Raw genomic sequence first — 57,671 nt, 5'->3', positions numbered from 1 at the left:
CCTACTCCGCTGCGGAAGTCCCGGCCGGTCCGCCGGCCGTGCCTGCCGCGCCCACCGCGGCCCAGGCAGGGTCCGTGGGGGCGCAGAGCCAGCTGAAGGTGGCGTGGGCGGCGCCGAACAACAACGGTGACGCCGTCTCCAGCTACACCCTTACTACTTTCCGCGGCGGCGCCGCCGTGTCCAGCCAGAAGGTCACCGGCACCACGCAGAACGTCACGGTGGACAACTCGGAAAGCAACTACACCTTCACGGTCACGGCCACCAACAAGGCCGGTACCAGCGATCCCAGTGCACAGTCCGCGGCCATCCGGGCGGCAGGAAAACCGGGCCAGGTCAGCAGTGGATCGGTTAAGGAAACCGGCACCAGCGGGCAGCTCCAGGTGACTTTCGAACCGCTTACGCAAGCACAGCGCAACGGCTCCACCGACGGTGAGATCAGTTACAGCTACAACGCCGACGGCCGGAGCGGTCCCATCCCGGCCGGCGGCACCACCATCACTGGCATGACCGACGGCCGGGACATCACCGTCACCATCATCGCCACGTCCACCAAAAACAACATTTCCGGGGACGCCAAGCCGGTGGGCGCCGCCAACCCCTATGGCCCGCCCAACGCCCCCAACGTCAACGGCGGCACGTCCGCCAAGGGCGACGGCGACGTGCACTGGACCTGGAACAACCCGGCCACCAACGGACGCGCGCTCAGCCACTACGAGGTCAATTACGAAGGCGGCGGTTGGACCAACGTGGGCAAAACCAACAAGTTTGACCGCTCCGCCGGCGGTTGGAACCAGAGCCGCACCCTCCAGGTCCGGGCCGTCACCGTGGTGCCCGGGGCGCCGGGACAGGCAAACGCCAAGTCCGGAGACAATCCCACCCCGCCACCGCCAACGTCCTGGAGCATCACCGCCACCCCGACCCGCAGCTGCACCGAACCGAGGAAGGGGACCGACAGCTTCGTGGCCGGCAACCCGTCCCAGTGCAACGGGGCAGGCAAATGGCTGGACGCAGGCGCGTCAGCGGATACGGACAGGTACCAGGTCTGGTACAAGACCTCCAACAACCCGTCCGGCATCTGGTACCACCTCACCAGCGGCATGGCCGCCGGGAACTGGATCCGCTGCGACACCTCCAGCCGCGGCTGCAACCCGCCCAATGGCATGCCGAACGGCTAGCCAGCACCACCGCCCTGCACCCAGGGACCGGCACACCGGTCCCCACCTACGAACCCAGACAAAAAGGAACCCATCATGACCATGACCACCGAACAGGCCGAATGGTTTGCCGACACTTTTGAAAAGCTCGTTACCAACGTTGGCCAAGCTGTCCTGGGCAAGGAACACGTCATCCGGCTCACCTTCACCGCCATGCTGGCTGAAGGCCACGTCCTGTTCGAGGACGCCCCCGGGACCGGCAAGACCTCCCTGGCCCGGGCCCTGGCCGCCACGGTCCAGGGTTCCAACAACCGGATCCAGTTCACGCCAGACTTGCTGCCCTCCGACGTCACCGGCGTGACCATCTACGACCAGAAGACGCAGAAGTTCGAGTTCCACAAGGGCCCGATCTTCAACAACATCGTCCTGGCCGACGAAATCAACCGTGCATCCCCGAAAACCCAGTCGGCGTTGCTCGAGGTAATGGAAGAGTCCCGGGTCACCGTGGACGGCATCACCCACTCCGCAGGCCGGCCGTTCATGGTTATGGCCACCCAGAACCCGATCGAGCAGGCAGGCACCTACCGGCTGCCCGAGGCCCAGCTGGACCGGTTCCTGATCAAAACCTCCATCGGCTACCCGGACCACGCCTCCACCGTCCGGCTGCTGGGCGGGGCCAACCTCAAGGACCGCTCGCAGGACCTGTCCGCCGTGATCACCACCTCCGCCGTGGCCGACATGGCGGACCTCGCCGCCACGGTCCACGTGGACACCGCAGTACTGGAGTACATCTCCCGGCTCTGCGAGGAAACCCGCTCCGCGCCCGAAACCCGGCTGGGCGTCTCCGTCCGCGGTGCCCTGGCCATGGTCCGCGCCGCGAAGGTCTGGGCCGCCGCGCAGGGCCGGAACTTTGTGCTGCCTGACGACATCAAGGAACTGGCCGCCGTTGTGTGGACCCACCGGTTTGTGATGGACGCCGAAGCCGAGTTCTCCGGCGCCACTCCGGAAGCCGTACTGACGCGCATCCTGGCCGACGTCGCCGCCCCGCAGCAGCGCACCCACGCCTGACCCGCCGTCGTACCCCCGGCACCATTTTCAACCAGCGCACCAAACGAAGGCACACATATGTCCAGCGGTACCCCGGTGACCAGGCTCGCGGAGCGCCTGAAGCGGCCCTTCCTGCGGAACGGCCGCCCCACCGCCCTGCATCCTTCCGCCGTCTGGGCGGAAGCCACCAACACCGCAGGGCTGGTCCTTGCCCCGGCCTGGCGCACCGTCCGGCAACTGTGGCTGAAGTACCCCTGGCCGGTGCTGTCCGTGGTGAGCGTTCTGGGGTGGTCCGTGCTGGCCGCCGCGGTGCTCCTTTGGTGGACCGGGCAGGCGTTCGGCTGGCAGGAAGCCAAAGCAGCAGCCATCGCCGCGTTTGTCCTCTTTGTGGTGGCAGTGGCCTTCATCCTGGGCCGCTCCTCCTATGGTGTTGTGCTGGACCTGGCCCGCACCCGGGTAGCCGTGGGCGACAGCGCCGTGGGCAGCATCGCCGTGTCCAACACGTCCACCCGCCCGCTCCTGCCGGCGGCACTGGAACTGCCCGTCGGCAGCGCGACGGCCGTGTTCCATCTGCCCCGCATGAAGCCGCAGCAGGTCCACGAGGACCTCTTCACCATTCCCACCGCCAGACGCGCCGTGATTGTGGTGGGCCCGGTCCGGTCCGTCCGGGCCGATCCGCTGCACCTGCTGCGCCGCCAGGTCCTGTGGACCGCGCCGGAGGACCTCTTTGTCCATCCGCGGACCGTGGCCCTGGCAGGCTCCGCCGCAGGGTTCATCCGCGACCTGGAGGGCATGCCCACCACCGACCTTTCCAGCGCAGACGTTTCCTTCCACGCCCTGCGGGACTACGTGCCGGGGGATGACCGCCGGCACATCCACTGGAAGACCACGGCCCGGACCAACAAGCTGATGGTCCGCCAGTTCGAGGAGACTCGCCGGGCGCACCTGGCCATCTCGCTCTCCATCAACACCGACGAATACGCCGGCGAGGCCGAATTCGAGATGGCCATCTCGGCGGCTGCATCCATTGGCCGGCAGGCCATCCGGGAACAGCGCGAGCTCGATGTCCTGACGCAGAAGGGGCCGCTGCGCTGCGAAACCGGCCGCAACATGCTCGATGACATGACCCGGATCGTCGGGACACCGATGCGGCGCACCGCCGTCGACCTGGCCAGGACCCTGGCGGACACCGTACCCAACGCCTCCGTGGTGTTTTTTGTGGTGGGCAGCAACGTCACCGCCGGCCAGCTCCGGCAAGCGGCCGCCTCCGTGCCGCCCGGCGTCCGGAGCCTGGCCGTCAGGATCGAAGCCGGCGCCGCACCCACCCGCGCCAATATCGCCGAACTGACGGTCCTGACCCTGGGCGACCTGTCCGACCTGGCCATCGTGTTGAGAAAGGCGGCAGCATGAGCACCGCACCGGGCCAACGCCCCCCCACCAACAGGAAAGCCGCCCGCACCATCCCGCAGGAGCGCGCCCGGAGCCGCAGGGCAACCAACGGGCCGGAATCCGGTTTCGCCACCGGCCAGCCGGCCTGGCATTTCCTGCTCGACGCCGGCGCTTTGGCCGTCCTGCTGGGACTGGGCCTGCTGGGCTTCGGCCTGAGCTTCGGCGGCGACGCCTACTACCTGGTCTCCGGTTTCGGCGGCATTGTCCTGGGCCTGGCCATCGCGGCCCTGAACGCGCACCTGCGGCTGGGGCTGCTGATCACCACGGCCCTCGCCCTGGGCGCCTATCTGGTGTTTGGTACCCTTTTCGCCGTCCCGGACTCCGCGATCGCCGGTTTTGTCCCCACCCTGGACTCGCTCCGGATCCTGCTGCCCGGAGTTGTGTTTGCCTGGAAAGACATGCTTACGGTGGGCGTGCCGGTGGGCACCGGCGGCGGCGTGCTGATCGTCCCGTTCCTCAGCTCCCTCATCACCGCGCTGGTGGCGGGCATCCTGACCTGGCGGACCCGCAGCCCGTACTTCCCGCTGCTGCCTGTCCTGGTGCTGTTTGTCACCGGGATCGCGTTCAGCACCAACGCCGCCTTCCTCACATTGGAGCGCGGCATCGGCCTCACGGTCCTGGGCATCGCCTGGGCCACGTTCCGCCGCGACGCGCTCCGGCGGAACAGCACCCGCAAGGTGGCAGTGAACAACCCGCAGACCGACGCCGGGACCGCCCGCCGTGCGCAGCTCCGCCGGCTGGGGATGGCCGCCGGCGTCATCGCCGTCAGCGTGGGCGTCACCACCCTTGCCGCGCCGCTGGTCACCGCCAACGACGAGCGCCGGGTCCTCCGGAACGTCGTAGTCCCGCCGTTTGACCCCAAGGACTACATCACGCCCCTGGCCAGCTTCCGCACCTATGTGAAGGACAAGAAGGACGACACCCTGTTTGTGGTCAAGGGCCTGCCCCGCGACGGCCGCGTCCGGTTGGGTGCCCTGGACTCCTTCAACGGCACCAACTACACCATGGACCCCAACGGGTCCGGCAACTTCAGCAAGGTGGGGGATACCGAGTCCATCAATACCCTCGCCGATTCCGGCGGCGTGGTGCCCACCAACGACTACGCCATCAACATCAGCGTCGAGGACTACCAGGGCTTTTTTGTCCCCGGCGGCCGGAAAACCACCGGCCTGAGTTTTGACCAGAATGCCTCCGCCGCGGCCTCCGGGCTCTATTTCAACGCCGGCACCGATACCGCCGTGACCACCAACCAACTCTCCCGCGGCGATTCCTACCGGGTGCAGGTCTCGGAACCCGTGAAGCTGGAGCACGGCCAGTTGACCCAGTACGACTTTGCCCGGCTTTCGCTTCCCGACGTCCTGGAGGTCCCGCCCGTGGTGGGCTCGCAGGCCAACGACCTGTCCGCCGATGCACCCACCGCGATCGACCGGGTCCGCCAGATCGAGGCGCACTTCCAGAAGACGGGTGCGTTCAGCAACGGGCTGGTCAGCGAGGGCCAGCTGCCCAGCGTTTCGGGGCACGGCGCCGCGAGGATCCGGACCCTGCTGACCGCCAAGCAGATGCTGGGCGACGACGAGCAGTACGCAGTGGCCATGTCCCTGATGCTGCGGCACCTGGGGATCCCGTCCCGGGTGGTGATGGGCTTCTACCCGGATCCCACCAGCCCGGAAAACGGTGCCGGCGAAGTGAAGATCACCGGCAAAAACGCGCACGCCTGGGTTGAAGTGGCGTTTGAACGCGTGGGCTGGGTCAGCTTCGACCCCACCCCGCCCAAGGACAACGTCCCCATCCCGCCGGACCCGGAGAACAAGTCCAAGCCCAAGCCGCAGGTGCTGCAGCCACCGCCCCCGCCGCAGGAGCCCGCGGACCTGCCCCCGGATTCCTCCCCGGACGCGCTCGACGCGGACGAGAAAAAGGACAACCCGTGGCTGTTCTGGGGTGCGCTGCTCGGTGCGCTGGGCATCGCCGCCATCCCGATTGCCGTCCTGGCACTCCCGCTGCTGCTGATCGCCCTGTTGAAATCACGACGCCGGAAGTCGCGTTTCAGGGCCGGTCACCCCGCGCAGCGGGTGGGCGGCGGATGGAGTGAGGTGATGAGCCTGGCCACCGACATGGGTGCCGCCGTCGACACCAAGTCCACGCGGCGGGAAAGCGCCGCCGTCCTGGCGGACGCGTTCCCCGCCAGCGGCAGCACCACCACCATGCTGGCCCGGCGCGCCGATGCGTCCATCTTCGGTGCGGGCGAACCCAGCGAGGAGGACGTCCGGGAGTACTGGAGCATTGTGGACGGATCGTTGAAGGAGATCACCTCAACAGTGGGTTTCTGGCGCCGGCAGCAGGCCAGGTTCTCGCCGCGCTCCCTCCTGGCCGACGCGCGGACTGCACTGGGCGGCCGGGGCCGGAAACAGCCGGCACCGGCCGGCGGGACGCCTTCAGGCGGCAAACCCGCAGGCGGCGAACCTGCAGCCCGAAACCAGCCGCCGTCACCGGACGCCCAACAGCCCGGAGCCGGCATCGAACCCCAGCCACAGGGACCGGTGGCGCAGTGACGGCTGAAGCCGTGCGGTGCCCCCGCTGCCAGCAGCTGCAGCGCACCGGCGCTGCGTTCTGCACGGCCTGCGGGGCGCCGCTGCCCAACCGGGCAGCACGCAGCACCCGTAACCAGGAGTACGGCCAGGCCGCCGGTGCTGATGTCCCGCAGGGTCCGTCCGCGGCGCATGGGCCAGGGATTCCCGGTACTATCCCGGTAGTGGAAAGGCTCCCGGCCCACGCCGGCGGCATGGCACGTCCCGGCCCCGGGCAACCGGGCAGAAACCTGCCCGGCGCCACAACCAGCAACGTTCCAGGGGGAGGAACCCGGATGGCAGTAAACCTTCAGCTTGTACCGGCCACGGCGGGCAAGCGGCTCGGTGCTGCCGTGACGGACTGGCTCTTCCCCCTCGTTGTGCCGGCCGTGCTGTTCAGCATCGGCTTCGCCGGCGTGACCCGGACCCGCAGCGGCGGGTTCATCACCTACGACACCGGATCGGTGGTGCTGTTCGGCGGCATCGGAACCGGGCTGGCGCTGGTGTACCTTTTTGTCCTCCTGGGCCTGGAAGCCCGCACCGGAAAAACGCCGGGCAATCTGTTGCTGGGAATCCGCAGCGCCGACAATGACGGGTATGCGCCAGGCGCCGGCCCGGTGTTCCTGCGAAGCATCATCACCGGGGCAGGAGCCGTGCTGGTCCTGATCGCCGCCGTCCTGGTGGTGGTCTTCAAATGGTTTGATGCTGCGCTGCTGATCCTTGGGCCGCTGCAGCTGCTGGCCGCCGTGTGGGCCGTCCTGGTGGTTATCTCCAACAGGTGGGACAAAAACGGCGGGGTGCGTGGCTGGCATGACGCGGCTGCCAAGACCCTGGTGTTCGACGTCAAGGCGGGCCGGAACCCCATTACCAGCGGCGGGATCCAGGGCCCGTACAGCTTCGCTCCTCTTGACCTGCCGCCCGTCCAGCAGGTCCAGTCACCCGTAGCCGGTGTCCGGCCTGCCAGCGGAGCCGTTGTCCAGGCGCCGGCCGCACCCACGGCCCAGCCGCAGCCTCCGCTGGCCCAGCCGGCAGCCAGCCGGCCTGCGCAGCCCGCAGCCAGCCAGCCTGCTGCGCCTATCCAGCCCGCAGCCAGCCAGCCTGCTGCGCCCGTCCAGCCGGCACCCTTCGCGCCGGCCGGCCCCCACGCCGCCGCAGCCCCGGCGGGCAGCCACGGCCCAGCCGGGAGCGGCTTCCAGGGCCACCCGGACGACGACGTCGAACGCACCCAAATCCGGCACGGCGCCGCGGCCGCCGGTACCGCAGCCCCCGCACCCGCGGCGGTCCTGCGGGTCCGGCTCGACGACGGCCGGGACTTCCAGCTGGACCGGAACGTCCTTGTGGGACGCAACCCGGTAGGTTCGGCCGGCGAACAGCATGCACAGCTGCTGGCCGTGGACGATCCCGGCCGCTCCATTTCCAAAACCCACCTGCACCTCCTGACCGACGGTGCAGGTGTCTGGGTGACGGACCGGAACTCCACCAACGGCAGCGCCGTGACCGCACCGGACGGCCGGCGCACACCCTTGGCGCCCGGCGTTCCCACGTTCGTTACACCCGGATCCGGCATCCACTTCGGTGACCGGACCTTTTACCTAGGACAAGCATGAACGAACAGCCCGCCAGCGTTTCCTCCCTCCGGCCGGGCCTCAGCCTGGACTGTGGCCATGGCACGGACCGGGGGCTCCGCAGGGAGCTGAACGAGGACTCCTACATCGCCTCGGACCCCGTCTTTGCCGTAGCGGACGGAATGGGTGGCCATGAGGCCGGCGAGATTGCCAGCGGCATGTGCGTCCGGGCCCTCGCCGCCATCCCGCAGCTTGCCACCGGCGAACGCACCGTCACCGCAGCGGTCCTGCAGCAGTACCTGGTCCGTGCGGACACTTCCATCCGCGAAGCCACCGGCGCCCGCGCCGGGACCACCCTCACCGGGGCGGTGGTGGTGGAACAGATGGGCATGCCGTATTGGCTGGTCATGAATATCGGGGATTCCCGCACCTACCGGCTCAGCCAGGGACAGTTCGAGCAGATCAGCGTGGACCACTCCGAAGTCCAGGAACTGGTGGACGCCGGCCAGATCACCGCGCAACAGGCCACCGTCCATCCGCGCCGGCACGTGGTGACCCGTGCCCTGGGCACCGGCGACGAAACCGAAGCTGACTTCTGGCTGCTCCCCGTGGAGGAGGGCGACCGTGTCCTTGTCTGCTCCGACGGGCTTAACGCCGAACTGACGGACCCGCAGATCCTGCGCGTCCTCAGCTCCGGGGGGACTCCGCAGGACACCGCGGATGCCCTCATCCAGGCGGCACTGCGCGGCGGCGGCCGCGACAACATCACGGTTATCGTGGTGGACGCCCGCAACGTCCTGAACGACGCCGGCGCCGCTACCACCGCACCCCGCCACAACCCCGACACTGAGGAGCAGGATACGCTGCCGCGCTCGCAGGCCACCCGGCAGGCAACCACGCAGCCCATCCCGCAGCAGGCTCCTGACGGGGCCGCTGGCAACGGAGAGGGCCACGATGACCGCCGCTAGTTACCGGCCCGGCACCTGGGTGGCTGTTGTCCGCTCGCGTACCGCCGTCCTGCTGGGCCCGGACTCGCCGCCGGCACTGGCCGGCACCCTGTGGAACCTCCTGTCAGGCCAGCCGCAGGTCCATGAGGTGCTGCACGCTGTCACCAGCAGCTCCGGCGGTTCACTGGCGCAGATCCCCGCCTTCGGCATCCTGGATTTCACCGGCCCGCTGCGCGTGTTCCTCCGCGGCGGCCTGGACCTCACTGTGGAGCTGCCCGCCGGGACGGTCGAGGTGGACGGCCTGGACGTGACCACCTGGAATGAACGACGGTTCGACGCCGCCGTCAAGTGCCGGCTTGCCATCCCTGACGGGGCCGGCCCGGAGCTGCCCGACCTGCCCCTGCACGAAGGCGTGGTCCTGCTGCAGTCGCTTGCATTGACCCTCGACGCCGGGACCCCCGCCATTGCGGCGGGCCAGGCTGTCGGTGCCGCGATCGGGGGTGTTGCGATCGCCGTTGAACGCGCCGCACGACCGGATCCGGAAACAGGTGCAGCGGACCGCGACGCCCGTGACGCCAAAGACGCAGCGGAGCAGGCGCCGGCTGCGGGCCGGGCCGATGCCCTTGAACCGGGCGCGGAGAGCCGCCAAACAGAAATCCCCGAAACGGAAACCCCTGTCGGAGCCAATCGTCAGGCAGGGGAGCCCGGAACAGCTGAATCTGAAGCGGTCGAGCCACGAACGGCTGAGCCTGGAACCGCTGCTCCTGAACTGGCTGACCCCGAAACGGCTGCTCCTGACCTGGCCGACCTCGAAACGGCAAAGTCCGAAACAGCAGAGTCCGAAGCAGCCGAGCTTGAAGCCTCGGCGCTGACCATCCTGCCGGAGCATGGTGCCTCCGGTGAGACGGTCTACGGCATCCCTGACGATGACCTTCCGGACGATGCCGCCGGCGACGAAGCCCCCGGCGGGCATGTCTTAGGCGACGCCCCCGGCGAGCCTGCTTCCGGCCATGATGCCCCCGGCGACGCCTCCAGCGGCGCAACGCCACCTGCCGCTCCTACTGCCGTGGCCGTGGAAAGCGAACCCACCGGCTCCTACGACCACCTGTGGGAGCGGACCGTCATGCGGAGCATCGAGGACGCCGCGGTCCGGGAGGACCCGGACGCCGAAGAGAACCAGGCAGAGCCCGTTGTGCCGCCGGCGGCCGAAGCGGAAGAGAAGGACCCGCTGCCTGTGCCCGTCGCGGCGCCCGCTGCGGCTCCCGTTCCTGCTGCCAAGCCGGCCAGTCTGCTGATCGACTCGGTGCCGTGGCGCACCGCGGGAACCGGCTCTGCCCCTGCCCCGGACCAGGTCCCGGCGCACCAGCCCGCCCCTGCCGCCATTCAACCTGCGGCGGAACAGCCCGCTACCCCGGACCAGGCCGGCACCTTCAACCAGCCCGGCACCTTCAACCAGCCCGGCGCCGCTGACCCCATCAGCGGCGATCCTGACGGCGACCACGACGGCCAGACGGTGATGAAAAGCAGCGTGCAGGGCCGGTCCGCGCCGGCTCCGGCGCCGGGTGCCGGGACGGATCCGGCGGCAGGCCCTGTGGTCCTGGCCCGGGTCTGCGCCCAAAGCCACGCCAATCCGCCCACCAGCGCCCAGTGCTCGGAGTGCGGCGCCGCGCTGCTGCCGGACGCCGTCCAGGTGGCCCGCCCCCGGCTGGGCCGGATGCGCGTGTCCACCGGCGAACTGGTGGACCTTGACCAGTCCCTGGTGATCGGCCGGCAGCCTTCCGTGTCCCGGATACAGGGCGGCGTGATGCCCCGGCTGGTGCAGGTGGCCAGTCCGGGTGGCGACATTTCCCGGTCCCATGTGGAGGTCCGGCTGGAGGGCTGGCACGTGATGCTCTGTGACCTGAAAGCCACCAACGGCACCGTCCTGGTCCGGGAAGGCCAGCCGCCCCGCCGCCTCGCCCAGAACGAGATGGCCATCCTCCTTGACGGTGACATCGCCGAACTGGGCGATAACATCTCGCTGCGTTTTGAGGAGATTCCTTGAGTTCCAAACGGCCTGTGGCGCCGCCGCCCCTCATCCCGGGCTTCACCTACGTCAGCCTGCTGGGCTCCGGCGGGTTCTCCGACGTTTACCTGTACGAACAGGACCGGCCCCGCCGCAAGGTGGCCGTCAAGGTGCTGCTCTCCGACCTGAAGACCGAAGGCGCCCGCCGGCGGTTCGAGTCCGAGGCCAACCTGATGGCCCAGCTGTCCTCGCACCCCTACATCGTCACCATCTACGAGGCCGAGGTCACCGAGGCCGGCCACTCCTACCTGGCCATGGAGTACTGCTCCCGGCCCAGCCTCGACGTGCGGTACCGGCGGCAGCGCTTCAGCGTGGACGAGGTCCTGGCCGTTGGCATCCAGGTGGCGTCCGCCGTCGAAACGGCCCACCGGGCCGGCATCGCCCACCGCGACATCAAACCCGCCAACATCCTGGTGACTGACTACAACCGGCCTGCCCTGACGGACTTCGGCATCTCCGGCACCCTCGCGGACGATTCGGATGACGACGCCGGCATGTCCATTCCGTGGTCGCCGCCCGAGCAGTTCGCGGATGGCGGCGTGGACGGCGTTATGGTGGACGTGTGGGCCCTGGGCGCCACGCTGTATACGCTGCTGGCCGGCCGGTCGCCCTTTGTGATGCCCGGCGCGGACAACTCCCAGCGGGAACTGATCAGCCGGATCTCCAGCATGGCGCTGCCACGCCTGGGCCGGGCCGACGTGCCGGAATCCCTGGAACTGGCCCTTGCCACCGCCATGGCGAAACTTCCCCAGTCGCGCTACTCCTCGGCGCACGCCTTCGCCCTGGCCCTGCAGCGCATCCAAGCCGAACTCAACCTCTCCGTCACCCCCTTCGAGGTCCTGGAAGAAGCACACCAGGACGAGGACCACCCGGACGACGGCGTGGAGGAAACCCGGGTCCGGAGCATCGCCAGCATCGACCCCGAACGCACCGGAAGTGCCCCCACCTTCCCTGCCCGCACCCGGCCCACCACCGCCAACCCGGCCGCCTTCACCGGTCCTGCCGCCCCTGCCCCCGCCGCGCCGCCGTCGGGCATTACGCCGGGACCCGCCGCGCCCTGGCACCCCGCCGCCGCGGCAACAGCGGCAGCCAACCAGGCGCCGCAGGTTCCTGCGCACCTCTTCCGTGCGGACCCCGCAGGAACCGCTGCGGCCGGCGCAGCCGACGACAACGAATCCACGGTGCTGCGGCCCGCAGCGCCTGCTGCCGGTACCGGTCCGGAACCTGAAGACGCCACCGTCCAGCGGCCTGCGGCCACCGCGCCGCAGGAGCCCGCGCCGGCCCCGGAACGCGGCAAACGCAACGTCTGGCTGGCTGTCGCAGGCGGAACGCTGCTGGCCGCCGCCGTCGTGGTGGGCGTGGTCATGGCCAACGCCGCCGCCGAGACGCCCAAAACCGTGGCCAGCCAGGAACCCAATAAGCCACCCGCCGATGCCCTGGACAACGGCACCGTTCCCGACGTCGAAAAGCTCGCCGGAACACTGGCCGGCGGCCAGGCCAGCTTCACGTGGGAGAACCCGCAACCCAAACCGGGGGACACCTACAAGTGGAAGGTGTACACCATCGGTGGCGGGGGCGGGGAGTTCCAGTCCATCAAGGCGCCCCCCGTCAAGGTCACGCCAAACCCCTCCGGACAGACCTGCGTCCAGGTCATGATCGTCCGCACCGACGGGGCGTTTTCACCGATGGAGGCACCCTCCATCGCCTGCACGGGGCCCTGACGCACAGTCCATGACACGGCACCGGCAACACCACGAAGTTTGGCCCTGAAGGAGGCACAGGACATGGGGGATCTGGCAATAGATTTCTGCGGGGAATGGTACGAACCATCAGACGAGGACGTCTTTAACATCGGCCGTGAAGGCGACCTGGAAGTGGACGACAATCCGTACCTGCACCGGCAGTTCCTGCAAGTGGCCCGGTACGACGGCATCTGGTGGCTCAGCAACGTGGGCAGCATGCTTTCCGCCACCGTGGCCGACGGCTCCGGCGGCATGCAGGCCTGGCTGGCGCCGGGCGCCCGGATCCCGCTGGTGTTCAGCCACACCAACATCATTTTCACTGCCGGACCCACCACCTACGAGTTTGCTGTGCACCTGAAAACCCCTTCCTTCCGGCAGGAAGCCCGGGAAGACGACAGCAACGGCGACACCACGATCGGCCCGGTGGTCTTCACGGATTCGCAGAAAGCCCTGATCGTGGCCCTGGCCGAGCCCATGCTCCGCCGCGAAGGGACCGGCTTCAGCGCCATCCCGTCCTCGGCGGCGGCAGCGAAAACCCTGGGCTGGGCCCTGACCCGGTTCAACCGCAAACTCGACAACGTCTGCGACAAGCTGGACCGCGTGGGTGTGGTGGGCCTGCGCGGCGGCGGCGGGAAACTGGCCACCAACCGGCGCGCCCGCCTCGTGGAACACGCCGTGACCTCGCACCTGGTCACCGCCGATGACCTGCACCTGCTCGAAAAGATGAGGGGAGTGGACGAAGGATGAGGATCCGGCTGACACTGCGCCGCGACCCCGCGGAAACAAAGGACCTGGCCGTCACCGTGGACGGCCTGGCCACGGTGGCTGACATCGCCGCTGTGCTCTGGGCGGCCGACCCCGACAGGAAGGGAACCCCTGCGCCGGAGAACCTTTCCCTGCGGATCGACGAGGCGTTTGTGGGCGCCGGCATGACCGGGAATGTCCTGACCCGCAGCGACAACCTGCTCGAATCAGGCCTGCGGCCGGGTTCGGTGGTGTCCCTGGCGCAGGTCAGCACCCAGTTCCAGGTCCCCGGCGCGGGCCGCGGACCCGCCGCCGCCACGCTCCGTGTCCTTTCCGGGCCCGACGTCGGCCGCGAATTTTCGCTGCCCACCGGCACCAGCTACGTGGGCCGGGACCGGGACGTGGACGTCCGCCTCACCGACCCCATGACCTCCAAACGCCACGCCCGCATCACCGTGGGGGAAAGCGTGGAGATTGTGGACACCAACTCCGCCAACGGCCTGCTCATGGACGGCCTGGCCGTCACCCGCGCCACCCTGAACTCCTCGGACACCGTCACCCTGGGGGATACCACCCTTACGGTGGTGCCGCTGGGGCGCATCCAGGCGGCAGTACCGACGTCGCCCCTGGTGGACTTCAACCGGTCCCCGCGCGTGGTGCCGCGGTTCGAGGAACCCAAACGCGTCCTGCCCGCCGGGCCCAAACGGCCTGAGGACAACCCGTTCCCGTACATCATGCTGATCGCGCCGCTGATGATGGGCGCGGTGATCTTCGCTGTCACCCGGAACCCGCTGTCGGTGCTGTTTATGCTGATGATGCCCTTGTTCATCGTGGGCCACTACGTGGACCAGAAGATGCGCGGCCGGAAGCAGCAGAAGGAAGGGCTCAAGCATTTCCGGGAAGCCATGGCCGCGTTCCGGGAAGACGTCACCGAACTCCAGAAGGTGGAACGGGCCGTCCGGCTGCAGGAAGCCCCCTCGGTCAGCGACACCGTGGACGCCATCTACAAACTCGGTCCGCTGCTGTGGACCCACCGGCCGGAGCACGCCTGGTTCCTGGGCCTGAGGTTCGGGCTGGGCAGCGCACCGTCGCGCCTGGTGCTGGAAGAACCCAACAACAACGACACCGAAGCGCAGTACGCCCGCGAAATCCAGGACAGCCTCCGGCAGTTCCGGGTGATCGAAGGCGTGCCGGTGGTGTCCCAGTTCCGCACGTCCGGCGCCCTGGGCGTCGCCGGTCCGCGCGGGCTGGTAGACGACGTTGCCCGCGGCATGGTCCTCCAGCTGGTGGGCCTGCACTCACCGGCCGAAGTGGTCCTCACCGCCATCACCTCTGCGCAGTCCCGGGAACGCTGGAACTGGCTGCAGTGGCTTCCCCACGTGGGCTCAGGCCACAGCCCCCTCGCCGGGGACCACCTGGCCGCGGGCTCAGCCGGCGGCGCCTCCCTCCTGGCGCGGCTCGAGGACCTCGTCGAAGCCCGGGAAGCCGCCGCCAAGCGCAGCGGACCGGAGCTGCGCCCCGAGGTGGACCCGGCCAAGCTGGAAGTCCCCGCGCCGGTACTGCCTGCCGTGCTGGTGATTGTTGAGGACGACGCGCCCGTGGACCGCGGCCGCCTGACCCGGCTGGCCGAACGCGGACCGGACGCCGGCGTCCACGTGATGTGGGTTGCCACGGACATCCAGGCCCTGCCTGCTGCCTGCCGCGACTTTATGGTGGTGGACGGCGACCACGGCACCACCACCGGCCAGGTCCGGCTGGGCCGGCACACCTACCCCGTGAGCTGCGAGAGCGTGGACGCGGAGCTGGCCGGCCAGCTGGCCCGTATGCTCTCGCCCGTCGTGGACGTGGGAAAGCCCGTCACCGACGACTCCGACCTGCCCCGCGCCGTTTCCTACGCCACCCTGATCGGCAAGGACTTCCTGGACAGCCCGCAGGCCGTGGCAGACCGGTGGACCGAAAACAACTCGGTGCACGCCAGCGCCGTAGCCAACCGCAAGGACAACGGCACCCTCCGGGCCCTGGTGGGCTCCAAGGGTGTTGAACCCCTCTACCTGGACCTGAAGAACGAGGGCCCGCACGCCCTGGTGGGCGGCACCACCGGCGCCGGCAAGTCCGAGTTCCTGCAGTCCTGGGTGATGGGCATGGCCGCCGCCTACAGCCCCGACCGGGTCAGTTTCCTGTTTGTTGACTACAAGGGCGGCGCCGCATTTGCCGACTGCATCAACCTTCCGCACACGGTGGGGCTGGTCACCGACCTGTCCCCGCACCTGGTCCGCCGGGCCCTGACCTCGCTGCGGGCCGAGCTCCACCACCGCGAGCAGCTGTTCAACCGGAAAAAGGCAAAGGACCTGCTGGCCATGCAGCGGGAGGCCGATCCGGAGGCCCCGCCCTATCTGGTCATCATCGTGGACGAATTCGCGGCGCTCGCCAGCGAGGTGCCGGAGTTTGTGGACGGGGTGGTGGACGTGGCCGCCCGTGGCCGGTCCCTGGGCCTGCACCTCATCCTGGCCACCCAGCGCCCCGCCGGTGTGATCAAGGACAGCCTGCGGGCCAACACCAACCTCCGTGTGGCCCTGCGCATGGCGGATGAGGACGACGCCGCCGACATCCTGGGTGTCCCCGACGCGGCCTACTTCGACCCCGCCATCCCGGGCCGCGGCGCCGCAAAGACCGGTCCCGGGCGGATCCAGGGTTTCCAGACCGGCTACGCCGGCGGCTGGACCACCGGGAAGCCGCAGCGGCCGCAGATCGACATTGTGGAAATGGCCTTCGGGTCGGGGACCAGCTGGGAAGCGCCGGCGCCGGAGAAACCCGAACGGCAGGAACCGGCCGGGCCCAACGACATCTCCAGGATGACTGCCAACATAGTCCGGGCCGCCGATTCGCTGGCCATCGCCCCGCCCCGGAAGCCATGGCTGGACGAACTGGCCCAGACTTACGACTTCTCCCTCCTGCCCAACCCCCGGACGGATGAGCAGTTGCTCCTCGGCGTGGCCGACCACCCGTCCCGCCAGGATCAGCCCACGGTGTTCTACGAACCGGACCGGGACGGCAACATGGCCATCTACGGCACCGGTGGGTCCGGTAAATCGGCGGCACTGCGCGGCATCGCCATCGCCGCAGCCGTCACCCCCCGCGGCGGTCCGGTCCACGTCTACGGCATCGACTGCGGCTCCTCTGGGCTGCGGATGCTCGAGGAGCTGCCCCACGTTGGCGAAATCCTCAACGGGGACGATGTGGAGCGTGTGGGCAGGCTGCTGCGGATGCTCCGCGACGTCGCGGACCAGCGCTCCGCCCGCTTCGCCGAGGTCCGCGCGTCCACCATCGTGGAGTACCGGAAACTCGCGAACCGGCCGGACGAGAAGCGGATCTTTGTTCTGGTGGACGGCATGTCGGCGTTCCGTGAATCCTACGAACACAGCCGCCTCTCGTCGCTGTGGGACATTTTCCTGCAGCTCGCAACCGACGGGCGCACCCTGGGCATCCACCTGGTGGTCTCCGGCGACCGGCCCAGCGCCGTCCCGCCGTCGCTGCTGGCCTCCATCCAGCGCCGGCTGGTGCTGCGCCTGTCCTCAGAGGACGACTACCTGTCCATGGACGTGCCGCGGGATGTCCTCAGCGCCGCGTCCCCGCCCGGGCGCGGACTCCTGGACGGGCTGGAAGTCCAGCTGGCCGTGCTGGGCGGAAACTCCAACCTGGCGGTCCAGGCACGCGAAGTGCACAAGCTCAGCGCCGCCATGCTCCGCCAGGGCCTGGCCGCGGCACCCGGCATCGAACAGCTGCCCGAGCAGGTGGACCTTGACGTGCTGCCCGCCGGCGACGCGGAGGTCCCCGTGATCGGCGTGGACGACGAAACCCTGCAGCCTGCCGGGATCACGGCCAAGGGGTCGCTGCTGGTGGCAGGGCCGCCGGGCTCGGGCCGCACCGTTGCGCTGGTGACCCTTGCCTACGCCCTCCGCCGAGCCAACCCGGAGATCGAAATTCTCTACCTGGGCTCCCGGCGCTCCGCCGTGGCGGCGCTGCCCGTCTGGAACCGCTCAGTGGTGGGCCCGGACGACGTGGCCGACATGGTGGAGGACCTGACGGAACACTCCAGCGCGAACCCGGGCAAGCTGGCCATCTTCATCGAGGGCCTCACCGAATTCACGGACAGCATCGCCGAGTCCGGCGTTGCGCAGCTGGTGACGGCCGCCATCAAGGCCGACCAGTGGGTGGTAGGCGAGTCCGAATCGTCCACCTGGTCCGCGGCCTGGCAGCTCGCCCAGCCGTTCAAGTCGGGCCGGCGCGGCCTGCTCCTGAACCCGGGCGACATCGAGGGTGACAGCCTCCTGAACACCTCCCTGGGCCGGGTGGGTGACGGGTTCATCCCCGGCCGCGGGTTTGTGGTGGGCCGCGGCAAGGCCCGCAAGATCCAGGTGGCGCTGCCGCCGGAAAACCGCGACTGAGCCCGGCCGGCAGGCAACGAGGGGGAAGGGCCGCAGCCGCTGCGGATTTGCGGCCCTTCCCCGCGGTGTAGCAGACTACCCCTCGACTCCAGAACGCCGTGGCCGGGGGACCGCGCGCATCGAAAGGCAGCAATGACCTTCTCTTCCCCGGCACCCCGCACCCTTGTGGCGGCCGCCGTACTGGCCGTGTCCGCCGGTTTCCTGGCCGGCGGCACGGCGCTGGCCGACTCGCCCACACCCACGGCGCCGGCCACCACGGCCGTTGCAACGCCCTCCGTGCCCGCCGCGCCGGCGCCCGTCAAGACGGACAAGCCGCGGGGGCCCTCCTTCGAGCCCGCGCCGACGGCACCCCCGGCGGCACCGTCCACCGCGCCGGCAGCTCCGGCCGTTCCCGCGGCGCCGATTGAGCAGCCCACCACTGACGTTCCGGTGCCCGCCGTCGAGGCCACCGCCGAAGCAGCCGTGGAGACGGCGGCTGAGGCACCCACGGCCAGCCCGACGTCGGCCGCTCCTTCAGTGGAGTCCAACTGGAACAAGCCCATCACCAGGTCCGCGACGCCAACGCGCGTCGCATCCGTCACCTCCCTGGACGGAGCCGGTGGCGCGGGCCCCAACCTGCCGCTCGTGGCCGGGCTGCTCCTGCTGGGACTCGCCGGCGCCGCCTTTGCCTGGTGGGGCCGGGGCCGGCTCCGGGCCCACTGACCCGGCCGGGCCACGGTCCCGGCGCGGCCCGGGCAGTGTCGGCCGCATAGGGCAAGATAGTTCTGTGAGCACAGTTCCAGGCCCCGCAGAAGACGCCGCCACCCGGACCGGCACCCCCGACGAGCCCGCCGAGGTTCCCGCAGGAACCATCAGGGACGAATACGAGAAGCTGGCGGACCTGGTCCGGAAATACCGGTTCTCCTATTACCAGGAGGACGAACCCCTGGTCTCCGACGCGGAATTTGATACGCTCTTCCGCCGGCTGGAGGAAATCGAGGCCCTGCATCCCGAGCTCGTGGCCAACGATTCGCCCACCCAGGAAGTGGGCGGCGAAGTCTCGGCCGCCTTCGCCGCCGTGGAGCACCTGCAGCGCATGTACAGCCTGGAGGACGTCTTTTCCCTCGAGGAACTCGAGGCCTGGCTGGCCAAGGCCGTGGCCGGCGTCGGCAAGCTCGGCGACTCGGCACCACCGGTTGCGTGGCTCACCGAACTCAAGATCGACGGCCTGGCCGTCAACCTGCTCTACCGGGACGGCAAGCTGGTGCGCGCCGCCACCCGCGGCGACGGGTTCACGGGGGAGGACATCACCCACAACGTCCTGACCATCAAGGAAATCCCGCGGGAACTTTCCGGCACCGGGTTCCCTGGTGAAGTGGAGATCCGGGGCGAGGTCTTTATCCCCTCCAAGGCCTTTGCCGACTTCAACGAAGCCCTGATCGAGGCAGGCAAGGCCCCGCTGGCCAACCCGCGCAACGCCGCCGCCGGGTCGCTGCGCCAAAAGGATCCCGCGGAAACCGCCAAGCGGCCCCTGAAGATGTTTGTGCACGGCATCGGCGCCCGTGAAGGGCTCCAGTCCACCACCCAGTCCGAAACCTACAAGCTCCTCGAGGGCTGGGGGTTGCCGGTCAGCCCGTACTTCGAGGTCCTGGGCAGCGTCAAGGACGTCCTGGCCTTCATCAAGGGTTACGGCGAAAAGCGGCACAAACTGCTGCACGAGATCGATGGGATCGTCATCAAGGTGGACGACTTCGGCACCCAGCGTGCCCTGGGCTACACGTCCCGCGTGCCCCGCTGGGCGGTGGCGTACAAATACCCGCCGGAGGAAGTGCACACCAAGCTGCTGGACATTGCCGTCAACGTGGGACGAACCGGCCGGGTGACCCCGTTCGGCCTGATGGAACCGGTCAAGGTGGCCGGTTCCACGGTGGAGATGGCCACCCTGCACAACCAGGACGTCGTCAAAGCCAAGGGCGTCAAGATCGGCGACATCGTGGTGCTCCGCAAAGCCGGGGACGTTATCCCCGAAATTGTGGGCCCGGTCCTGGCGCTCCGGGACCAGCAGGACCCGCCGGTCCGCGACTTTGTGATGCCCACCGAATGCCCCTCCTGCGGGACGCCGCTGGCACCCGCCAAGGAAGCCGACGTGGACATCCGCTGCCCCAACGCGAAGTCCTGCCCGTCCCAGCTCCGGGAACGGGTCTTCCACTTGGCCGGCCGCGGCGGGTTCGACATCGAGGCGCTGGGCTGGGAAGCGGCGATCGCCCTCACCCAGCCCACCGAACCGGACGTCCCGCCGCTGACCTCGGAGGCCGGGTTGTTCGACCTCACGCCCGAGGTGCTCGCCGGGGTCCGGATCCGGCGCGAAAAACGTGCCAAGGGCGTTCCTACGGGTGAATTCGAACTGGTGCCGTACTTCTTCACCAAGGGCACCGCGAAAGTGCCCTCCAAACCCACGGCCACCACCACCAAACTGTTCGCCGAACTGGAAAAAGCCAAGGCGCAGCCGCTGTGGCGGGTCCTGGTGGCGCTGTCCATCCGGCACGTGGGTCCGCGGGCTTCCCGCGCCCTGGCCACCTGGTTCGGCACCATGGACGCCATCCGTGCCGCCTCGGAAGAGGAACTGGCCGGCGTTGATGGCGTGGGCCCCACCATCGCCGCCGCGCTGAAGGAATGGTTTGCCGAGGACTGGCACCGCGAGATCGTGGACCGCTGGGCCGCCTCCGGAGTGCGGATGGCTGACGAACGCGACGAATCAACCCCCCGCACCCTGGAGGGCCTGACAGTGGTGGTCACCGGCTCGCTGCCAAACTTCAGCCGCGACGAAGCCAAAGAGGCAATCCTCATCCGCGGCGGCAAGGCCGCAGGGTCCGTCTCCAAAAACACCAGCTACCTGGTGGCCGGCGAAAGTGCCGGTACCAAGCTGGACAAGGCCGAGCAGCTGGGCATCCCCGTCCTGGACGAGGACGGCTTCCGCGAACTGCTGGCCAACGGCCCGGCACCTGCTCCTGACGAGCAACCTGCGCCTGACGATCAACCCGTTCCTGACGAACAATCCGCTGACGGCGAACCTGCCGCGGGCGAACCTGCCCAGGAAGGGGCTCCAGCATGAACGCCGCACCGGAATCCCCTCGAGCCGAGGACCTGCTGGCCGAACTGCTGGGTGTGGCCCGGCTGGCAGCCGCGGCCGGCGCCAAGGTCCTGGCCGGCCGCAACGATGCCGCCCTGGCTGCCGACGCTGCCGTAAACAACAAGGGCGAGGCCGGCGACTGGGTGACCGCCTACGACCTGGCAGCCGAAACCGCTGTCAGGGACGTTATCGCGGCCCACCGCCCCCATGACGCCATCACCGGGGAGGAACACGGGCCCACCCGGCCCGAGGACCCGTCCGGCTACCGCTGGTCCATCGACCCGCTGGACGGCACCACCAACTTCATCCGCAACATTGTGTACTACGGGACGTCGGTGGCCGTGGCGGACGCCAACGGCCAGTGGCTGGCCGGAGTGGTGGACGCCCCCGCACTGGGCAGGGTGTACTACGCCTCCCGCGGCCAGGGCGCCTGGCTCGAGGCCGGTGGCACCCGCACCCGGCTGACCGGCCCGCAGCACGGGCGCACCGGCCGGATCCTGGCCACCGGCTTCAGCTACGACCCTGACGTCCGGGCCGAACAGGCCGGACTGCTGGGCGGGCTGATGGAGGGCTTCGCGGACGTCCGGCGCCTCGGCTCGGCCGCCCTGGACCTGTGCCTGGTGGCCGATGGCACCCATGACGCCTACGGCGAGCGCGGCCTCAACGAGCACGATTTCGCCGCCGGTGCGCTGGTGGCGGAGGAAGCGGGCTGCTGGGTCCGGCGGCCCCGGCTGACCAGCCCGCTGGACGGCGGACCGGACGACGCCGACCGCCTTGCCGCCTGGACCTGCGCCGGGACCTTGGAACTCGCCGGCAAATTCCCGCTCTGAGCCCATGATCCGGACTCTCGCCATTGCCAACTACCGGTCCATCCGGGACCTGTCCCTGGGCCTGACCGGCCTGGACCTGGTCACCGGCGCCAACGGCAGCGGCAAGTCCTCCCTGTACCGGGCGCTGCGGCTGCTCGCCGACTGCGCAGGCGGTGCCGGCGGCAACGTGGTGGGGTCGCTGGCGCGTGAAGGCGGGTTGGCCTCCACGCTGTGGGCGGGGCCGGAAACCGTCAGCGGTGCCATGCGCCGCGGCGAGGTGCCCGTACAGGGGACCCTGCGCAGGAACCCGATCAACCTGAGAATGGGATTCTCGGGGGACGACTTCGGCTACCTCGTGGATTTGGGGATCCCTGTCCCGGTCGCCGGCGAGATGGATGAGCGGAGCCGGAAGCCCAAGGCGTCCCTGTTTGCCAACGATCCGGACATCAAACGGGAGGTGGTGTTCTCGGGCCCGCTGGCCCGGCCTGCGTCCTGGCTGGTGGACCGCCGCGGCGCTGCCGTCCGGGTCCGGGGCACCGCCGGGGAATGGCAACCGGAAAACATCACCCTGCAGCCGTACCAGAGCGTCCTGACCGAGATCGCGGACCCGGAGCGGTCCCCGGAAGTGCTGCAGGTCCGCAACACGGTCCGGTCCTGGCGGTTCTACGACCACTTCCGGACCGACGCTGCTGCGCCCGCCCGGCAGGTGCAGGTGGGTACCCGGACGCCGGTCCTCGATCCCACGGGCGCGGACCTGCCGGCCGCGCTGCAGACCATCCGGGAGACCGGCGACACTTTCCTCCTGGACAAAGTGATCAACGCGGCCTTCCCCGGCAGCAAGCTGGAGATCAGCATCAACGACGGGATGTTCGGTGTCCAGCTGCGGCAGCAGGGGATGCTGCGGCCGTTGAAGGCGCCGGAGCTTTCAGACGGCACCCTCCGGTTCCTGCTGCTCACCGCAGCGCTCCTCACCCCGCAACCGCCGGAACTGATGGTACTGAACGAACCCGAAACCAGCCTGCACCGTGACCTGATGCCGGCCCTGGCCGGGCTCATCAGCCAGGCTGCTGAGCGGTCGCAGCTGCTGGTGGTGTCCCACTCCACTGCCCTCATCACGGCGTTGCGGGAAAGCGGGCACGTCACGGAGCACGAATTGGAGAAGGACGTCGGGGAAACCCGGGTCCGGGGGAGGGGCGCGCTGGAAGGGCCGCACTGGAGCTGGCCGTCCAGGTAAAGGTCTGCGCCGGCTTCAGCTTCCTGAAATCAGATTTCAGGACTAACCCCTACCATTGATGGGTGCACCAGCAGATTCTGATCAGACCCGCCGTCCCCGCCGATTATTCCGAAATCGCCCGGATTACCGTCGCTTCCTACCTGGCCGCCGGCTATTTCGACGACAGCACGCACCCGTACATGCAGCGTATCCAGGAAGTGGCGCACCGGGCGGCGAACGCCGTGATCTGGGTGGCCGAACGGCAGGGCCGGATCGTCGGGTCCGTCACCCTGGCGGTGGCAGGGGAACCGTTCGCGGACATCGCCCGGCCCGGCGAACTCGAATTCCGGATGCTGGTGGTGGACCCCGACGTCCAGCGCAGCGGTGCCGGCAAAGCGATGGTGGCCGCCATCATCGAGCACGGCCGGTCCCTGCCAGGCATCGAGGCCGTGGCCCTCACTACCGGCCTGACCTGGGAAAGCGCCCACGGCCTGTACCGCAAAACCGGCTTCCATCGGGTCCCCGAACGTGACTGGCTGGTTCCCGGAACTGACATAAAACTGCTGGTTTACCGGCTGGACCTTTAGCCGCCCTAAAGTGGTGCCGAACTCATCCAGCTATGAAAGGCCCACCCATGCGCAAAACCTTCGGCACCGGCTCCGTCTGGGAACAGACCCTCGGCTACTCCCGCGCCGTCCAGGTGGACAACACGCTCTACATCTCAGCCACCGCTGCCAGCGGCGAGAACGGCATTGTGGGTACCGACTTCTACACCCAGACCGCATTCATCCTGCAGAAGCTCGAAACGGTCCTGGCGGACGCAGGCTTCGCGCTGGCCGACGTGGTCCAGTCCAAGTTGTACCTGACGGACATCAGCAAATGGGAAGAAGCCGGCCGGGCCCATGGCGAGGTCTTCGGCGAGATCCGCCCCACCCTGGCCCTGGTGCACGTGCTGCCGTTCCTGGACCCGCAGATGCTGGTGGAAATCGAACTGGTTGCGCAGAAAAGCGCCAGCTGACCCGGCTGCCTGACCAGGCCTTGCTGACCCGGTCAGGGCGCGGCGGGCAGGCCGTAGCGGTGCTCCGGCCGGCCCGTGGTGCCGTAGCGGAGCTGGATGTCCACGGCGCCGTCGTCGGCCAGTGAGGACAGGTACCGCTGCGCCGTGGCCCTGGAGACTCCCACCCGGCCCGCCACCTCGGCCGCCGAGTACTGCTCTCCGGGGAGCAGCGATTCCAGCACCGCCGCTTCGGTGGCGGAGCGGGGCTTGGCCGACGGCGTGACATCCCCCGGGATCAGCGCACGTTTTGCGCGCTCCACCCCGTCCTGGTCCAGGGCCCCGGGCTGGGCCAGGAGGCGCCGGAACCGGGCATAGGAGCGCAGCTGCTGCGACAGCGCATCAGCGGTAAAGGGCTTGAGCAGGTACCCCAGGGCGCCGCGGCGCAGGGCCAACCGGACGGATGCCGCATCGGAGGCGGCGCTGAGGATCACGGTGTCCACATCGAGCTGCTGGAGCAGGTCCAGCCCGGAGGCATCCGGAAGGTAGACGTCCAGGAGCACCAGGTCAGGGCGCAGGCTGTGGATGGACTGCAGCGCCAGGGATGCTGTCCCCACCGGCGCCAGGGCAAGGAACCCCGCCACCGAGTCCACGTAGGCGGCGTGGAGTTTCGCCACATGGAAGTCGTCGTCCACGATCAGCACACGGAAATCGTCAGGCATCGTTGTCCTTTCCAGGGGTTGCGGCGCGTCCAGGGGCTGCGGCGCGCGCCGCGGTGGTGCCGGGGAGTGTGGCCATAAACACGGCGCCGGGCCCGCCGTCGGTCCCGGCGGCCAGCAGGGTAACGTCGCCGCCGCGCCGCCGGGCCAGCTGCCGGGCCAGGGCCAGCCCGAAGCCCTGCCCGCCGCCCGCGCGGACCGGCCCGGACGCGGTGGTGAAACCGGACGCAAACACGTCTTCCGGGCCGGTCCCGGGGGCCAGCCCGTTTCCGGAGTCGGCCACCACGATATGGAGGGTGCCGCCACCGGCACCGGGCTCGTCGAGGACCTCCACCTCCACCCACCGGTCTTCGGCGGAGCCTGCCACGGCAGCGTTTACCGCGTTGTCGATCAGGTTGCCCAGGACCGTTGTTACATCCTGGGCTTCGGAGACCTGTCCGCGGACCAGGGTCTCGGGGCCGATCCGGAGGGACACCCCCCGTTCATCGGCCTCAACCCCCTTGGCACCCACAAACGCCTGCAGGTACGGGTCCTGCAGGAGCTCAGCCTGGTCCACCGGGAACCGCAACGGCCCGGTGGCAGCCAGCCCGGCCAGGTACTCGCGGGCCTGCTGGTGCTGGCCGATGCCCATAAACCCGGCGAGGGTGTGCAGCTGGTTTGCGAACTCGTGGCGCTGCGCCCGCAGCGCATCGGACAGGGTGCCCACGGCGTCCAGCTGCCGGGTGAGCTGCTGGAGTTCCGTCCGGTCCCGGAGCATCAGCACCCAGCCCAAATCTTCCCGCCGGTGCAGGGCCTTGCGGGCGCTGGCCACCAGGACCTGGCCGCCGGCCACCACCTCCACGGCTTCCGGGCCGGCGTATCCCGGCCGGGTGAGGGCGGCCAGCTGCGCCGGGACCGGCGCGTCCGCCCACCGGGTGCCGGTGAGGTCCGGCAATCCCAAAAGCCGCTGCGAGGCGGCGTTGAAAACACTGATCCTGCCGTCCGCGGAAACGCCGATTACGCCGTCGTCCACTCCCTGCAGGACCGCCACCTGGTCGTGCACCAGGGTGCTGATCTCCTCCGGTTCCAGGCCGAGTGTGAGCCGCTGCAACCGGCGGCGCAGCAGGAAGGAGCCCAGCACGCCGGCGCCGAGGGCGCCTGCCGCCGTCAGGGCCACCGGGCCGATGTCGCGCGCCACGCTCTGGCCCACGGTTTCCATGGAGTAGCCCACGCTGACCTCACCCACCACGGTGTTGCTGTCCGGCGCGTAGACCGGGACCTTTGCACCCGCCGACGGGCCCAGCGTCCCCGTGTTACGGGTGGTGATTTCCTGGCCGGCCAGGGCCTCGGACGGATCGGTGCTGACACCCTCGCCCAGCCGGTCCGGGTCCGGATGCGCCAGCCGCAGACCGGTTTCGTCGGTGATCACCACAAAGAGCGCACCGGTGCGGGTCCGCACGGCCTCCGCGGCGGCCTGCAGGGGACCGGCGGCAAGCTCCGCCGGCGGCGGGGTGCCCGCCTGGCCACTGATGGCCAGCACGTCCGCGCGGACCGACGGGTCCGAGGCCACGGTCCGGGCCAGCGTCAGGGCCTGGTTCTCCGCGTCGCTGCCCACCCGGTCATAGGTCAGCCAGGCGTGCACCGCGGTGCTCAGCAGCACCACCAGCAGCACCACCCCCAGCTGGAGCAACAGCGTCTGCGTCGAGAACCGCAGGGGCGTGCGGGGCGCGGGGCGCGGCATGGTCCTCCTCGACGGGCAGTGATTAATGGCAGTTCCCGGCTCCACCGGACGGTGTGAGCACAATGAGCAAAATGCTCCCAATAAGCAGTATGCCAATCAATTGAGCCAAAGGCACGGCCGTGACGGCCGCCACCCTACAGTCTGTAGCACGCGTCACACCGCTGTGCCGCCGAACACATGTAAGGAGCCGGCCGTGCTGGTAATACTTGGATTCGCAATGATCGCGGTATTCATGGTGCTGATCATGACGAAGAAGTTGACGCCAGTACTGGCGCTCATCATCGTCCCCACCGTTTTTGGACTTTTCGCAGGCGCCGGCCTTGGCATCGGCGACATGGTCCTGGAGTCCATGAAAGCCATGACCTCCACCGCAGCCCTGCTGATGTTTGCCATCATCTACTTCGGGCTGATGATCGACGTGGGACTGTTTGACCCGCTGGTCAAATTCATCCTCCGCAAGCTGGGCAACGACCCCGCCAAAGTGGTCCTGGGCACCGCCATCCTCGCGGCCGCCGTGTCGCTGGACGGTGACGGCTCCACCACCTTCATCCTCACCACGGCAGCCATGCTGCCCGTCTACCTGCGCCTGAAGATGAGCCCCGTGGTCCTCACCTGCGTGGCCGGCCTGGCCAACGGCACCATGAACATCGTGCCCTGGGGCGGTCCCACGGCCCGCGCCGCCACCGCGCTGAATATCGACGTCAACGACGTCTTTGTCCCCATGGTCCCCTCCCTGATCGGTGGCCTGGTGGTTGTTATGGTCTTCGCCTGGCTCCTGGGCCTGCAGGAACGCAACCGGCTCCGCGCCACCGAGCCGGGCATCTGGGCCACCCCGGGTGCTGACACGGCCGACGGCGGCGCACCCGCCGGTGGGTCGGGAACCGGCCGTGGACGCAAGGGCAACAACCCCGGCGGAGCAGCCCCCGCCGTCGGCGGCTCTTCCGTCGCTGTCCTGGAGCGCCCCGAAACGCTGGTGGACGACCTCGACTCCGCCATGGCGGACACCGCACTGGACCCGAACCGCGCCACCCTGCGGCCCAAGCTGTTCTGGTTCAACCTGGTCCTGACCGTGGCCGTGATGACCATGCTGGTGGCCGACCTGGTCCCGCTGCCCTACGTCTTTATGGTCGGTTCGGCCATCGCGCTGCTGGTGAACTTCCCCAACGTCAAGGAACAGAGCCGCCAGCTGGTGGCCCACGCACCGTCAGTTGTTGCCGTGGTCAGCATGGTCATGGCCGCAGCAGTCCTCACCGGGGTCCTGACCGGCACCGGCATGGTGGGAGCCATGTCCGAGTGGCTGGTCCAGATCATCCCGTCCAGCATGGGACCGTTCATGGCCGTCATCACCGGTGTCCTGAGCATCCCCATGACGTTCTTCATGAGCAACGACGCCTTCTACTTCGGCGTCCTGCCGGTACTCGCCGAAACTGCCGGCCACTACGGCATCCCCGCCGCGGACATGGCCCGGGCCTCCATCACCGGCCAGCCGTTCCACCTGCAGAGCCCCCTGGTTCCGGCTATCCTGCTGCTGGTCTCCCTGGCCAAGGTGGACCTGGGCGACCACCACAAAAAGGTACTGTGGCGCACCGCCGTGGTTTCCCTGGTCATGCTGGGAATTGGTGTGCTGACCGGGGCCGTCGGAATCGGTTAGTCTAAACCTGCCTGTGGACCGGCTTCGGCCGGCCTGCGGGACCGAAGTGCCCGTCTGACGCCCGCTGGGGGTCGTCAGACGGGCACTGGCGTTTCCGCACTAGACTGGTTCCGGAAAACAAGCGGGACTGGTTGGAAAAACAAGTGGCACTTGTTTGCGAAGCGACCGGGGCCCGCCCGGAATGAACACATACACCTGCAGGGGAGATCCATGGCTGCGATCAACCGTGACGATGTTGCGCATCTGGCGCGACTCGCTCACATCGAGATGAGTGCCGAAGAGCTGGACAGGATGGCCGGCGAGCTCGCCGTCATCGTTGATTCCGTCAAGTCCGTCAGTGAGGCCGCCGGGGCCGACGTCCCGGCAACGTCCCACCCCATCCCGCTGACCAACGTCTTCCGGGACGACGTGGTGGGGCACACCTTCACCGCTGAACAGTCACTCTCCGGCGCGCCGGATTCGCTCGATAACCGTTTCAAGGTCCCGGCCATCCTGGATGAGGCATAAACCATGACCGAACTGAACCCCGCCGGAACCGACGCCGGCACCCTGATCCGCCTGTCCGCAGCGCAGCTGGCCGCCAAGCTGGCCGCCGGTGAAGTGACCTCCGTGGAGATCACCCGGGCCTGCCTGGACCGCATCGCCCAGGTGGATGGCGGTGAGCGCGGCATCAACGCGTTCCTGCACGTCAACGCCGAGGAAGCGCTCGCCGTCGCTGCAGAGGTGGACGCCATCCGCGCCGCCGGCGGCCCCGAAGCCGACGCCCTGCATGAACTCGCAGGCGTCCCCATCGCCGTCAAGGACCTCATCGTCACGGTGGGCCAGCCCACCACTGCCGGCTCGAAGATCCTCGAAGGCTGGCACAGCCCGTACGACGCCACCGTGGTGGCCCGGCTGCGCGCCGCGAAGATGCCCATCCTGGGCAAAACCAACCTGGACGAATTCGCCATGGGTTCCTCCACCGAGCACTCCGCCTACGGCCCCACCCGCAACCCCTGGGACCTGGACCGGATCCCGGGCGGCTCCGGCGGCGGTTCCGCGGCCGCCGTCGCCGCGTTCGAGGCGCCCCTGGCCCTCGGAACCGACACCGGCGGCTCCATCCGGCAGCCGGGCGCCGTCACCGGCACCGTGGGGGTCAAGCCCACCTACGGCAGCGTGTCCCGCTACGGCGCCATCGCCATGGCCTCCTCGCTGGACCAGATCGGCCCCGTCACCCGCACCGTGCTGGACTCGGCACTGCTGCACCAGGTCATCGGCGGGCACGACCCCAAGGACTCCACCTCCCTGCCGGAGCCGCTGGCGGACCTCGTGGCCGCGGCACGCACCGGCAACGTCGAGGGCCTGCGGATCGGCATCATCAAGGAACTGCACGGCGAGGGTTACCAGGCCGGCGTCGAAAACCGGTTCAACGAGGCGCTGGAACTGCTCAAGGACGCCGGCGCCACGATCGTTGAGGTCTCCTGCCCCAACTTCCAGTACGCCCTGGGCGCCTACTACCTGATCATGCCCTCCGAGGCGTCCTCCAACCTGGCAAAGTTCGACGGCGTCCGGTTCGGCCTGCGCGTCCTGCCCACCGACCCGCCGCTCACCATTGAACGGGTCATGGCAGCCACCCGCGCCGCCGGGTTCGGCGACGAGGTCAAGCGCCGCATCATCCTGGGCACCTACGCCCTGAGCGCCGGCTACTACGACGCCTACTACGGCTCGGCGCAGAAGGTCCGCACCCTGGTCCAGCGCGACTTCAACGCCGCGTTTGAACAGGCGGACGTGCTGATTTCCCCCACGGCGCCCACCACCGCGTTCAAATTGGGCGAAAAGCTGGACGATCCGCTGGCCATGTACCTCAACGACGTCGCCACCATCCCGGCCAACCTGGCCGGCGTCCCCGGGCTCTCCCTCCCGGGCGGCCTCGCTGACGAGGACGGACTGCCCGTCGGCATCCAGCTGCTGGCCCCGGCCCGCGAGGACGCCCGGCTCTACCGCGTGGGCGCCGTCCTGGAATCGCTGCTGGAGGCCAAGTGGGGCGGCCCGCTGCTGGCCCAGGCCCCCGACCTTGCCGGCGCACCGGCACTCGAAGCCCAGGAGGCGAAATAATGAGCACCGACGCAACCCTGAGCTTCGAAGAGGCCATGGAGAAGTACGACCCCGTCCTGGGGTTTGAGGTCCACGTGGAACTCAACACCAAAACCAAGATGTTCTCCTCCGCGCCCAACGTGTTCGGCGACGAGCCCAACACCAACGTGAACGAGGTGGACCTCGGCCTGCCGGGCGTGCTGCCCGTGGTCAACCGGACGGCCATCGAGTCCTCCATCAAGATCGGCCTGGCGCTGAACTGCAGCATCGCCGAGTCCTGCACCTTTGCCCGGAAGCAGTACTTCTACCCGGACACACCCAAGAACTTCCAGACCTCCCAGTACGAGGACCCCATCGCGTACGACGGTTACCTGGACATCGAACTCGCCGACGGCACGGTGTTCCGCGTTGAGATTGAACGCGCCCACATGGAGGAGGACGCCGGGAAGCTGACCCACATGGGTGGCGCGGCCGGCCGCATCCAGGGCGCCGACTTCTCCCTGGTGGACTACAACCGCTCAGGCGTGCCGCTCGTGGAAATCGTCACCAAGCCCATCGAAGGCGCCGGCTCCCGCGCGCCGGAACTGGCCAAGGCCTACGTGGCCGCCGTCCGCGAGATCGTCAAGAACCTCGGCGTCTCCGATGCCCGGATGGAACGCGGCAACGTCCGCTGCGACGCCAACGTCTCGCTCCGCCCGCACGGCCGGGAACGGTTCGGCATCCGGTCCGAAACCAAAAACGTGAACTCGCTGCGCGCCGTCGAACACGCCGTCCGCTACGAGATCCAGCGCCACGCCGCCGTCCTGGACAACGGCAACCCGGTCATCCAGGAAACCCGGCACTGGCACGAGGACACCCGTACCACCACGTCGGGCCGGCCCAAGTCGGACGCTGACGACTACCGCTACTTCCCGGAACCGGACCTGGTGCCCGTGGTGGCGTCCCGTGAATGGGTGGAGGAGCTCCGCGCCACCTTGCCGGAGCCGCCGGCCGCCCGCCGCAAGCGCCTGCAGGCCGACTGGGGCTACTCCGAACTGGAATTCCGCGACGTGGTCAACGCCGGAGTCCTGGACGAGATCGAGGAAACCATTGCCGCCGGCGCCTCCGCTTCGGTGGCCCGTAAATGGTGGATGGGCGAAATCGTTGGGCGCGCCAAAAACGCCGACGTCGACCCCGGCCAGCTGGGCGTTGCACCCGCCACCATCGTGGAGCTTGCGAAAATGGTGGATGACGGCAAGATCAACAACAAGATGGCCACCGCTGTCCTGGACGGCGTCCTGGCCGGCGAAGGCACCCCGGCCGAAATCGTCGAGGCCCGCGGCCTGGCAGTGGTCTCGGACGACGGCCCCCTCCTCGAAGCCATCGACGCTGCCCTGGCGGCACAGCCGGACGTCGCGGAGAAGATCCGCGGCGGCAAGGTCCAGGCCATCGGCGCGATTGTTGGCGGCGTGATGAAGGCCACCCGTGGCCAGGCGGACGCCGGCCGCGTCCGTGAGCTGATCCTGGCGAAGCTCGGCGTCGAAGGCTGACACCGCCCGCTCCAACCCAACTGGGTCGCAGTAGTTGTCGTTTTGACCCCTCAAAACGACAACAACTGCGACCCAGTTGGGCGTTAAGCACTACTCGCATCCACAGGCACCGAACTACCCGTGTTCAGGGCCGCGTCCCGGTCCTACACTGAAGATCCAGGGCACAGCGCCCTGCCCGCTCTGTGGGAGGTATGGCCATGACCGTCCGGGAACCGTTGAGGCTTCGCAAGGCTTTCCTGGCCGGCGCCGTTGCGCTGGCGCTGACCGGCACGGGAGCCGCCATCGCCTGGTCGGCAACCGGGACGCCCACGCCCACCCCGGACACGCCCAGTGCGGCCGCGCCGGATACCGGTTCGGGCAAGGACACGGATCCGGCGAAGGACAAAGCCGCACACGCCCGTCCCCTCCACAGTGAAAGTGTGGTGAAGGAGGCCGACGGCACCTACCGCACGGTCCTATCGCAGCGCGGCACGGTGGACGCCGTCAGCTCCACGGCCATCACGGTGAAAAGCGAGGACGGCTACAGCCAGACCTACGCCGTCACCGCTGGCACCCGGACCACAGTGATTCCCGCCCCCGCCGCGGACGGCTCACCGGCAACGGGCGACGACGGCAAACGGCTCAAGCCCACGGACGGCACCAGTGCGGACCTCGCCACAGGGGACGCCGTGCTGGTTGCCGGCGTGAAGGATGGCGGCACGGCCACTGCCCAAAGGATTGTCAAGGGCGCCGGCGACGGGCCCGGAATGGGACTGGGCCAGGGCCGCGGGAAAGGACACGGGCAAGGCCACGGCAAGGGCGCTGGGCAGAGTCAGGGGCAGGGTCAAGGCCACGGACCCAAAGCCTGAGCGCGGCGGATTCAGCTGATTTTGACCAGCCCCGCCATGATGTCCTCCAGTGCCTGGCACACCATCAGCACCGAGCGGCGCTTGAGGTTCTCCGGCCTGGCCAGCAGGTCAATCCGGCGGCGCGTGCTGATCCCGGACAGGGGACGGAGCACAATGTCCGGATTCAGCACCGGCCCCGCGGTGTACCGCGGCAGCAGGCCAACCACCCCGCCGGCCGCCACCAGCGCGGCCACGGTGGAGTAGTCATTGATGCGGTGCACAATGTTCAGTTCCCTGCTGGAAACGGCCGCGACGGCGGACAGCACGTCGGCGGGGGAGTAGCCGGCGTGGCTGGTCACCCAGGTCTCGGCCGCCACGTCCTGCACGCTCAGGGTGTCCTGCCCGGCCAGCCGGTGCCCGGCGGGGAGGGCCACGTCCAGCGGTTCGTGGGCCAGCGGGATCACCGTGACACGTTCGGTGGGCCACCGGGGGCTGTGGTCCATCCGGTGGGCCAGGACCAGGTCGTACCGGGCCGTCAACGCGGGGAAGTCCTGCTGGGCCACGTCCTCGTCGGACAATTCGATCCGTGGTTTCTCCGGGCCGTCCAGGATCCGGGCCAGCGGCGCAAAGACTGCCTGGCCGGCGCTGTGGAAGCCACACAGGCTCACCCGGCCGGCTGCGGACCCGTGATAGATCCCGATCGCATCCCGCGCGTCCGCCAGCGCACTGACCACGGCGGCGCCGGCGTCGGCCAGGACCTGGCCTGCTTCCGTCAGCACCAGGTTGCGGCCTTCCTTTCGCGTCAGCGGCACGTCGACCGTCCGCTGCAGGATGGCCAGTTGCTGCGAGACGGCGGACGGCGTGACCATCAGGGTGTCCGCCACCGCCTTGACGCTGCCCAGCGCGCCGAGCTCACGCAGGATTTCAAGCTGATGGATCTCCATCCCCCAAGTCTATGCATTAGCAAAAGCTACATCGTCGATTGAGAAATTCCCTGTTGTACTAAGCCGTTATCCCCGTTCTAATGAGGACGGAAGCACCCGCCCGCGGTGTGGCGATAAAGAGGAAGGAAGCCGATGAAGGCTTTGTACAAGTCAGGCCCCCAGGCCGGTTTCGAGCTGGTGGACCGGCCCGAACCGGAAGCCGGTCCGGCCGACGTAAAAATCCGTGTGATGACCACCGGTATCTGCGGCACCGACCTCCACATCCAGTCCTGGGACGCCTGGGCGCAGGGCATCATCGAGGCACCCCTGATCGCCGGCCACGAGTTCTACGGCGAAGTGGTGGCTGTGGGCGGGGACGTCCGCGACGTGAAAGTGGGCGACCGGGTATCCGGCGAAGGCCACGTGGTGTGCGGCATCTGCCGCAACTGCCGCGCGGGCCGCCGCCAGATGTGCATCCACACCGTCAGCGTGGGCGTGCAGCGCGACGGCGCCTTTGCCGAATACGTGGTGATCCCGGAAACCAACGTCTGGGTCCATCACGATCCGTCCATCACCCCCGAGCTCGGCGCCATCTTCGACCCCTTCGGCAACGCCGTGCACACCGCCCTGAGCTTCCCGCTGGTGGGCGAGGACGTCCTGATCACCGGCGCCGGGCCCATCGGCCTGATGGCCATCGCCGTCGCCCGGCACGCAGGGGCCCGCAAGATCGCCATCACGGACGTGTCCGGACCCCGCCTGGAGCTGGCCCGCACCCTCGGCGCGGACCTGGCCATCGACGTCTCCACCACCCGGGTCCGCGACGCCCAACGTGCGCTCGGCCTGCGCGAGGGCTTCGACATCGGCATGGAAATGTCCGGCCATCCCACGGCGCTGCCGGAGATGATCGAGAACATGAACCACGGTGGCCGGATCGCCATGCTGGGCCTGCCCAGCCAGGACATCACCATTGACTGGGCCAAGGTGGTCACGCACATGCTCACCCTCAAGGGCATCTACGGCCGCGAAATGTACGAGACCTGGTACGCCATGAGCGCCATGCTCTCCTCCAACCCCGTGCTCCACGCCGGCATCTCCGCCGTGGTGACGGACACCCTGCCCGCCACGGACTGGGAAAAAGGCTTTGACCTGGCCCGCAGCGGTTCCGGTGGCAAAGTTGTCCTCGACTGGACCCAACTCTAAGGAAACCCCATGTACTCCGCCATCAAGGACCAGCTGGCCACCGAGCTGGACAGCCTCCGCACCGCCGGGCTGTTCAAGACCGAGCGCAGCATCAACTCGCCGCAGTCCAGCCACATCACTGCAGCCCGGATCGGGGAACAGGGCGCCGCCGTCCTTAACTTCTGCGCCAACAACTACCTGGGCCTGGCCGACCACCCGGACATCATCACGGCCGCCAAGACCGCCATGAACGAGCGCGGTTTCGGCATGGCCAGCGTCCGCTTCATCTGTGGCACCCAGGACCTGCACCTGGAACTCGAAGCCAGGGTCTCCCGCTTCCTGGGCACCGAGGACACCATCCTGTTCTCCAGCTGCTTCGACGCCAACGGCGGTGTGTTCGAGTCCCTGTTCGGACCCGAGGACGCCATCATCTCCGATGCCCTCAACCACGCCTCGATCATCGACGGCATCCGGCTCTGCAAAGCCCGCCGTTACCGCTACGCCAACCAGGACATGGCCGAGCTCGAAGCCCGGCTGCAGGAGGCAGGCGACGCACGGCGCCGGATCATCGTCACGGACGGCGTCTTCTCCATGGACGGCTACCTCGCCCCGCTGGCTGCCATCTGCGACCTGGCCGAGCGCTACGACGCCCTGGTGATGGTGGACGACTCGCACGCCGTGGGCTTTATGGGCGGCACCGGCGCGGGTACGCCCGAGCATGCCGGCGTCTCCGACCGGGTGGACATCTACACGGGCACATTCGGCAAGGCCCTGGGTGGCGCCTCCGGCGGATACGTCTCGGGCCGCGCCGAAGTGGTGGCCATGCTCCGGCAGAAGGCCCGCCCCTACCTGTTCTCCAACTCCCTGGCGCCGGCGATCGTGGCCGCCACCATCAAGGCACTTGACCTGGTGGAAACCTCCGCTGACCTGCGGACCAGATTGTTCGCCAATGCGGAGCTGTTCCGCCGCCGGATGACGGAGGAGGGCTTCGAGCTCCTCCCCGGCGAGCACGCGATTGTGCCGGTGATGTTTGGTGACGCCGTCCTCGCGGCGAAGGTGGCGGACCGGATGCTGGCCCACGGAGTTTTCGTCACGGCCTTCAGCTTCCCGGTGGTTCCACGCGGTGCCGCAAGGATCCGCGTGCAGCTCTCGGCGTCGCATTCAGCGGCCGACGTCGAAGCGTGCGTGGGTGCGTTCGTCGCCAGCCGTGCCGCAGTAGCAGGCTAAGCCCGGCGCCGCCGGCAGCCGCCAACTCTGCAAGGATGGTGCCATGGCAGCACATTACGATGTCCTGATTGTTGGCGGCGGCATCGCCGGGCTTTCCCTGGCGGCCGCGCTGGCGGATCACTGCACGGTGGCGCTGGTGGAGGCGGAGCAGGAGCTGGCGTACCACACGTCCTCCCGCTCCGCCCGGCAGCTGATCCCCAGTTACGGCCCGCCGGTGGTGCAGGAACTGACTATGCGGACCCTGGAACTCATCGCCGCCCGGGACGACGGGCAGCCCGTGCCGGTCCTGACGCCGCGCAGTTTCCTGCTGGTCGGCACCGAAGCCCTGGTTGCGGCCGGGGCAAGCGGACACATGGTGCCGGTGACACCGGACCAGGCGCTGGAGCTTTGCCCTGCCCTGGTCCCCGGCAGCTTCGAAGCCGCCGGGCTGGATACAGGCTCCTACGGCTGCGACGCGCCCCTGCTGCTGGCAGGCCACCGGCAGGCAGCCTTGGCCGCGGGGGCGGAGATCATCACCGGCGCACGCGTGCACTCAGCCCAGCGCCTGGGAACCGGCTGGCAGGTCGGCGCCGGCACGGAGGCCTTCGCAGCCACTGTGGTGGTCAACGCGGCCGGCGCCTGGGCCGATGAGCTGGCCGTCATCAGCGGCGTGGAGAAGCTGGGCCTGCAGCCCTACCGCCGCACCGCAGCGATTGCCGCCGTCGGCCGTTCCCTGCCCGCCGGCAGCCCCATGGTGGCCGCCGCGGATGACTCGTACTATTTCCGGCCCGACGGCGGCGACGTGCTGATTTCGCCGTCCGAGACAGTGCCCAGCGGCCCCGATGACGCACAACCGCGCCCCGGCGATGTGGAAAACCTGGTGGCCCTCCTCAACCGGGTGACGTCGCTGGGCATTACCGGCGTACGCCGCGCGTGGACCGGGCTCCGGACCGAGGCTGCCGACGGCATCCCCGTGGCCGGGTTCGACGCGGAGGCCGCCGGGTTCTACTGGCTCGCCGGGCAAGGCGGGTACGGGTTCCAAACATCTGCCGCCATGGCCGAACTTGCCGCGGGGCAGATCCTGGCGCACCTGGGCGGCCGCCCAGGTCCGGAATCCCGGACAGCACGGGCGCTTGCAGCCACCCGCTGGTCCGTGCGGCGCTGAAGAATGATTCCATGAGCACCCTGATCACCAACATCGCCGAGCTGATGACCCAGGACCTGGACCACCGCGTCCTCAAGGACGCCGCCCTGGTGCTCGAGGGGGAGCGGATCGCCTGGCTGGGCCCCGCCGCGCACGCCCCTGCAGCGGACCAGGCGGTGGACGCCGGTGGCCGGGCCGTGCTGCCTGGCTGGGTGGACTCCCACACCCATCTTCTTTTCGCCGGCGACCGGACAGCCGAGTTCGAAGCCAGGATGGCGGGGGAAGCGTATGCCGCCGGCGGCATCGCCGTGACCATGGCCGCCACCCGGGCCACCGGCGACTACGACCTGACGCGGCTGGCAATGGGCAGGGTGGCCGAGGCCGTCGCCCAGGGCACCACCTACCTGGAGACGAAGACCGGCTACGGGCTGGACATCGACCACGAAGCCCGCAGCGCTCGGATCGCCTCCACCGTGGCGGACCAGGTGACCTACCTCGGCGCGCACCTGGTGCCGGCCGGCCAGGATCCGGAGGCCTACACGGACCTGGTCTGCGGGCCGATGCTGGCCGCCGTCCTGCCCTATGTGCAATGGGCGGACGTGTTTTGTGAGGAAGGTGCCTTCACGGCGGAGCAGTCACGCCGGGTGCTGCTTGCGTGCCGCGATGCCGGGCTGGGCCTGCGGGTCCACGGAAACCAGCTGGGGGAGGGGCCCGGGGTGCGGCTCGCCGTCGAGATGGGCGCCGCCAGCGTGGACCACGTCAATTACCTGGCCTGCGCCGACATCGAGGCCCTGGCCGGAACCTGGGCCGGCTGGGATCCTGGAAGCGGCACGGGACAGCGGGGAACGGTGGCCACCTGCCTGCCCGCCTGCGACCTCTCCACCCGCCAGCCGCTGGCGCCCGCCCGCGGACTCCTGGACGCCGGCGTCCAGGTGGCGCTCGCCTCAAACGCCAACCCCGGCACGTCCTACACCAGCTCCATGGCCTTCTGCGTCACCACGGCGGTGCTGCAGATGGGCCTCAGCGTCCACGAAGCCGTCCGCGCCGCCACCTACGGCGGGGCCCTCGCCCTGCACCGGGACACAGGCAGCGACGCCGACGGCCAGCGCGCCGTGGGATCCCTCGCCGTGGGGCACCGGGCGGACCTGCACGTCCTCAACGCGCCGTCCGCCACGCACCTCGCCTACCGACCGGGGATGCCGTTGACGTACGCTGTGTGGCGGGCCGGACGCCGCGAGCGCTAATACTGCCGCGAAATTGACGTTTTATGATCGTTTAGGGTCTGTTATGATCATAAAACGTCATCATGTGCGATGGCTCAAGCACTTTGGAGGCCTTCCGCATGACCCGTACCGACCGCCTGACGGCCATCCTTGACCTGTTGGCCCGGACCGGCCAGGTGGAAGTGGACGAGATCGTTACCACCCTTGCGGTTTCCCCGGCCACGGCCCGCCGCGACCTGGACAGCCTGGCGAAGCGCCGGCTGCTGACCCGGACGCGGGGCGGCGCCACCACCGGCGCCCTGGCCTACGACCTTCCCGGCCGGTACAACCGTGACGACCACGGCCAGGCCAAGGAACAGATCGCCCAGGCCGCATCTGCGCTGGTCCGCCCCGGTGCGGTGATCGGCCTGTGCGGCGGGACCACCAGCACTGCCCTGGCGCAGATCCTGGCCACGCGGGAAGACCTCAATGCTCCCGCGAACCAGCACACACTGACGGTGGTCACGAACGCCATCAACATCGCCGGCCAGCTCGCCGTGCGGCCCAACATCAAGGTCATGGTGACCGGGGGCATCCTCAACCCGCGCTCCTATGAGCTGGTGGGCCCGTATACGGACATCATCATGCAGAAGGTGGTGCTGGACATCGCCTTCATCGGCGTCAACGGCATCGACCCGGAGGTGGGTCCCACCAACACGGGCGAAGGGGAGGCCTCCGTCAACGCGCTGCTTGCCAGCCGGGCCCGGATTTCGTATGTCCTGGCCGACTCGTCGAAGGTGGGCGTGCGGGCCTTTGCCACGATGGACGGCTACAACTTCACCCGCCTGATCACGGACGCCGGGATCTCGCCGCGGGACAAGGCCGCGTTTGAAGCCAACGGCACCGAAGTGATCGTCGCTCCCGGATAAAGGGCCGCCGGCCCACGGGGACCACCGGGATCCAGTGCCGGCCGGGGCGGTCAGCCCGGATCCAGCAACAGCAGGCAAAATGGGTACATGCTGGTTCCCTCCCGCCGCAGGCTGCGGCTCGAAGTCTGGATTGTCCTGGGGTTGTCCCTGGGACAATCCGCCGTCTATTCCGTGGTGCAGCTGCTGGACAAGCTGTCCCGCGCGCCGCTGGTGGAGGGCACCTCAACCCTGAACCGCTCGCAAAGTACCCGGGAATACTTCGACCTGACCTACCAGCTGCTGGACATCGCCTTTGCCCTGGTGCCGGTCCTCCTGGTGATCTACTTCCTGACCGACCAGCGCCAGGCGGCACCTGCCGGACCCGGCAACCCGCCGGTCATCGGCGGCGCCAACGCCTCCCGCCACACGGGCTCCGCTTTCCGGCAGCTTGGCTTCACCTTCGACAGGCCCGGCCGCGACCTGCTCCAGGGCCTCGGCCTGGCCGCCCTGATCGGCATCCCATCACTGGGCCTCTACGCCGCCGGGCGGGCGCTGGGCATCACCACCGCCATCATCCCCAGCGCCCTGGATGCCTACTGGTGGACCGTTCCGGTGCTGATCCTCTCCGCCGTCCGGCACGGCATTGTGGAAGAGGTCATTGTGGTGGGGTACCTGATGAACCGCTTCGGCAAGTTCGGCTGGAGCCTGCCGATGTCCATCGCGGCCAGTGCGCTGCTGCGTGGCAGCTACCACCTTTACCAGGGCTTCGGGCCCTTCATCGGGAACGTGGTGATGGGCGTTGTCTTCGCGTGGCTCTACACCCGGACCAAACGCGTGATGCCGTTGGTCATCGCGCACGCGCTGCTCGACATCGTGGCGTTTGTCGGCTTCAGCCTGTTTGGCAAGGCGGTGGGGCTGGGCTGACCGTCCCGGGCCTCATGCCTGCCCGCGGTGGCGGGCGGCCGCCGTCGCGCGGTTGATGCTTTTGCCGCTCAATGATTCGGCCGCCATCAGCAGGTGACGCCGTTGTCAGCTGCTGATGGCGGTCGAAGGGTGGGTGGGCGCGGACGCCCGGAAGCACCGGACCCGGCGCAGGCCGGATCCGGTGCGGCGGAGGATCAGATGGTGACTGCGCCGTTGGCGGTTTCGAAGGTGACCGAGAGGATTCCGGGTGTGCCGTGCGGGGCAACCCAATCCACTGCAACATCCTCGAGCGGCTTCTCCACCGGTTCACCCAGCCATTCGGTGACCCGCTCGGCGGAACCGGCGATGGTCAGGCAGCTCATCTTGACGTTGCCTTCGTAGGCGTTGGACGGGTGCAGGGAGGGATCGCCCTCCCACTTCAGCATGTAGGGCACCTGGGGATCCGCGATGAGGCCCAGGATGCCGATCTGCTTCCAGACCAGTTCGCGGCCGTCAGGGAACTTGCGGTTGCCGTTGACGGAAGACCGGCCCAGCCGCTCCTCGAAAGGCGCAAGGTCGTCCACTTCGACGCACCAGCCCATCCAGCCGCCACCGGCTTCGGAGCGGGCGCGGACAGCCTGCCCGAAAGGCGCCTTGTCCGAGGCGGGGTGCGCCAGCACCTCCACCACCTCAAGGTACTTGTGGCCCGCGAGGGGAATGATCATGTTCCGGGTTCCGAAACGGGGATGCACCCCGCCCTTGACGGCTTCCACACCCAGGGCGGAAGCGATTCGTTCGGTGGTGGCCGCCAGGCCATCCTGTTCACAGGCGTAAGAGACGTGATCCATGCGCATGCCAACATCTTGGCACTTTGTGATCCGCCTCTCAGCTAAGGCTTGCCTTACATGATTTTTCCACTGGGCGGAGTTCCTGTTGTGGCCCGGCAACGGGGCCGTGGGACCATGTTCGTCACAATCCTGTACCGCGCTCCCGGACAGTTCCTACACTGGGCACAGGTCATGAGTGCCAGCATCAAGCCCCGGCTCGCTGGCCGGCAACCCTCCACCCGCGGTGGGGTGCCCCGGGTGAGGACCTGGCTGTCCGGCACCGGCCGGATGGCAAGCGCGGCCCGTGCTGCTTCCTGCATGCCGGGCCCCTGTGAAGTGGAGCCAAAGATGTCCAACGGATGGTCGTTTGAAACCCGCCAGATCCATGCAGGCCAGGAACCGGACAGCGCCACCGGCGCCCGGGCCCTGCCCATCTACCAGACCACCTCGTTTGTGTTCCCCAGCGCCGAAAGCGCGGCCAATAGGTTCGCCCTGGCCGAACTCTCGCCCATCTACACCCGCATCGGCAACCCCACCCAGGACGCCGTGGAGCAGCGGATCGCCAGCCTGGAAGGCGGCCTCGCGGCCCTCCTGCTCAGCTCCGGGCAGGCCGCCGAGACGTTCGCGGTCCTGAACATCGCCGAGGCCGGCGACCACATCGTGGCCAGCCCCAGCCTTTACGGCGGGACCTACAACCTCTTCGCCCACACCCTGAAGAAGTTCGGCATCACCGTGACGTTTGTGGCGGACCCGGACAACCTGGACCAGTGGCGCGACGCCGTGCAGCCCAACACCAAGCTGTTCTTCGGCGAGGTGGTATCCAACCCGCGCCAGGACGTTTTGGACATCGAGGGCATTTCCGGGGTGGCGCACCAGGCGGGAGTGCCGCTGATCGTGGACAACACCCTGTCCACCCCGTACCTGATCCGGCCGCTGGAGTGGGGCGCGGACATCGTCCTGCACTCGGCCACGAAGTACCTGGGCGGACACGGCGCCGCCATCGCCGGCGTGATCGTGGACTCGGGCAAGTTCGACTTCACCAGGGAACCGGAGAAGTTCCCCGGCTTCAACACCCCGGACCCCACCTACAACGGCCTGGTCTACGGCCGCGACCTGGGTGCCGACGGCGCCCTGGGTGCCAACCTGTCCTACATCCTGAAGGCCCGCGTGCAGCTGCTGCGTGACCTGGGCTCCGCCGTGTCACCGTTCAACGCGTTCCTGATCGCCCAGGGCCTGGAAACCCTGAGCCTGCGGGTGGAGCGGCATGTCTCCAACGCCATTGAGGTGGCCCGTTGGCTCGAGGCGCGGGACGACGTCGAATCCGTTGCCTACGCCGGCCTGCCCTCCAGCCCCTGGTTTGAGCGCGGCCAAAAGTACGGGCCGCGGGGCACCGGGGCGATCGTGGCCTTCAACCTCGCCGGCGGGGCCGCGGCCGGCCAGCGTTTTGTCGATGCGCTGGAACTGCACTCCCATGTGGCCAACATCGGCGATGTCCGGTCGCTGGTGATCCACCCCGCGTCCACCACCCACAGCCAGCTGTCCCCTGAGCAGCAGGCCGTTGCCGGGGTCACGCCGGGCCTGGTCCGGTTGTCCGTGGGACTGGAACACATCGATGACATCCTGGCCGACCTGGAAGCAGGTTTCCGGGCGGCCAAGGCGGCAGCAGGTTCCTGACCGGACCCTAACGGACCGGCTGCCTTTGGGCCGGGGCAAGTCACAACCAGTCACACTCTTGGCCCGGGGTGGGGTGTTCTTCGTACACTCGAACAAGGTCATGAGTGCCAGTGACAGCCCCGGCTTGCTGGCCGGCAACCCTCCTTCCGCGGTGGGGTGCCCCGGGTGAAGACCTGGCCTGCCGGTCATTCGACGGCAGGCAAGCGCGTAGAAGAGGTCTTGCCATGACGGTTACCGTCGCCCGTACCACCGTTCCCGAACACGGGATTGTCCGCTTCGCCTCCGTAGGGGCCCTGGAACTTGAAGCCGGCGGATACCTGCCGGACGTCACCCTGGCCTACGAAACGTGGGGCACCCTGAATGCCGACGGCAGCAACGCCATCCTGATCGAGCATGCCCTGACCGGCAGCACCCACGTTGCCCGCGGCGACAGCGACGAGCCCGGCTGGTGGGAACAGCTGGCCGGTCCGGGCGCACCCGTAGACACGGACCAGTTTTTTGTGGTGTCCATCAACATTGTGGGCGGCTGTTACGGGTCCACGGGACCGTCCTCAGCCGCACCGGACGGCAGCCCGTGGGGTTCCCGGTTTCCGCTGGTGACCCTGCGGGACAGCACCGTGGCCGAAGCCAGGCTCGCAGACCAGCTGGGCATCCGCAGCTGGTTCGCCGTCCTGGGCGGCTCCATGGGCGGTGCGCGTGCCTTGGAATGGGCGGTGACCTACCCGGAGCGGGTGCAGCGGTGCGCCGTCATCGCCGTCGGTGCGGCGAGCACCGCAGAGCAGATCGCGTTTGCGCAGGCGCAAACGCTGGCCATCCGCCAGGATGCCAACTTCCAGGGCGGCGACTACTACGGCGGCCCGTTCCCCGGGGACGGTCTGGCCCTGGCCCGGCGCATCGCCCACATCACCTACCGGTCCGCCGCGGAACTCGAAGGCCGGTTCGGCCGGCAGGCGCAGGCCGCCGAAACACCGGTCCGCGCGGATTCGCTGGCCGCCCGGGGCCGCTATCAGGTGGAAAGCTACCTGGACCACCAAGGCAACAAACTGGTCCAGCGGTTCGACGCCAACAGCTACATCGCGCTCACCGAGGCACTCATGAGCCATGACGTCACCCGCAACCGGGGCACGCTGGCGCAGGCGCTGGACGTGCCGGGAGTCCGGTTTTTTGTCGCAGCGGTCGACTCGGACCGGCTGTACTTCCCGGCGCAGTCCTACGAGCTGGCGGCGGCGCTGCCGGGCGAGGTGGACGTCCACCTGATCCAGGCGCCGATCGGGCACGACGGCTTCCTGACCGAGATCGGCCAGCTGGGGGCGCAGCTGCGGGCATCGTTCCTCGTCTAGTCGGGCTACCCCGGCCGGGTTGGTCAGCCCTTCATGATCTCGCCACGGCGGGTCATGTACTCCTCCATGGAGAGCTCACCGTTGCTGTACTGCTGGTCCAGTTCGGCGAGTTTGCGGGCCCGGAAGCCCTGCGGGGCCGACGGCGGCGGGGGAGTGGCGGGCGCCTGCGGCTGTTCCGGAGCGGGCTGGCCGGGCTGACCCGGGTACCCGCCCTGGCCGGGTTGTGCGGGGTAACCGGGCTGGCCCGGGTACCCGCCCTGGTGCGGGGCCTGCGGCCGGCCGAACGGGTCAGGCAGCGGCTGCGGCCGGTCGATGGGCTGCGGCGCGTCGATCTGGCGGAAACCGCCGCCGTAGTAGTCCTGCTGGGTGTAGCCGTCGCGGGGCTGGTTGTTCTGCGGTCCGGGGCCGCCGGGGAACTGGTTGGGATAGCGGCCGGAGAAGCTCTGGTCCTGGTTCCGGCGGGCCACTGACTTCCGGTACATCCGCATGCCCATGGGGATGACAAAGGACAGGATGATGATCCAGAAAAACAGGTTGCTCACGGTGCCGCGCCTCTCGTGTGTGTCCTCCCAGCTTAGCCGGGGCGCGCCGGATGAGGGTGCGCCGGAAGGAATCCGCGCACCTCAACCAGAACCGACGGGAAGGGCAGGCTACTCCGCTGTGGCTGCCGTGGTCCCCAGCGGACCTTCGCCGGACCCCAACGGGACGCCCGGGCCAAAGGCGGGACCCGGCGTCGGGCGTTTTGCGGTGATGCCATCGCCGGAGGACTGGTGGCGCAGCCGGCGCAGGACCCACGGGACGAAATATTCGCGGGCCCACACCAGGTCCCCGCTCCGGGCTTCCCGCCATGTGCTGGGCGGCAGCGGTTTCGGGTGCAGGGGTTCGAGGGTGTGCTCGACGTTGAGTGAGTCCAGCACCATCGCGGCGATGGTGTGGTGGCCCACCGGCGAGAAGTGCAGCCGGTCCTGGTCCCACATCTGCGGATCGCGGAGCTGCCGCAGGGACCACATATCCGCAATAACGGCGTCATGCCGGGCGGCTATGGTGCGGAGGTTCTCGTTGTAGATGGCCACCTTGGACCGGATCCGGCCCAGCACCGACGAACCCGTATCCGGGCCGTTGAACAACACCACCGTGGCACCGTTCATGGCCAGGATCTGCACCACGGAATCAAGTTTCCCGGCCAGCGCATCCGGATCGCCGCCGCGCCGCAGGAGGTCGTTGCCGCCCGCGGACAGGGTCACCAGGTCCGGGCGGAGGGCCAGGGCCGGTGCCAGCTGCTGGTCCACGATCTGCTGCAGGAGCCGGCCGCGGACGGCGAGGTTTGCGTAGGCGAAGTCCTTCTGCGTGCGGCCAAGTTCCTCCGCCACCCGGTCCGCCCAGCCGCGGAACCCGCCGGGGGACGAGGGCTCGGGATCGCCGATGCCCTCCGTAAAGGAATCGCCCAGGGCTACATACCGGGTCCAGGGGTGCGATTCGGTCCGGGGGTGCGGGGTCTGGCTGGCGTTTGTGTCACTCACGTTCCTATCCTGCCTTCTGCTGCGCTGGCTACGCCAACGTAGGTTGTTACTTTCGGGTAACTGTAAGAATGGAAACCATGACTGATGCTTCTGTATTTCCTGCCCCCGTTGTCCAGTGGTCCCACCCCGAGGACCAGCGTGCGGGCAAGCCGTTGCTGGTGCTGCTCCACGGCTACGGCGCCAACGAACAGGACCTGATGGGCCTGGCCGACATGCTGCCGGCAGGATTCGCCATCGCCTCGGTCCGTGCACCCCTCGCCATGGGCCAGGGCTACACCTGGTTCCCGCTGACGGCGTCCATCGAGTACACGCTGGAGCGCGTCACCGAGGCGTCCGCCTATGTGCAGGACTGGATCGACGGGATCCGGCCACACCACCCGTCAGTGACACTGCTGGGCTTTTCCATGGGCATGGCCATGGCCACCACGCTCCTGCGGCAGCGGCCGCAGGACTATGCGGCCGTCGTCGGGCTGTCCGGTTTTGCGGTCGACGCCGGCGCAGACCCCTCATTCCACGACGCCGACCTGCAGGGCACCGTGCCGTTCTTCTGGGGCCGGGACCAGCAGGACCCGGTGATCACCGCGGACAAGATCGACTTCACCATGGGCTGGGTCCGCAAACACGTCAAGCTCACCAAGGTGCTGTACACGGGCATGTGGCACGGCATCAACCAGCAGGAAATCGGGCACGTGGGAGAATTCCTCACCCATGAGGTGCTCAACAAGCAGGACTGACGACGGCGGCCGGCCAGTCCCGGAGCACCTCAGCGGGTCGTGCCGCCCGCGATCAGCCCGCCGTAAGCCCGCCGCTTCCCGCCGTCAGCCGGCCGCTTCCGGTCAGTCCGCTGCGGGGGCGCTGACCCGGACGGTTTGCCCGTTCACGGTGACGGTGTCGCCGTTGTGGAGCTGGCGGCCGCGGCGGTCATCGATCTCGCCGTTCACCTTGACCAGCCCGTTCTTCACCACTTCGGCGGCCTCAACACCGTCTTCCACCAGGTTGGCAAGCTTCAGCAGCTGGCCCAGGCGGATCATGCTGTCGCGGATGGGGATGTCCTCTACGGGGTTGCTCATACAGCAATAATGCCTGACGTAAGGTGGATCCAATGACCTCACCCTCCCGCCTGCCGCTCCTGGCGGGCCTCCCGCTTGCGGTGCTGGCCGGCCTCGCCATCCCCGCCCAGGGCCGCATCAACGGGGCGCTGGCCACCCGCCTGGATGACGGCGTCGCCGCGTCCGTGGTGAGCTTCAGCACAGGCCTGCTGGTGATGCTCCTCATCTCGGTGCTGCTGCCCCGGGGCCGGGCCGGGCTGGCCCGGATCCTGCCGGCCGTCCGCACCCGCGCCTTCCCGCGCGTCTACGTTATGGCCGGCGGGATCGGGGCCATCTTTGTCTTCGCCCAGTCATTCACGGTGGGCATCCTGGGCGTGGCGCTGTTCACGGTGGCCACGGTGACAGGCCAGACCCTCAGCGGGCTGCTGGTGGACCGGCTGGGCATCGGCCCCGCAGGCCGCAAATCCATCACCGGCATCCGCGTGGTGGGCTGCGTGCTGACCATCGCCGCCGTGGCCTGGGCGGTTTCGCCGAGGTTCGCCGGCGGCCCGGGAGCGGCCGACGCCGGCGGGCTGGTCCTGCCGCTGCTGCTGCCCCTGCTGGCCGGGTTCCTGATGAGCTTCCAGCAGGCCATGAACGGCACCGCCACCGTCCACTACGGAACACCCATCGCCGCCACCCTGGTGAACTTCGTGGCCGGCTGCGCCGTGCTGTGGACCGTGTACGGCATCAAGGTGGCAGTGGCCGGGGCCGGGAACCCGCTGCCGGTCGAGTGGTGGTACTACGTGGGCGGACCCATGGGCTGCGTTTTCATCGGTGTGGGCGCGCTCCTGGTGCGCAGCCTGGGTGTGCTGGTCACCGGCCTGGGCATGATCGCCGGCCAGCTGCTGGGGTCCCTGGCCCTGGACGTGGCGCTGCCCGCACCGGGCTCCGTTGTGGCTCCGGCCACCGTCCTGGGAACTGTCCTCACCCTGGGGGCCATCATCCTGGCCACCCTGCCCTGGCCGCGGGGCGCGCTCCGCAGGCAGGGCCGGTAGGCTGGGACACGCAGCTTTCTGCAACATTTTCCTTCATCCAATCCGCCGGAAACCCGTGGTGCCCCACCACCGGAGTGCCGGCACCGAAAAAACCGCGGACCGCACCCAGCGGCCCTGTAGAAACTGGAGTTCCCCATGGCAGCAAAATCCGTTCTTGACCAGGTCATTTCCCTCTCCAAGCGGAGGGGCTTCGTGTTCCAGGCCGGTGAGATCTACGGAGGTTCGCGTTCTGCCTGGGACTACGGGCCCCTCGGCGCCGAACTGAAGGAAAACATCAAGCGCCAGTGGTGGCAGTCGATGGTCCGCGGCCGCGAGGATGTGGTGGGACTCGATTCCTCCGTCATCCTGCCCCGCCAGGTCTGGGAAGCCTCAGGCCACGTGGACGTCTTCTCCGATCCGCTGGTGGAGTGCCTTTCCTGCCACAAGCGCTACCGCGCAGACCACCTCGAGGAAGAGTACGAGGAGAAGAAGGGTCGGCCGGCGGAAAACGGCCTCAAGGACATTGCGTGCGCAAACTGCGGCACCCGCGGGGAATGGACCGCCCCGCAGGAATTCTCCGGCCTGCTCAAAACCTTTCTGGGCCCCGTCGCCAGCGAAGAGGGCATGCACTACCTGCGCCCCGAAACCGCGCAGGGCATCTTTGTGAACTTCAACAACGTGCTCACCACCGCCCGGAAGAAGCCGCCGTTCGGCATCGGCCAGATCGGCAAGTCCTTCCGCAACGAGATCACGCCCGGCAACTTCATCTTCCGCACCCGCGAGTTCGAGCAGATGGAAATGGAGTTCTTTGTTGAGCCCGGCACTGACGAGGAATGGCACCGCTACTGGATGACGGAGCGGATGTCCTGGTACACCGGCCTGGGCATCAAGGAAGAGAACCTGCGCTTCTTCGAGCACCCGCTGGAAAAGCTCAGCCACTACTCCAAGGGCACCACCGACATTGAATACCGGTTCGGGTTCCAGGGCTCGGAGTGGGGCGAGCTTGAAGGCATCGCCAACCGCACCGACTTCGACCTGTCCACCCATGCCAAGGCCTCCGGCACGGACCTGAGCTACTTCAACCAGGCCACCAATGAGCGTTACACGCCGTTTGTGATCGAGCCGGCCGCCGGCCTGACCCGGTCCTTCATGGCGTTCCTGGTGGATGCCTACACGGAGGACGAGGCCCCCAACGCCAAGGGCGGCGTGGACGTGCGCACCGTGCTGAAGCTCGACCCGCGCCTGGCGCCGGTCAAGGCCGCCGTGCTGCCGCTGAGCCGCAACGAGGATCTGTCCCCGAAGGCCAAGGCCCTGGGCGCGCAGCTGCGGAAGAACTGGAACATCGATTTCGACGACGCCGGCGCAATCGGCCGCCGCTACCGCCGCCAGGACGAGATCGGCACCCCGTTCTGCATCACCGTGGACTTCGACACCCTCGAGGACCAGGCCGTGACCATCCGCGAGCGGGACACCATGAGCCAGGAACGTGTGTCCCTGGACAAGGTGGAAGGCTACCTGGCCGCCCGCCTGATCGGCGCCTGAGCATGGCCATCGAATACCGCAGCTGGCGCGAAGGCGACGACCTGGCGCTCCTGGAACTCTGGGGCGGGCCCGAGACCCACCAGGCCCGGCAGTTCCGTGGCGCCCTGGCCGAGTCCTCGGCCGGGACCAACGGCACCCCGTGGCGGCGCTGCATCGTCGCCGAGGACGTGCTGGACGGCGTCGGGATCCCCGTGGCCGCCGGCGTGGTCTATGAAGCGTCCCTGCACCCGGAACGGCTGTGGACGTACGTCGAGGTGGCGCGCGACCATCGCCGCTCCGGCATCGGCGCCACGCTCCTGACCATGCTCCGCCGCGAAGCGGAGCAGTCGCCGTCGGGCGTTTCAAAGCTGCGCGCCAAAGTGGAGCCCGGCACCCCCGGTGCCGAATTCGCGGCAGCCTTCGGGCTGGCCTCCATCCAGCGGTCCCGCCTGGTGGTGGTGGAACCCGGCGCGCTGCGGCTTCCGGTGTTCCCTGAATCTGACAACGGCGCGGCCGGCGAAAACGCGGGTTCGGACGTGGTGATGGACCTGGCCACGGGCTCGGTGGAGCTCACCGACGTGGTGGGACGCTACTACACGGCCATCCACAGCTGGGACTCCCCGGGCGAGTTGTCAGTGGGCCAGGTGCAGAAGCTGTTCCTGGACGACCTCACCGGTGCGCACGGCGCCATTGTGCTGCGCGCTGAGCCGGGCTCGGCCTTCGGGCCGGGCGTGGCACCCACCCGGAAGGGCAAAATCCGGGCCTTCGCCGTCAGTTACGCGGCACCCACCCAGGACCCGGACGGCCGGCCGCTCGGCGACACCGGCGCGGCAACCGACGTTTTTGTTGGCCACGACCCGGCGCTGGAGTCCGCGGATGCTGCCGAAGCGGTCCGGGACATGCTGTCGCTGATCGCCTACCAGCACCCCGTGATGCTGGAACTGGACGATTCGATGACCGCCCTGCGGGCCGCCGTCGAGCCGCTCCTGGCGGGCGGAAAAGCCCGGCTGGCCGGACCGGAAACCCTGGTGGTCTCGGACTGATCCTGCCCTGCTGCCCCGGCCAACCGGTCGAAGCCAAGGGGCCGCGGAAAGAAATTTCCGCGGCCCCTTGCGTATCAGCAGGGCACGTCAGCAGGGCACCTCAGCGTGGACCGTCAGCGGGGACCACGACGGCGGCCCCTGGCTGCGTCCTCGGCGTCCAGCAGGGCCCGCTCGGCGTCGGACGGTGCTCCGCCGCCAAGATGGGCGGGCTGCCACCACGCACCAGGGCGGGCCGGCAACGGAAAGTCGTCAGTGCAGCGGTCGATGCCGGCCTGCAGCTCCTCCCGGAGCGCAGCAGTCGCCGCCTCGGCGTCTACCCCCGGCGCATACCGTACGGGTTCGCCCACCTGGACCCGGACCGGAGCCCGCCAGGTACGCCGGGCCGAAAAACCGTGCCCGCGGGTGAGTAGCCGGTGCGCACCCCACACGGACACCGGGATCACGGGAACCCCGGCCTCCGCCGCCATCCGGACCACACCCGTCCTGCACTCCCGGACGGTGAAACTGCGGCTCACGCCGGCCTCCGGGAAAACCGCCAGGTATTCGCCGGCGCGGAGTTTGGCCACGGCGGCGTCGTAGGCGTCCTTACGCTCCGTGTATCCCACCACCACGTGCCCGGACGCGCTGATGGCCGGTCCGGCGAACCAGTGGTCGGCGGCGCCCTGGTGGATGAGGAACCGGAGCTGCGCCCGGGCGTGCTTCCACAGCAGCAGCTCAGCCACCGCGAAGTCCAGGTAGCCGAAATGCGTCACGGCAAACACCGCGCCGGTCCCGGGCCGGACCGGCCGGGACGCACCCAGCCGCGGGGCAGGTGCCGGCAGGTTCTCCTGGCCCGTGGTGATGATGCGGACCCTGAACGCGGCCCGCAGCGCCAGCCCGGTCCGCACCACCAGGCGGTAGAAGCGGTCACTCGGCGCCGGGCGCCACGGCATCCTCACAAGGTGACCTGGACTGCTGATTCCGGCAGCAGTTGGGCATACGAGCGGGGGACCGGGGCGCCGGCACGCGTGGACTCGTTGAAGGCGCTCAGGACAAAGCCGGTGGCCAGTCCCTGCCAGAGCCGGAGCTTGCGGAGCATAAAGTGCCCGGCCCCGTTCAGGGTCACGTACTGCATGCTGGCTGCGGATCTGGAGGCCCGGCGGGCGAAAGCCAGCGACTGGGCGGCGCTGGTCCAGTGGTCCACGGTGCCGTGCACAATCAGCACTTTCCGGCCAGCCACCCCTGTGGCAGGCGTTTCCGGGCTGAGCCACGGCGCAAGGGCCACCACTGCCTCGACCTGGGGGTGGTCGGCGGCGCAGACGGCGGTCAGGCCGCCCATCGAGTGGCCCAGCAGGTAGATGGGCACGCCGGGATGTCTTTCGGTGATCTGCGCCAGCGCCCAGCGGGCATCACGCAGGGGTGACATGTCGGGTCCGTTCCAGCCCCGGACGCTGTTCCGCAGGGACCAGACGGCCAGGCCGCTGCGCCCGCCCGCACGGTGCAGCTGGCGGGCAAAGGGAATCATCCGGGCCGGGCTCAGATGGCGTGCCTCCACGGGCTCGCGGCTGCGGGACTTGCCGCCGTGCAGCACCAGCACCACGCCCTTGGTGGCACCGGATGCCGGCAGGACGGTGAGGACCGCCTGGTGGCTGTGGCCCGGTGTTCCCTGGGCGGCCTGCTGCCCACTGCTGTCAGTACTTCGGTTGGCCACGCTTGGTACCTCCCAGTCCCGGTCATCCATTTATCAACCCTAAGGTGCCGGAAGTAGAGTTCAACGCATGAGGTTTTTCTGCTGATGGGAGCCGGCCACTCCCACGCTTCACAAGGTCATTCGGAGCCAACCCCGGAAGCGATGGCCGCACGGCGCAAAGCCAACCGCATCCTCGCGGCCATCCTGATTCCCCTCACCCTGCTGACGCTCGCGGGGATGGCGATGCTCTGGCCCTCCGGCAGCAAGGAGGGCATCTCGCTGGCCAATCCGTACGCTGCGGCACCCGGTGTGACGTTTGATACCGGCACCATCCAGAGTGTGAGCGTCGAAAGCTGCATGCAGGGTTCTACGGCGGCGCCCGGGGCGGCCGGGCAGCAGGCGGGCCCGGACGCAGCCCAGGGGGCCAATCAAGGCTCCGACTGCACCTTCGCCTCGACCGAGCCGGACAAGGGCGGCAACCCGGTCAAGGTGGTCATCAACCCGGACGTTGCAGCCTCGCACGGCGTGAAACCCGGCGACCAGATCAGGTACCTGAACCTGTCCAACGCCCAGGGCGCCTCCGCCACGCAGACATCACCCGCCTACATCTTTGTGGACTTCGTCAGGACCCTTCCCATTGTGCTGCTGGCCCTGCTGTACGCGGCAGTGGTGATCGCTGTGGCCCGCTGGCGTGGCCTGCGTGCTCTGGTGGGACTGGTGGGCGCCTACTTTGTGCTGGCCGGCTTTATGCTGCCCGGCCTGGTGGAGGGCAAACCGCCGCTGCTCCTGGCGCTGGTGGGATCCACGGTGATCATGATCGGGGTCCTGTACTTTGCCCATGGTTTCTCGGCCCGGACGTCCACGGCGCTGTTGGGCACCATGTTCGGGCTGGGCATTACGGCGCTGCTGGCTGCCTGGGCCACCGACGCCGCCAACCTTGCCGGTGTTGGTAATCACGACGCCAGTACCCTTATCAACACCTCGGCCAACATCTCCATCTCCGGGGTGATCCTGTGCGGCCTCATCATCTCCGGGCTCGGCGTCCTCAACGACGTGACCATCACGCAGTCCTCGGCCGTGTGGGAGCTCTACGAGCTGGCCCCGGAGAGCAGCGCCCGGAAGCTCTTCACCTCCGCGATGCGGATTGGCCGGGACCACATCGCCTCCACGGTCTACACCATCGCCTTCGCCTATGCCGGCGCCGCCCTGCCCATCCTCATCATCGTGATGCTGTACGACCGGCCCCTGGGCGAGACCCTCACCAGCGCCGAACTGTCCGAGGAAGTCATCAGGACCCTCGTCGGATCCATCGGCCTGGTCCTGGCCATCCCCGTGACCACCCTGATCGCCGTCCTGGTGGTCAAGGCCACCAGCATCCGCCACGCCGGCGGTTCCGGCGCAAAAGCCGGCGTTTCGGCAGGCGCAACAGCGGCCAATGGAACGGCCGACGGCGGCGGAACGGACGGCGGAACTGCCGACGGCGGCGCAGCCAGGGACAGCCGGCGGCTGGATACCGGGAGCCTCGCCGCAGCCGCAACGGCAGCGGGGGACGAAGCGGCGGCCACCCGGCGGGGCCGGCGGGCAGACCGGGGCTGAGGCAGGCCCCGGGGCCGCTGGCCGCCCTGACCTTCCGGCACGATTTGCCCGGCTTTGCAACAATGGACAGGTGACTGTTGTAGCAACCCCGCCCGCTCCCAAGCTGGAACTCCCGCCCCTGAAGCTGGGACCCCTCACCGTGGACACGCCGGTGATCCTGGCGCCCATGGCCGGTATTACCAATTCCGCGTTCCGCCGCCTCTGCCGCGAGTACGGCGGCGGCATGTACGTGGCCGAAATGGTGACCTCCCGCGCCCTGGTGGAGCGGACCCCCGAATCGCTGCGCATCATCTCCCACGACGACGATGAAAAGGTCCGCTCGGTCCAGCTGTACGGCGTGGACCCCGTCACCGTGGGCGCCGCCGTCAGGATGCTGGTGGAAGAGGACCGCGCAGACCACATCGACCTGAACTTCGGCTGCCCGGTGCCCAAGGTCACCCGCCGCGGCGGCGGCTCGGCCCTGCCCTGGAAAACGGACCTGTTCACCTCGATCGTGCAGACCGCCGTCCGGGAAGCGGGCAAGGGCAACGTCCCGCTGACCATCAAGATGCGCAAAGGCATCGACGATGACCACCTGACGTACCTCGAGGCCGGCCGGATCGCCCGTGATTCCGGGGTGGCCGCCGTCGCCCTCCACGGCCGCACTGCCGCCCAGTTCTACTCCGGCCAGGCTGACTGGTCCGCCATCGCGCGCCTCCGTGAGGCCCTGCCGGACATTCCCGTGCTGGGCAACGGCGACATCTGGTCCGCTGAGGATGCCGTCCGGATGGTCCGCGAGACCGGCGTCGACGGCGTGGTCATTGGCCGCGGCTGCCAGGGCCGGCCGTGGCTCTTCGGCGACCTGCAGGCCGCCTTCGAAGGCAAGGACATCCGGCACACGCCCAACCTGGGCCAGGTGGCGCAGGGCGTGTACCGGCATGCTGAACTGATGGTGGAGACCTTCGGCGACGAGGGCAAGGCCCTCCGCGAGATCCGCAAGCACATCGCCTGGTACTTCAAGGGGTACGTGGTGGGCGGCGAGCTCCGCACCCGGATGGCTCTGGTGAACAGCCTCGAGGAACTGCGCGCGGCCCTGGCCGAGCTCGACGCGGAGTCCCCGTACCCGGGCGGCGACGCCGAAGGCCCCCGCGGCCGGGCCGGCTCACCCAAAAAACCTGCCCTGCCTAAAGACTGGCTGGAATCCCGGGCCCTGAACGCCGACCAGTCCCGCGACATCTCCGCCGCAGAACTGGACGTTTCCGGTGGCTGAAACCCGCACTGCTGCGCCGGTCCTTCCCGGCTACAACGCGGACGACTCCGCGCGCTGGGTGGAGGAACCCCCCAAAACCACCTACCGGTCCGACTTTGAACGCGACCGGGCCCGGGTGCTGCACTCCTCCGCCCTGCGGCGGCTGGGCGCCAAAACCCAGGTGGTGGCACCGGACACGGACGACTTCGTCCGGACCCGGCTGACGCACAGCCTCGAAGTGGCGCAGGTGGGCCGGGAACTGGGCCGCACCCTGGGCTGCGACCCGGACGTGGTGGACACCGCCTGCCTCAGCCACGACCTGGGCCATCCGCCCTTCGGCCATAACGGCGAATCGGCGCTCAACGAGGTTGCGCATGCGATCGGCGGGTTTGAAGGCAACGCCCAGACCCTCCGGCTGCTGACCCGCCTTGAACCGAAAGTGCTGACGGTGGACGGCCAGCCTGCCGGGCTGAACCTCACCCGGGCCAGCCTTGACGCCGCCTCAAAGTACCCCTGGTCGGCCCTGGAAGCCCCGGTGATCCACGGCCAGCGGACCAGCAAGTTCGGCGCCTACGAGGACGACCTGCCCATCTTCACCTGGCTGCGGCAAGGCGCCCCGGAACGCCGGTCCTGCCTCGAAGCCCAGGTCATGGACCTGGCCGACGACATCTCCTACTCCGTCCACGACGTGGAGGACGCGATTGTGGCCGGGCACTTCCAGCTGGGCTGGATGAAAAACCCGGACCACCGGGCCCGGGTGGTGGGCTATGCCAAGCAGTGGTACCTGCCGCACAACGATCCGGCCGCCATCGACGCGGCCCTGGCCCGGCTCGAAGCCACCGACGTGTGGGTCCGGGAGGCCGACGGCAGCCGGAAAGCCATGGCGGCCCTGAAAAACATGACCAGCCAGCTGATCGGCCGGTTCTGCCAGAGCGCTTTGGAAGCCACCCGCGCGGTTTACGGCCCCGAAAACCTCACCCGGTACAACGCCGAGTTGATGGTCCCGGATGAAACAGTGATGGAAATCGCCGTGATGAAGGGCCTGGCCACCACCTTCGTGATGACCACCGACCACCGGCAGCCCATCTACGAACGCCAGCGCGAGGTGCTGCACGCCCTGGTCACCGCCCTCAGCGCCACCGGCGACAGGCACCTGGAGCCCATGTTCGCCGCGGACTGGCGCGACGCGGCCGACGACGATGCCCGGCTCCGGGTGGTCATCGACCAGGTGGCGTCCTTGACTGACGGCTCGGCCCTGGCCATGTATGAGCGCCTGGTGGGGAGCCTGCCGTCGCTGTGGTGAGGCCGGTTACCCCCGGCCCGGCACTGTCAGTGGCCCGGACTAGGATGGCATTGTGGCCGGCCTGATCAAACGCGAAGACATTGACGAAGTACGCGAACGCACGGACATCAAGGAAGTGGTGGACGGCTACGTCACCCTCAAGGGCGCCGGGCTGGGAACGTTCAAGGGACTGTGTCCCTTCCACGACGAAAGGTCCCCGTCGTTTACCGTCCGTCCGCAAGTGGGCCGCTACCACTGCTTCGGCTGCGGCGAAGACGGCGACGTCATCGCCTTCGTCCAGAAACAGGACCACAGCTCCTTCCACGAGGCGGTGGAGAAGCTGGCCGCCAGGATCGGCTACGAACTGCGGTACGAGGACGGCGGCAGCGGGCCCAGCCGGGAGGAAGTGGGCCGCCGGCAGCGGCTCCTGGACGCCCACAAAATCGCCGACGAATTCTTCCGCGCCCAGCTCCTGACGCCCGGCGCCGCCGAGGGCCGGAACTTCCTGTTTGGGCGCGGCTTCGATCGGGCCGCCGCCGAGCACTTTGGCGTGGGTTACGCACCCCAGGGCTGGGACGCGCTGCTGAAACACCTCCGTGGCCGCGGTTTCACGGACGCCGAACTGAAGCTGACCGGCATGTTTTCGGAAGGCAACCGGGGCATCTACGACCGCTTCCGGGGCCGGCTGGTCTGGCCCATCAAGGACATCGCCGGGGACACCATCGGCTTCGGCGCGCGCAAACTCTACGAGGACGACCAAGGCCCCAAGTACCTCAACACCCCCGAAACCACGCTGTACAAGAAGTCCCAGGTCCTTTACGGCATCGACCTCGCCAAACGCAGCATCGCCAAGGACCGGCAGTTGGTGGTGGTGGAAGGCTACACGGACGTGATGGCCTGCCACCTCGCAGGAATCACGACGGCGGTGGCCACCTGCGGCACCGCGTTCGGCACCGAGCACATCAAGGTTTCCCGCCGGCTGCTTTCGGACGACGGCACCGGCGGCGAAGTGGTCTTCTGCTTCGACGGCGACGCCGCCGGGCAGAAAGCTGCCCTGCGCGCCTTCGAGGAGGACCAGCGGTTCACCGCGCAGACCTATGTGGCGGTGGAACCCACCGGGGCGGATCCGTGCGACCTGCGCCAGACCCGCGGCGACGCGGCCGTCAGGGACCTGATCAGCAGCCGCCGGCCGCTGTTCGAATTCGCCATCCGCGCCTCCCTGAAGCGCCACAACCTGGACACCGTGGAAGGCCGCGTCGCCGCGCTGCGCGAAGCGGCACCGGTGGTGGGCCAGATCCGCGACGGCGGCATCAGGCCCGGCTACGCCCGTGAACTGGCAGGCTGGCTGGGCATGTCCGTCGAAGAGGTCAACCGGGCCGTGGCGGTTGCCATAAAACGCGCCCCGGCGGGCATGCAGGGCGGGGCAGGGCCTGTGGCGGCTCAACAGGGCGGCCAGGCTGCCGCAAGGCCCGCGGAAGCCGGCGGGCCCGGTGTTGCTGCCGGTCCGGCGTCGGGCGCTGTCCCGTCCTACCACCGGCCTGACCCGCGGGACCCTGTGGCGTCCATGGAGCGCCAGGCGCTCGAAGTGGCCCTTCAGGAGCCGGCCGTGCTGGCGGGGGAGGTGTGGGACCGTTTTACGGCCGCCCGCTTCGCCACCCCCGCGTTCCAGGCCGTGCATGACGCCATGCGCGCCACGGGGCACGGCCTGACCGCCGAGCCTGTGCGGTGGGTGGAGCATGTGATGCACGAGGTGCCGGAGCCGTTGCGCCCGCTGGTGTCCGAACTTGCGGTGGTGCCGTTGCCGGCCAGCACGGAGGAAGCGGTGCAGAAATACTGCCGGGACATCCTTTCGCGCCTGTTCGAGCTGCAGATCACCCGGGTCAAGGCGGACAAGATGGGGCAGTTGCAGCGGCTGGACCCTGCCGCGGACCCGGAGGCCTACCAGCGGCTCAACCGGGAACTGATGATGCTGGAAATGGAACGCAGGGCGCTGCGCGCGGAGACCTGAGTTCCAGGCACGCAGCGGCCGGCCGCGGCGCCGATTTCGTTTCCCGGCCCGGAGTTTGCTAGGCTAT

The 57,671-nt window shown here is 68.7% G+C and carries 46 protein-coding genes and 2 riboswitches (1 of these 48 cut by a window edge); of the genes, 37 read left to right on the top strand and 9 right to left on the bottom strand.

All coding sequences use genetic code 11. The features are described 5' to 3' along the window. The 16 genes from ASF72_RS11730 to ASF72_RS11655 all read left to right on the top strand — a co-directional run. Positions 1–1,175: part of an Ig-like domain-containing protein coding region (locus ASF72_RS11730; RefSeq protein WP_235504712.1), annotated on the top strand (this coding region is incomplete at its 5' end). The annotated region extends 3,883 nt beyond the left edge of the window; the window shows 1,175 of its 5,058 annotated nt. Positions 1,176–1,250: 75 nt separating this feature from the next. Further along, positions 1,251–2,222, top strand: coding sequence for an AAA family ATPase (locus ASF72_RS11725; protein WP_056599057.1), 972 nt, complete (start codon positions 1,251–1,253; stop codon positions 2,220–2,222). 57 nt (positions 2,223–2,279) lie between these two features. Next, complete coding sequence (locus ASF72_RS11720; protein WP_056599055.1) at positions 2,280–3,611, top strand: DUF58 domain-containing protein; 1,332 nt, start codon at positions 2,280–2,282, stop codon at positions 3,609–3,611. Further along, a complete protein-coding gene (locus ASF72_RS11715; RefSeq protein ID WP_056599053.1) occupies positions 3,608–6,199 on the top strand; it encodes a transglutaminase family protein in 2,592 nt (863 codons plus the stop codon). The genes ASF72_RS11720 and ASF72_RS11715 overlap by 4 nt, the downstream gene beginning before the upstream one ends. 311 nt (positions 6,200–6,510) lie before the next feature. Further along, positions 6,511–7,821, top strand: coding sequence for an RDD family protein (locus ASF72_RS11710; protein ID WP_056599073.1), 1,311 nt, complete (start codon positions 6,511–6,513; stop codon positions 7,819–7,821). Further along, the gene (locus tag ASF72_RS11705; protein ID WP_056599050.1) at positions 7,818–8,747 is read left to right on the top strand and encodes a PP2C family protein-serine/threonine phosphatase; all 930 of its coding nucleotides are present in this window, start codon (positions 7,818–7,820) and stop codon (positions 8,745–8,747) included. The genes ASF72_RS11710 and ASF72_RS11705 overlap by 4 nt, the downstream gene beginning before the upstream one ends. Then, entirely contained in the window at positions 8,734–10,770 is a 2,037-nt protein-coding gene (locus ASF72_RS11700; RefSeq protein ID WP_056599047.1) for an FHA domain-containing protein, read from the top strand. Before ASF72_RS11705 ends, ASF72_RS11700 begins: the two co-directional genes overlap by 14 nt. Further along, entirely contained in the window at positions 10,767–12,512 is a 1,746-nt protein-coding gene (locus tag ASF72_RS11695; protein WP_050685413.1) for a serine/threonine-protein kinase, read from the top strand. Before ASF72_RS11700 ends, ASF72_RS11695 begins: the two co-directional genes overlap by 4 nt. Before the next feature lie 63 nt (positions 12,513–12,575). Further along, on the top strand, positions 12,576–13,280 hold the full coding sequence (locus ASF72_RS11690; RefSeq protein WP_050685414.1) for a hypothetical protein: 705 nt from the start codon (positions 12,576–12,578) through the stop codon (positions 13,278–13,280). After that, entirely contained in the window at positions 13,277–17,722 is a 4,446-nt protein-coding gene (locus ASF72_RS11685; protein WP_050685415.1) for an FtsK/SpoIIIE domain-containing protein, read from the top strand. The genes ASF72_RS11690 and ASF72_RS11685 overlap by 4 nt, the downstream gene beginning before the upstream one ends. A gap of 132 nt (positions 17,723–17,854) precedes the next feature. Beyond that, the gene (locus tag ASF72_RS11680) at positions 17,855–18,424 is read left to right on the top strand and encodes a hypothetical protein (RefSeq protein WP_050685416.1); all 570 of its coding nucleotides are present in this window, start codon (positions 17,855–17,857) and stop codon (positions 18,422–18,424) included. 64 nt (positions 18,425–18,488) lie between these two features. After that, on the top strand, positions 18,489–20,813 hold the full coding sequence (ligA, locus tag ASF72_RS11675; RefSeq protein ID WP_056599042.1) for an NAD-dependent DNA ligase LigA: 2,325 nt from the start codon (positions 18,489–18,491) through the stop codon (positions 20,811–20,813). Further along, positions 20,810–21,661: an inositol monophosphatase family protein gene (locus ASF72_RS11670; protein WP_056599040.1), complete on the top strand. Its 852-nt coding sequence runs from the start codon at positions 20,810–20,812 to the stop codon at positions 21,659–21,661. The genes ligA and ASF72_RS11670 overlap by 4 nt, the downstream gene beginning before the upstream one ends. A 4-nt stretch (positions 21,662–21,665) precedes the next feature. Then, a complete protein-coding gene (locus tag ASF72_RS11665; protein WP_056599038.1) occupies positions 21,666–22,874 on the top strand; it encodes an AAA family ATPase in 1,209 nt (402 codons plus the stop codon). A gap of 62 nt (positions 22,875–22,936) precedes the next feature. After that, positions 22,937–23,440 (top strand): GNAT family N-acetyltransferase, encoded by a 504-nt coding sequence (locus tag ASF72_RS11660; protein ID WP_056599036.1) that lies wholly within the window; start codon positions 22,937–22,939, stop codon positions 23,438–23,440. Positions 23,441–23,487: 47 nt separating this feature from the next. Next, positions 23,488–23,871, top strand: a complete 384-nt coding sequence (locus ASF72_RS11655; protein ID WP_056599033.1) for a RidA family protein — start codon at positions 23,488–23,490, stop codon at positions 23,869–23,871. Between the two features lie 32 nt (positions 23,872–23,903). Here the strand turns inward: ASF72_RS11655 and ASF72_RS11650 are convergent, their stop codons facing one another. Together ASF72_RS11650 and ASF72_RS11645 are read right to left on the bottom strand one after the other, a co-directional pair. Continuing rightward, positions 23,904–24,569 (bottom strand): response regulator, encoded by a 666-nt coding sequence (locus ASF72_RS11650; protein ID WP_056599030.1) that lies wholly within the window; start codon positions 24,567–24,569, stop codon positions 23,904–23,906. Beyond that, the gene (locus ASF72_RS11645; protein WP_200933646.1) at positions 24,562–26,286 is read right to left on the bottom strand and encodes a sensor histidine kinase; all 1,725 of its coding nucleotides are present in this window, start codon (positions 26,284–26,286) and stop codon (positions 24,562–24,564) included. Before ASF72_RS11645 ends, ASF72_RS11650 begins: the two co-directional genes overlap by 8 nt. A gap of 193 nt (positions 26,287–26,479) precedes the next feature. On the opposite strand from ASF72_RS11645, the gene ASF72_RS11640 reads away from it, so the two are divergent. The 5 genes from ASF72_RS11640 to ASF72_RS11620 all read left to right on the top strand — a co-directional run bounded on the left by ASF72_RS11640 (position 26,480) and on the right by ASF72_RS11620 (position 32,387). After that, entirely contained in the window at positions 26,480–27,937 is a 1,458-nt protein-coding gene (locus ASF72_RS11640; protein ID WP_050685423.1) for a CitMHS family transporter, read from the top strand. A gap of 210 nt (positions 27,938–28,147) precedes the next feature. Next, positions 28,148–28,444 (top strand): Asp-tRNA(Asn)/Glu-tRNA(Gln) amidotransferase subunit GatC, encoded by a 297-nt coding sequence (gatC, locus tag ASF72_RS11635; protein ID WP_050685424.1) that lies wholly within the window; start codon positions 28,148–28,150, stop codon positions 28,442–28,444. A gap of 3 nt (positions 28,445–28,447) precedes the next feature. Next, positions 28,448–30,031 carry an Asp-tRNA(Asn)/Glu-tRNA(Gln) amidotransferase subunit GatA gene (gene gatA / locus ASF72_RS11630; protein ID WP_050685425.1) on the top strand — a complete coding sequence of 528 codons (1,584 nt, stop codon included), beginning with the start codon at positions 28,448–28,450 and terminating at the stop codon, positions 30,029–30,031. Further along, positions 30,031–31,539: an Asp-tRNA(Asn)/Glu-tRNA(Gln) amidotransferase subunit GatB gene (gene gatB, locus ASF72_RS11625; protein ID WP_056599028.1), complete on the top strand. Its 1,509-nt coding sequence runs from the start codon at positions 30,031–30,033 to the stop codon at positions 31,537–31,539. The genes gatA and gatB overlap by 1 nt, the downstream gene beginning before the upstream one ends. A 197-nt stretch (positions 31,540–31,736) precedes the next feature. Then, a complete protein-coding gene (locus ASF72_RS11620) occupies positions 31,737–32,387 on the top strand; it encodes a hypothetical protein (RefSeq protein ID WP_056599067.1) in 651 nt (216 codons plus the stop codon). An 11-nt stretch (positions 32,388–32,398) separates the two neighbouring features. On the opposite strand, the gene ASF72_RS11615 is transcribed toward ASF72_RS11620, so the two are convergent. Beyond that, positions 32,399–33,310: a LysR family transcriptional regulator gene (locus ASF72_RS11615; RefSeq protein WP_056599025.1), complete on the bottom strand. Its 912-nt coding sequence runs from the start codon at positions 33,308–33,310 to the stop codon at positions 32,399–32,401. A gap of 132 nt (positions 33,311–33,442) precedes the next feature. Between ASF72_RS11615 and tdh the strand changes: the two genes are divergently transcribed. The 6 genes from tdh (at position 33,443) to ASF72_RS11585 (ending at position 39,852) form a co-directional block, all read left to right on the top strand. Then, on the top strand, positions 33,443–34,489 hold the full coding sequence (gene tdh, locus ASF72_RS11610) for an L-threonine 3-dehydrogenase (protein WP_056599021.1): 1,047 nt from the start codon (positions 33,443–33,445) through the stop codon (positions 34,487–34,489). 9 nt (positions 34,490–34,498) lie between these two features. Beyond that, entirely contained in the window at positions 34,499–35,695 is a 1,197-nt protein-coding gene (locus ASF72_RS11605) for a glycine C-acetyltransferase (protein WP_056599018.1), read from the top strand. 43 nt (positions 35,696–35,738) lie between these two features. Beyond that, the gene (locus ASF72_RS11600; RefSeq protein ID WP_056599015.1) at positions 35,739–36,839 is read left to right on the top strand and encodes an NAD(P)/FAD-dependent oxidoreductase; all 1,101 of its coding nucleotides are present in this window, start codon (positions 35,739–35,741) and stop codon (positions 36,837–36,839) included. Between the two features lie 11 nt (positions 36,840–36,850). Beyond that, positions 36,851–38,062, top strand: coding sequence for an amidohydrolase family protein (locus ASF72_RS11595; protein ID WP_050685431.1), 1,212 nt, complete (start codon positions 36,851–36,853; stop codon positions 38,060–38,062). A 98-nt stretch (positions 38,063–38,160) separates the two neighbouring features. Further along, the gene (locus tag ASF72_RS11590; protein WP_050685432.1) at positions 38,161–38,949 is read left to right on the top strand and encodes a DeoR/GlpR family DNA-binding transcription regulator; all 789 of its coding nucleotides are present in this window, start codon (positions 38,161–38,163) and stop codon (positions 38,947–38,949) included. Between the two features lie 87 nt (positions 38,950–39,036). Beyond that, entirely contained in the window at positions 39,037–39,852 is an 816-nt protein-coding gene (locus ASF72_RS11585) for a CPBP family intramembrane glutamic endopeptidase (protein WP_056599012.1), read from the top strand. Between the two features lie 194 nt (positions 39,853–40,046). Here the strand turns inward: ASF72_RS11585 and ASF72_RS11580 are convergent, their stop codons facing one another. Next, a complete protein-coding gene (locus ASF72_RS11580) occupies positions 40,047–40,685 on the bottom strand; it encodes a VOC family protein (RefSeq protein ID WP_050685434.1) in 639 nt (212 codons plus the stop codon). Between the two features lie 161 nt (positions 40,686–40,846). Then, positions 40,847–40,962, top strand: a riboswitch (SAM riboswitch). A 44-nt stretch (positions 40,963–41,006) separates the two neighbouring features. Between ASF72_RS11580 and ASF72_RS11575 the strand changes: the two genes are divergently transcribed. Further along, complete coding sequence (locus ASF72_RS11575; RefSeq protein WP_050685468.1) at positions 41,007–42,332, top strand: bifunctional o-acetylhomoserine/o-acetylserine sulfhydrylase; 1,326 nt, start codon at positions 41,007–41,009, stop codon at positions 42,330–42,332. 96 nt (positions 42,333–42,428) lie between these two features. Beyond that, positions 42,429–42,544, top strand: a riboswitch (SAM riboswitch). A 12-nt stretch (positions 42,545–42,556) separates the two neighbouring features. Then, complete coding sequence (metX, locus tag ASF72_RS11570) at positions 42,557–43,672, top strand: homoserine O-acetyltransferase MetX (protein ID WP_056599009.1); 1,116 nt, start codon at positions 42,557–42,559, stop codon at positions 43,670–43,672. 23 nt (positions 43,673–43,695) lie between these two features. Here metX and ASF72_RS11565 read toward each other — a convergent pair whose 3' ends face one another. Together ASF72_RS11565 and ASF72_RS11560 are read right to left on the bottom strand one after the other, a co-directional pair. Next, on the bottom strand, positions 43,696–44,214 hold the full coding sequence (locus ASF72_RS11565) for a hypothetical protein (RefSeq protein ID WP_056599007.1): 519 nt from the start codon (positions 44,212–44,214) through the stop codon (positions 43,696–43,698). Positions 44,215–44,322: 108 nt separating this feature from the next. Next, on the bottom strand, positions 44,323–45,192 hold the full coding sequence (locus ASF72_RS11560) for an SGNH/GDSL hydrolase family protein (RefSeq protein WP_050685437.1): 870 nt from the start codon (positions 45,190–45,192) through the stop codon (positions 44,323–44,325). A 77-nt stretch (positions 45,193–45,269) separates the two neighbouring features. Here ASF72_RS11560 and ASF72_RS11555 point away from each other — a divergent pair, with 77 nt between their 5' ends. Further along, complete coding sequence (locus ASF72_RS11555; RefSeq protein ID WP_056599003.1) at positions 45,270–45,926, top strand: alpha/beta hydrolase; 657 nt, start codon at positions 45,270–45,272, stop codon at positions 45,924–45,926. Positions 45,927–46,028: 102 nt separating this feature from the next. Here the strand turns inward: ASF72_RS11555 and ASF72_RS11550 are convergent, their stop codons facing one another. Next, complete coding sequence (locus tag ASF72_RS11550; RefSeq protein ID WP_050685439.1) at positions 46,029–46,262, bottom strand: RNA-binding S4 domain-containing protein; 234 nt, start codon at positions 46,260–46,262, stop codon at positions 46,029–46,031. A 32-nt stretch (positions 46,263–46,294) separates the two neighbouring features. On the opposite strand from ASF72_RS11550, the gene ASF72_RS11545 reads away from it, so the two are divergent. The 3 genes from ASF72_RS11545 to ASF72_RS11535 all read left to right on the top strand — a co-directional run bounded on the left by ASF72_RS11545 (position 46,295) and on the right by ASF72_RS11535 (position 49,821). Continuing rightward, positions 46,295–47,278, top strand: coding sequence for a DMT family transporter (locus tag ASF72_RS11545; protein WP_056599000.1), 984 nt, complete (start codon positions 46,295–46,297; stop codon positions 47,276–47,278). Between the two features lie 135 nt (positions 47,279–47,413). Next, positions 47,414–48,799, top strand: coding sequence for a glycine--tRNA ligase (locus ASF72_RS11540; protein WP_050685441.1), 1,386 nt, complete (start codon positions 47,414–47,416; stop codon positions 48,797–48,799). 2 nt (positions 48,800–48,801) lie between these two features. Continuing rightward, positions 48,802–49,821, top strand: coding sequence for a GNAT family N-acetyltransferase (locus ASF72_RS11535; RefSeq protein WP_056598997.1), 1,020 nt, complete (start codon positions 48,802–48,804; stop codon positions 49,819–49,821). 113 nt (positions 49,822–49,934) lie between these two features. Here the strand turns inward: ASF72_RS11535 and ASF72_RS11530 are convergent, their stop codons facing one another. Together ASF72_RS11530 and ASF72_RS11525 are read right to left on the bottom strand one after the other, a co-directional pair. Next, positions 49,935–50,753: a lysophospholipid acyltransferase family protein gene (locus ASF72_RS11530; RefSeq protein WP_050685443.1), complete on the bottom strand. Its 819-nt coding sequence runs from the start codon at positions 50,751–50,753 to the stop codon at positions 49,935–49,937. A 2-nt stretch (positions 50,754–50,755) separates the two neighbouring features. Further along, a complete protein-coding gene (locus ASF72_RS11525; RefSeq protein ID WP_082178276.1) occupies positions 50,756–51,541 on the bottom strand; it encodes an alpha/beta hydrolase in 786 nt (261 codons plus the stop codon). Positions 51,542–51,652: 111 nt separating this feature from the next. On the opposite strand from ASF72_RS11525, the gene ASF72_RS11520 reads away from it, so the two are divergent. From ASF72_RS11520 to dnaG, 4 genes are all read left to right on the top strand, one after another. Further along, a complete protein-coding gene (locus ASF72_RS11520) occupies positions 51,653–53,086 on the top strand; it encodes a YibE/F family protein (RefSeq protein WP_050685445.1) in 1,434 nt (477 codons plus the stop codon). A gap of 70 nt (positions 53,087–53,156) precedes the next feature. Next, entirely contained in the window at positions 53,157–54,335 is a 1,179-nt protein-coding gene (gene dusB / locus ASF72_RS11515) for a tRNA dihydrouridine synthase DusB (RefSeq protein WP_056598994.1), read from the top strand. Then, positions 54,328–55,617 (top strand): deoxyguanosinetriphosphate triphosphohydrolase, encoded by a 1,290-nt coding sequence (locus ASF72_RS11510; protein ID WP_056598991.1) that lies wholly within the window; start codon positions 54,328–54,330, stop codon positions 55,615–55,617. Before dusB ends, ASF72_RS11510 begins: the two co-directional genes overlap by 8 nt. Before the next feature lie 52 nt (positions 55,618–55,669). After that, the gene (dnaG, locus tag ASF72_RS11505) at positions 55,670–57,604 is read left to right on the top strand and encodes a DNA primase (protein WP_050685448.1); all 1,935 of its coding nucleotides are present in this window, start codon (positions 55,670–55,672) and stop codon (positions 57,602–57,604) included. The last annotated feature ends 67 nt before the right edge of the window (positions 57,605–57,671 follow it).

Source organism: Arthrobacter sp. Leaf141, assembly GCF_001424565.1.
GTDB lineage: Bacteria > Actinomycetota > Actinomycetes > Actinomycetales > Micrococcaceae > Arthrobacter.
This window is presented reverse-complemented; position numbering and strand designations above follow the sequence as displayed.

Bases quoted from the DNA above. Each gene is read 5' to 3' on its own strand.
- ASF72_RS11725 (WP_056599057.1), top strand. From the start codon at position 1,251: ATGACCATGACCACCGAACAGGCCGAATGGTTTGCCGACACTTTTGAA.
- ASF72_RS11720 (WP_056599055.1), top strand. From the start codon at position 2,280: ATGTCCAGCGGTACCCCGGTGACCAGGCTCGCGGAGCGCCTGAAGCGG.
- ASF72_RS11715 (WP_056599053.1), top strand. From the start codon at position 3,608: ATGAGCACCGCACCGGGCCAACGCCCCCCCACCAACAGGAAAGCCGCC.
- ASF72_RS11710 (WP_056599073.1), top strand. From the start codon at position 6,511: ATGGCAGTAAACCTTCAGCTTGTACCGGCCACGGCGGGCAAGCGGCTC.
- ASF72_RS11705 (WP_056599050.1), top strand. From the start codon at position 7,818: ATGAACGAACAGCCCGCCAGCGTTTCCTCCCTCCGGCCGGGCCTCAGC.
- ASF72_RS11700 (WP_056599047.1), top strand. From the start codon at position 8,734: ATGACCGCCGCTAGTTACCGGCCCGGCACCTGGGTGGCTGTTGTCCGC.
- ASF72_RS11690 (WP_050685414.1), top strand. From the start codon at position 12,576: ATGGGGGATCTGGCAATAGATTTCTGCGGGGAATGGTACGAACCATCA.
- ASF72_RS11685 (WP_050685415.1), top strand. From the start codon at position 13,277: ATGAGGATCCGGCTGACACTGCGCCGCGACCCCGCGGAAACAAAGGAC.
- ASF72_RS11680 (WP_050685416.1), top strand. From the start codon at position 17,855: ATGACCTTCTCTTCCCCGGCACCCCGCACCCTTGTGGCGGCCGCCGTA.
- ASF72_RS11670 (WP_056599040.1), top strand. From the start codon at position 20,810: ATGAACGCCGCACCGGAATCCCCTCGAGCCGAGGACCTGCTGGCCGAA.
- ASF72_RS11665 (WP_056599038.1), top strand. From the start codon at position 21,666: ATGATCCGGACTCTCGCCATTGCCAACTACCGGTCCATCCGGGACCTG.
- ASF72_RS11655 (WP_056599033.1), top strand. From the start codon at position 23,488: ATGCGCAAAACCTTCGGCACCGGCTCCGTCTGGGAACAGACCCTCGGC.
- ASF72_RS11650 (WP_056599030.1), bottom strand. From the start codon at position 24,569: ATGCCTGACGATTTCCGTGTGCTGATCGTGGACGACGACTTCCATGTG.
- ASF72_RS11645 (WP_200933646.1), bottom strand. From the start codon at position 26,286: ATGCCGCGCCCCGCGCCCCGCACGCCCCTGCGGTTCTCGACGCAGACG.
- gatC (WP_050685424.1), top strand. From the start codon at position 28,148: ATGGCTGCGATCAACCGTGACGATGTTGCGCATCTGGCGCGACTCGCT.
- gatA (WP_050685425.1), top strand. From the start codon at position 28,448: ATGACCGAACTGAACCCCGCCGGAACCGACGCCGGCACCCTGATCCGC.
- gatB (WP_056599028.1), top strand. From the start codon at position 30,031: ATGAGCACCGACGCAACCCTGAGCTTCGAAGAGGCCATGGAGAAGTAC.
- ASF72_RS11620 (WP_056599067.1), top strand. From the start codon at position 31,737: ATGACCGTCCGGGAACCGTTGAGGCTTCGCAAGGCTTTCCTGGCCGGC.
- ASF72_RS11615 (WP_056599025.1), bottom strand. From the start codon at position 33,310: ATGGAGATCCATCAGCTTGAAATCCTGCGTGAGCTCGGCGCGCTGGGC.
- tdh (WP_056599021.1), top strand. From the start codon at position 33,443: ATGAAGGCTTTGTACAAGTCAGGCCCCCAGGCCGGTTTCGAGCTGGTG.
- ASF72_RS11605 (WP_056599018.1), top strand. From the start codon at position 34,499: ATGTACTCCGCCATCAAGGACCAGCTGGCCACCGAGCTGGACAGCCTC.
- ASF72_RS11600 (WP_056599015.1), top strand. From the start codon at position 35,739: ATGGCAGCACATTACGATGTCCTGATTGTTGGCGGCGGCATCGCCGGG.
- ASF72_RS11595 (WP_050685431.1), top strand. From the start codon at position 36,851: ATGAGCACCCTGATCACCAACATCGCCGAGCTGATGACCCAGGACCTG.
- ASF72_RS11590 (WP_050685432.1), top strand. From the start codon at position 38,161: ATGACCCGTACCGACCGCCTGACGGCCATCCTTGACCTGTTGGCCCGG.
- ASF72_RS11585 (WP_056599012.1), top strand. From the start codon at position 39,037: ATGCTGGTTCCCTCCCGCCGCAGGCTGCGGCTCGAAGTCTGGATTGTC.
- ASF72_RS11580 (WP_050685434.1), bottom strand. From the start codon at position 40,685: ATGCGCATGGATCACGTCTCTTACGCCTGTGAACAGGATGGCCTGGCG.
- ASF72_RS11575 (WP_050685468.1), top strand. From the start codon at position 41,007: ATGTCCAACGGATGGTCGTTTGAAACCCGCCAGATCCATGCAGGCCAG.
- metX (WP_056599009.1), top strand. From the start codon at position 42,557: ATGACGGTTACCGTCGCCCGTACCACCGTTCCCGAACACGGGATTGTC.
- ASF72_RS11555 (WP_056599003.1), top strand. From the start codon at position 45,270: ATGACTGATGCTTCTGTATTTCCTGCCCCCGTTGTCCAGTGGTCCCAC.
- ASF72_RS11550 (WP_050685439.1), bottom strand. From the start codon at position 46,262: ATGAGCAACCCCGTAGAGGACATCCCCATCCGCGACAGCATGATCCGC.
- ASF72_RS11545 (WP_056599000.1), top strand. From the start codon at position 46,295: ATGACCTCACCCTCCCGCCTGCCGCTCCTGGCGGGCCTCCCGCTTGCG.
- ASF72_RS11540 (WP_050685441.1), top strand. From the start codon at position 47,414: ATGGCAGCAAAATCCGTTCTTGACCAGGTCATTTCCCTCTCCAAGCGG.
- ASF72_RS11535 (WP_056598997.1), top strand. From the start codon at position 48,802: ATGGCCATCGAATACCGCAGCTGGCGCGAAGGCGACGACCTGGCGCTC.
- ASF72_RS11530 (WP_050685443.1), bottom strand. From the start codon at position 50,753: ATGCCGTGGCGCCCGGCGCCGAGTGACCGCTTCTACCGCCTGGTGGTG.
- ASF72_RS11525 (WP_082178276.1), bottom strand. From the start codon at position 51,541: ATGGATGACCGGGACTGGGAGGTACCAAGCGTGGCCAACCGAAGTACT.
- ASF72_RS11520 (WP_050685445.1), top strand. From the start codon at position 51,653: ATGGCCGCACGGCGCAAAGCCAACCGCATCCTCGCGGCCATCCTGATT.